At 60.8% G+C, this 55,210-nt stretch carries 61 protein-coding genes (2 of these 61 only partly in view); 34 read left to right on the top strand and 27 right to left on the bottom strand.

The features are described 5' to 3' along the window. On the bottom strand, positions 1–217 hold the start of the coding sequence (locus tag NDI72_RS09490; RefSeq protein ID WP_206544435.1) for a penicillin-binding protein activator. 1,001 nt of this gene lie to the left of the window's left edge; the window shows 217 of its 1,218 coding nt (coding positions 1–217); it begins with the start codon at positions 215–217; its stop codon lies beyond the left edge, outside the window. An 87-nt stretch (positions 218–304) separates the two neighbouring features. Here NDI72_RS09490 and rsmI point away from each other — a divergent pair, with 87 nt between their 5' ends. After that, on the top strand, positions 305–1,213 hold the full coding sequence (gene rsmI, locus NDI72_RS09485) for a 16S rRNA (cytidine(1402)-2'-O)-methyltransferase (protein WP_283800327.1): 909 nt from the start codon (positions 305–307) through the stop codon (positions 1,211–1,213). Then, a complete protein-coding gene (locus NDI72_RS09480; RefSeq protein ID WP_113153913.1) occupies positions 1,203–1,568 on the top strand; it encodes a YraN family protein in 366 nt (121 codons plus the stop codon). Before rsmI ends, NDI72_RS09480 begins: the two co-directional genes overlap by 11 nt. A 35-nt stretch (positions 1,569–1,603) precedes the next feature. On the opposite strand, the gene NDI72_RS09475 is transcribed toward NDI72_RS09480, so the two are convergent. The 3 genes from NDI72_RS09475 to NDI72_RS09465 form a co-directional block, all read right to left on the bottom strand. Continuing rightward, positions 1,604–2,263, bottom strand: coding sequence for an RES family NAD+ phosphorylase (locus NDI72_RS09475; protein ID WP_349632269.1), 660 nt, complete (start codon positions 2,261–2,263; stop codon positions 1,604–1,606). A 61-nt stretch (positions 2,264–2,324) separates the two neighbouring features. Next, a complete protein-coding gene (locus NDI72_RS09470) occupies positions 2,325–2,702 on the bottom strand; it encodes an MbcA/ParS/Xre antitoxin family protein (RefSeq protein ID WP_283800325.1) in 378 nt (125 codons plus the stop codon). A gap of 40 nt (positions 2,703–2,742) precedes the next feature. Then, a complete protein-coding gene (locus NDI72_RS09465; protein WP_283800324.1) occupies positions 2,743–4,128 on the bottom strand; it encodes a cytochrome P450 in 1,386 nt (461 codons plus the stop codon). Between the two features lie 164 nt (positions 4,129–4,292). Here NDI72_RS09465 and NDI72_RS09460 point away from each other — a divergent pair, with 164 nt between their 5' ends. Further along, a complete protein-coding gene (locus tag NDI72_RS09460) occupies positions 4,293–4,490 on the top strand; it encodes a CsbD family protein (protein WP_206544432.1) in 198 nt (65 codons plus the stop codon). A 93-nt stretch (positions 4,491–4,583) separates the two neighbouring features. Here NDI72_RS09460 and aztD read toward each other — a convergent pair whose 3' ends face one another. After that, positions 4,584–5,807, bottom strand: a complete 1,224-nt coding sequence (gene aztD, locus NDI72_RS09455) for a zinc metallochaperone AztD (protein WP_283800323.1) — start codon at positions 5,805–5,807, stop codon at positions 4,584–4,586. A 228-nt stretch (positions 5,808–6,035) separates the two neighbouring features. Then, a complete protein-coding gene (znuA, locus tag NDI72_RS09450) occupies positions 6,036–7,022 on the bottom strand; it encodes a zinc ABC transporter substrate-binding protein ZnuA (protein WP_283800322.1) in 987 nt (328 codons plus the stop codon). A gap of 140 nt (positions 7,023–7,162) precedes the next feature. On the opposite strand from znuA, the gene NDI72_RS09445 reads away from it, so the two are divergent. From NDI72_RS09445 to NDI72_RS09435, 3 genes are read left to right on the top strand one after another with little or no spacing between them, the layout of a single operon-like run. After that, a complete protein-coding gene (locus NDI72_RS09445; RefSeq protein ID WP_283800321.1) occupies positions 7,163–8,038 on the top strand; it encodes an ATP-binding cassette domain-containing protein in 876 nt (291 codons plus the stop codon). After that, positions 8,028–8,849, top strand: a complete 822-nt coding sequence (gene znuB / locus NDI72_RS09440; protein ID WP_206544428.1) for a zinc ABC transporter permease subunit ZnuB — start codon at positions 8,028–8,030, stop codon at positions 8,847–8,849. Before NDI72_RS09445 ends, znuB begins: the two co-directional genes overlap by 11 nt. Further along, positions 8,846–9,241, top strand: coding sequence for a Fur family transcriptional regulator (locus NDI72_RS09435; protein ID WP_283800320.1), 396 nt, complete (start codon positions 8,846–8,848; stop codon positions 9,239–9,241). Before znuB ends, NDI72_RS09435 begins: the two co-directional genes overlap by 4 nt. On the opposite strand, the gene NDI72_RS09430 is transcribed toward NDI72_RS09435, so the two are convergent. Next, positions 9,238–10,134 carry a LysR family transcriptional regulator gene (locus NDI72_RS09430; protein ID WP_206994377.1) on the bottom strand — a complete coding sequence of 299 codons (897 nt, stop codon included), beginning with the start codon at positions 10,132–10,134 and terminating at the stop codon, positions 9,238–9,240. The two genes, NDI72_RS09435 and NDI72_RS09430, sit on opposite strands and share 4 nt — an antisense overlap. A gap of 130 nt (positions 10,135–10,264) precedes the next feature. Between NDI72_RS09430 and NDI72_RS09425 the strand changes: the two genes are divergently transcribed. The 3 genes from NDI72_RS09425 (at position 10,265) to NDI72_RS09415 (ending at position 12,037) form a co-directional block, all read left to right on the top strand. Next, a complete protein-coding gene (locus NDI72_RS09425) occupies positions 10,265–10,756 on the top strand; it encodes a DUF1269 domain-containing protein (RefSeq protein WP_206994378.1) in 492 nt (163 codons plus the stop codon). A 53-nt stretch (positions 10,757–10,809) separates the two neighbouring features. Further along, positions 10,810–11,583 (top strand): meso-2,3-butanediol dehydrogenase, encoded by a 774-nt coding sequence (budC, locus tag NDI72_RS09420; RefSeq protein WP_283800319.1) that lies wholly within the window; start codon positions 10,810–10,812, stop codon positions 11,581–11,583. A gap of 82 nt (positions 11,584–11,665) precedes the next feature. After that, positions 11,666–12,037 carry a hypothetical protein gene (locus tag NDI72_RS09415; RefSeq protein WP_283800318.1) on the top strand — a complete coding sequence of 124 codons (372 nt, stop codon included), beginning with the start codon at positions 11,666–11,668 and terminating at the stop codon, positions 12,035–12,037. Between the two features lie 7 nt (positions 12,038–12,044). On the opposite strand, the gene NDI72_RS09410 is transcribed toward NDI72_RS09415, so the two are convergent. From NDI72_RS09410 to NDI72_RS09375, 8 genes are all read right to left on the bottom strand, one after another. Then, positions 12,045–12,584 (bottom strand): P-loop NTPase family protein, encoded by a 540-nt coding sequence (locus NDI72_RS09410; RefSeq protein WP_283800317.1) that lies wholly within the window; start codon positions 12,582–12,584, stop codon positions 12,045–12,047. Between the two features lie 90 nt (positions 12,585–12,674). Continuing rightward, positions 12,675–14,006: a histidinol dehydrogenase gene (gene hisD / locus NDI72_RS09405; protein ID WP_113156135.1), complete on the bottom strand. Its 1,332-nt coding sequence runs from the start codon at positions 14,004–14,006 to the stop codon at positions 12,675–12,677. A 129-nt stretch (positions 14,007–14,135) separates the two neighbouring features. Continuing rightward, entirely contained in the window at positions 14,136–14,591 is a 456-nt protein-coding gene (locus NDI72_RS09400; protein ID WP_204360862.1) for a GNAT family N-acetyltransferase, read from the bottom strand. Then, a complete protein-coding gene (locus NDI72_RS09395; RefSeq protein WP_113153901.1) occupies positions 14,584–15,513 on the bottom strand; it encodes an ABC transporter ATP-binding protein in 930 nt (309 codons plus the stop codon). The genes NDI72_RS09400 and NDI72_RS09395 overlap by 8 nt, the downstream gene beginning before the upstream one ends. Continuing rightward, entirely contained in the window at positions 15,510–16,319 is an 810-nt protein-coding gene (locus NDI72_RS09390; RefSeq protein ID WP_283800316.1) for an ABC transporter ATP-binding protein, read from the bottom strand. The genes NDI72_RS09395 and NDI72_RS09390 overlap by 4 nt, the downstream gene beginning before the upstream one ends. Further along, positions 16,316–17,224, bottom strand: coding sequence for an ABC transporter permease (locus tag NDI72_RS09385; RefSeq protein WP_283800315.1), 909 nt, complete (start codon positions 17,222–17,224; stop codon positions 16,316–16,318). The genes NDI72_RS09390 and NDI72_RS09385 overlap by 4 nt, the downstream gene beginning before the upstream one ends. Then, positions 17,224–18,201 carry an ABC transporter permease gene (locus NDI72_RS09380; protein WP_113153898.1) on the bottom strand — a complete coding sequence of 326 codons (978 nt, stop codon included), beginning with the start codon at positions 18,199–18,201 and terminating at the stop codon, positions 17,224–17,226. Before NDI72_RS09380 ends, NDI72_RS09385 begins: the two co-directional genes overlap by 1 nt. A 164-nt stretch (positions 18,202–18,365) precedes the next feature. After that, positions 18,366–20,024: an ABC transporter substrate-binding protein gene (locus NDI72_RS09375; protein WP_206553539.1), complete on the bottom strand. Its 1,659-nt coding sequence runs from the start codon at positions 20,022–20,024 to the stop codon at positions 18,366–18,368. Positions 20,025–20,288: 264 nt separating this feature from the next. Here NDI72_RS09375 and NDI72_RS09370 point away from each other — a divergent pair, with 264 nt between their 5' ends. Both NDI72_RS09370 and NDI72_RS09365 read left to right on the top strand, forming a co-directional pair. Continuing rightward, the gene (locus NDI72_RS09370; RefSeq protein WP_283800314.1) at positions 20,289–23,648 is read left to right on the top strand and encodes a hybrid sensor histidine kinase/response regulator; all 3,360 of its coding nucleotides are present in this window, start codon (positions 20,289–20,291) and stop codon (positions 23,646–23,648) included. 40 nt (positions 23,649–23,688) lie between these two features. Continuing rightward, complete coding sequence (locus tag NDI72_RS09365) at positions 23,689–25,620, top strand: beta-N-acetylhexosaminidase (protein WP_283800313.1); 1,932 nt, start codon at positions 23,689–23,691, stop codon at positions 25,618–25,620. Positions 25,621–25,672: 52 nt separating this feature from the next. Here the strand turns inward: NDI72_RS09365 and NDI72_RS09360 are convergent, their stop codons facing one another. From NDI72_RS09360 to NDI72_RS09340, 5 genes are read right to left on the bottom strand one after another with little or no spacing between them, the layout of a single operon-like run. After that, the gene (locus NDI72_RS09360) at positions 25,673–26,173 is read right to left on the bottom strand and encodes a GAF domain-containing protein (RefSeq protein ID WP_113153894.1); all 501 of its coding nucleotides are present in this window, start codon (positions 26,171–26,173) and stop codon (positions 25,673–25,675) included. 12 nt (positions 26,174–26,185) lie between these two features. Beyond that, positions 26,186–26,938, bottom strand: a complete 753-nt coding sequence (locus NDI72_RS09355; protein ID WP_206544414.1) for an ABC transporter ATP-binding protein — start codon at positions 26,936–26,938, stop codon at positions 26,186–26,188. After that, on the bottom strand, positions 26,935–27,780 hold the full coding sequence (locus NDI72_RS09350; protein ID WP_113153892.1) for an ABC transporter ATP-binding protein: 846 nt from the start codon (positions 27,778–27,780) through the stop codon (positions 26,935–26,937). The genes NDI72_RS09355 and NDI72_RS09350 overlap by 4 nt, the downstream gene beginning before the upstream one ends. Next, the gene (locus NDI72_RS09345; RefSeq protein WP_065817307.1) at positions 27,777–28,673 is read right to left on the bottom strand and encodes an ABC transporter permease; all 897 of its coding nucleotides are present in this window, start codon (positions 28,671–28,673) and stop codon (positions 27,777–27,779) included. The genes NDI72_RS09350 and NDI72_RS09345 overlap by 4 nt, the downstream gene beginning before the upstream one ends. After that, positions 28,670–29,701 (bottom strand): ABC transporter permease, encoded by a 1,032-nt coding sequence (locus tag NDI72_RS09340; RefSeq protein WP_224873387.1) that lies wholly within the window; start codon positions 29,699–29,701, stop codon positions 28,670–28,672. The genes NDI72_RS09345 and NDI72_RS09340 overlap by 4 nt, the downstream gene beginning before the upstream one ends. Before the next feature lie 278 nt (positions 29,702–29,979). Here NDI72_RS09340 and NDI72_RS09335 point away from each other — a divergent pair, with 278 nt between their 5' ends. The 8 genes from NDI72_RS09335 to NDI72_RS09300 all read left to right on the top strand — a co-directional run bounded on the left by NDI72_RS09335 (position 29,980) and on the right by NDI72_RS09300 (position 38,233). Next, entirely contained in the window at positions 29,980–30,669 is a 690-nt protein-coding gene (locus NDI72_RS09335; RefSeq protein WP_206544413.1) for a helix-turn-helix domain-containing protein, read from the top strand. A gap of 20 nt (positions 30,670–30,689) precedes the next feature. Then, a complete protein-coding gene (locus NDI72_RS09330; protein ID WP_206544412.1) occupies positions 30,690–32,276 on the top strand; it encodes an ABC transporter substrate-binding protein in 1,587 nt (528 codons plus the stop codon). Positions 32,277–32,360: 84 nt separating this feature from the next. Continuing rightward, the gene (locus NDI72_RS09325; protein ID WP_206544411.1) at positions 32,361–33,458 is read left to right on the top strand and encodes a M24 family metallopeptidase; all 1,098 of its coding nucleotides are present in this window, start codon (positions 32,361–32,363) and stop codon (positions 33,456–33,458) included. A gap of 137 nt (positions 33,459–33,595) precedes the next feature. Continuing rightward, entirely contained in the window at positions 33,596–34,357 is a 762-nt protein-coding gene (gene queC / locus NDI72_RS09320; RefSeq protein ID WP_283800308.1) for a 7-cyano-7-deazaguanine synthase QueC, read from the top strand. Then, the gene (gene queD, locus NDI72_RS09315) at positions 34,350–34,706 is read left to right on the top strand and encodes a 6-carboxytetrahydropterin synthase QueD (protein ID WP_113153887.1); all 357 of its coding nucleotides are present in this window, start codon (positions 34,350–34,352) and stop codon (positions 34,704–34,706) included. The genes queC and queD overlap by 8 nt, the downstream gene beginning before the upstream one ends. Next, on the top strand, positions 34,703–35,434 hold the full coding sequence (gene queE, locus NDI72_RS09310) for a 7-carboxy-7-deazaguanine synthase QueE (RefSeq protein ID WP_283800306.1): 732 nt from the start codon (positions 34,703–34,705) through the stop codon (positions 35,432–35,434). Before queD ends, queE begins: the two co-directional genes overlap by 4 nt. Before the next feature lie 15 nt (positions 35,435–35,449). Continuing rightward, on the top strand, positions 35,450–35,917 hold the full coding sequence (gene queF, locus NDI72_RS09305) for a preQ(1) synthase (RefSeq protein ID WP_206553532.1): 468 nt from the start codon (positions 35,450–35,452) through the stop codon (positions 35,915–35,917). Between the two features lie 216 nt (positions 35,918–36,133). Further along, the gene (locus NDI72_RS09300; protein ID WP_349632268.1) at positions 36,134–38,233 is read left to right on the top strand and encodes a flagellar hook protein FlgE; all 2,100 of its coding nucleotides are present in this window, start codon (positions 36,134–36,136) and stop codon (positions 38,231–38,233) included. 16 nt (positions 38,234–38,249) lie between these two features. Here NDI72_RS09300 and NDI72_RS09295 read toward each other — a convergent pair whose 3' ends face one another. Further along, positions 38,250–39,350 (bottom strand): glycosyltransferase family 8 protein, encoded by a 1,101-nt coding sequence (locus tag NDI72_RS09295; RefSeq protein ID WP_283800305.1) that lies wholly within the window; start codon positions 39,348–39,350, stop codon positions 38,250–38,252. Between the two features lie 34 nt (positions 39,351–39,384). Beyond that, the gene (locus tag NDI72_RS09290; RefSeq protein WP_283800304.1) at positions 39,385–40,203 is read right to left on the bottom strand and encodes an FkbM family methyltransferase; all 819 of its coding nucleotides are present in this window, start codon (positions 40,201–40,203) and stop codon (positions 39,385–39,387) included. A gap of 201 nt (positions 40,204–40,404) precedes the next feature. Here NDI72_RS09290 and NDI72_RS09285 point away from each other — a divergent pair, with 201 nt between their 5' ends. From NDI72_RS09285 to NDI72_RS09245, 10 genes are all read left to right on the top strand, one after another. Beyond that, a complete protein-coding gene (locus NDI72_RS09285; protein WP_283800391.1) occupies positions 40,405–40,935 on the top strand; it encodes a MarR family winged helix-turn-helix transcriptional regulator in 531 nt (176 codons plus the stop codon). Continuing rightward, on the top strand, positions 40,932–41,714 hold the full coding sequence (locus NDI72_RS09280) for a DNA alkylation repair protein (protein ID WP_283800303.1): 783 nt from the start codon (positions 40,932–40,934) through the stop codon (positions 41,712–41,714). Before NDI72_RS09285 ends, NDI72_RS09280 begins: the two co-directional genes overlap by 4 nt. Positions 41,715–41,728: 14 nt before the next feature. Continuing rightward, on the top strand, positions 41,729–42,076 hold the full coding sequence (locus NDI72_RS09275) for a DUF6616 family protein (RefSeq protein WP_206994389.1): 348 nt from the start codon (positions 41,729–41,731) through the stop codon (positions 42,074–42,076). Positions 42,077–42,172: 96 nt separating this feature from the next. Further along, positions 42,173–42,655 (top strand): hypothetical protein, encoded by a 483-nt coding sequence (locus NDI72_RS09270; protein ID WP_283800301.1) that lies wholly within the window; start codon positions 42,173–42,175, stop codon positions 42,653–42,655. A gap of 252 nt (positions 42,656–42,907) precedes the next feature. Further along, positions 42,908–44,095 carry a tyrosine-type recombinase/integrase gene (locus tag NDI72_RS09265; RefSeq protein ID WP_283800300.1) on the top strand — a complete coding sequence of 396 codons (1,188 nt, stop codon included), beginning with the start codon at positions 42,908–42,910 and terminating at the stop codon, positions 44,093–44,095. A 7-nt stretch (positions 44,096–44,102) separates the two neighbouring features. Next, a complete protein-coding gene (locus tag NDI72_RS09260; RefSeq protein ID WP_283800299.1) occupies positions 44,103–44,567 on the top strand; it encodes a hypothetical protein in 465 nt (154 codons plus the stop codon). Between the two features lie 75 nt (positions 44,568–44,642). Next, entirely contained in the window at positions 44,643–44,867 is a 225-nt protein-coding gene (locus NDI72_RS09255; protein ID WP_283800298.1) for a helix-turn-helix domain-containing protein, read from the top strand. Further along, positions 44,864–45,178 (top strand): hypothetical protein, encoded by a 315-nt coding sequence (locus NDI72_RS09250; RefSeq protein WP_283800297.1) that lies wholly within the window; start codon positions 44,864–44,866, stop codon positions 45,176–45,178. The genes NDI72_RS09255 and NDI72_RS09250 overlap by 4 nt, the downstream gene beginning before the upstream one ends. Further along, positions 45,175–45,468: a winged helix domain-containing protein gene (locus NDI72_RS22070; RefSeq protein WP_502888385.1), complete on the top strand. Its 294-nt coding sequence runs from the start codon at positions 45,175–45,177 to the stop codon at positions 45,466–45,468. Before NDI72_RS09250 ends, NDI72_RS22070 begins: the two co-directional genes overlap by 4 nt. A 153-nt stretch (positions 45,469–45,621) precedes the next feature. Further along, entirely contained in the window at positions 45,622–46,140 is a 519-nt protein-coding gene (locus NDI72_RS09245; RefSeq protein ID WP_283800296.1) for a hypothetical protein, read from the top strand. Between the two features lie 199 nt (positions 46,141–46,339). Here NDI72_RS09245 and NDI72_RS09240 read toward each other — a convergent pair whose 3' ends face one another. From NDI72_RS09240 to NDI72_RS09225, 5 genes are all read right to left on the bottom strand, one after another. Then, entirely contained in the window at positions 46,340–46,726 is a 387-nt protein-coding gene (locus NDI72_RS09240) for a hypothetical protein (protein WP_283800295.1), read from the bottom strand. 134 nt (positions 46,727–46,860) lie between these two features. Then, a complete protein-coding gene (locus NDI72_RS22065; RefSeq protein WP_502888384.1) occupies positions 46,861–47,154 on the bottom strand; it encodes an HGGxSTG domain-containing protein in 294 nt (97 codons plus the stop codon). Between the two features lie 45 nt (positions 47,155–47,199). Continuing rightward, positions 47,200–47,871, bottom strand: a complete 672-nt coding sequence (locus NDI72_RS09235; protein ID WP_283800294.1) for an ankyrin repeat domain-containing protein — start codon at positions 47,869–47,871, stop codon at positions 47,200–47,202. A 406-nt stretch (positions 47,872–48,277) separates the two neighbouring features. Next, complete coding sequence (locus NDI72_RS09230) at positions 48,278–48,649, bottom strand: hypothetical protein (RefSeq protein ID WP_283800293.1); 372 nt, start codon at positions 48,647–48,649, stop codon at positions 48,278–48,280. Positions 48,650–48,668: 19 nt separating this feature from the next. Beyond that, positions 48,669–49,238: a hypothetical protein gene (locus tag NDI72_RS09225; protein WP_283800292.1), complete on the bottom strand. Its 570-nt coding sequence runs from the start codon at positions 49,236–49,238 to the stop codon at positions 48,669–48,671. A gap of 431 nt (positions 49,239–49,669) precedes the next feature. On the opposite strand from NDI72_RS09225, the gene NDI72_RS09220 reads away from it, so the two are divergent. The 5 genes from NDI72_RS09220 to NDI72_RS09200 form a co-directional block, all read left to right on the top strand. Further along, on the top strand, positions 49,670–49,897 hold the full coding sequence (locus tag NDI72_RS09220) for a helix-turn-helix domain-containing protein (protein WP_283800291.1): 228 nt from the start codon (positions 49,670–49,672) through the stop codon (positions 49,895–49,897). 256 nt (positions 49,898–50,153) lie between these two features. After that, complete coding sequence (locus NDI72_RS09215) at positions 50,154–50,846, top strand: hypothetical protein (protein WP_283800290.1); 693 nt, start codon at positions 50,154–50,156, stop codon at positions 50,844–50,846. After that, positions 50,839–51,942: a hypothetical protein gene (locus NDI72_RS09210; protein ID WP_283800289.1), complete on the top strand. Its 1,104-nt coding sequence runs from the start codon at positions 50,839–50,841 to the stop codon at positions 51,940–51,942. Before NDI72_RS09215 ends, NDI72_RS09210 begins: the two co-directional genes overlap by 8 nt. Before the next feature lie 235 nt (positions 51,943–52,177). Then, positions 52,178–54,952 carry a class I SAM-dependent DNA methyltransferase gene (locus NDI72_RS09205; RefSeq protein WP_283800288.1) on the top strand — a complete coding sequence of 925 codons (2,775 nt, stop codon included), beginning with the start codon at positions 52,178–52,180 and terminating at the stop codon, positions 54,950–54,952. Next, positions 54,949–55,210: the start of a DEAD/DEAH box helicase gene (locus NDI72_RS09200; protein ID WP_283800287.1), read on the top strand. It continues 1,808 nt past the right edge of the window; the window shows 262 of its 2,070 coding nt (coding positions 1–262); its start codon is at positions 54,949–54,951; its stop codon lies off the right edge, out of view. Before NDI72_RS09205 ends, NDI72_RS09200 begins: the two co-directional genes overlap by 4 nt.

The raw sequence follows: 55,210 nt of genomic DNA, 5'->3' as shown, positions 1-55,210 counted from the left end.
GAAGCGCCACCCGCGTATCGCCCGAGCCGATCACCTCGCCAGTGGCCGGCTGACGCGGGGCATTGTCCGCGAAGGGCTGGTTGAAGCCGCTCTGGCCATTCGTCTGCGGCACGCCGTAAGGCACATCGCTGCCCATGCAGCCGCCAAGCGCCAGAAGCGCTGCAAGCGCGCCCGTGAGAAACCCGGCCCTGCGACCGGGCATTGTCCATAACTTCATTACCGCATCCGTCCCAAATTGAGCGCGCGACTTTGCAACCCTCATGTCGGCATGTCAAAGAGATGAGCGAATAAGGACCAATGAGCTATGGATAACCCGCGCGTGGAGAAAAGTTTCGTCGTCGGCAACGCCCGTATCGGCGCCGACCCGCTGGAGCCCGCGCTCTATCTGGTGGCGACGCCCATCGGCAATCTGGGCGACATCACGCTGCGCGCGCTCCACATTCTGGCGGGCGCGGACATCGTTGCCTGCGAAGACACCCGCGTCTCGCGCGTGCTGATGGCGCGCTATGGCATCAGCCACAGCCTCACCGCCTATCACGAGCACAATGCGCGCGAGGCAGGGCCCCGTCTGCTGGCCGCCATCGGGGATGGCATGAGCGTCGCGCTGATCTCCGACGCCGGCACGCCGCTTGTCTCCGACCCCGGTTACAGGCTTGTCGATCAGGCCGTTGAAAAGGGGTTGCGCGTCGTTCCCATTCCCGGCCCCTCGGCGGTGCTGACGGCGCTTTCGGCCTCCGGCCTGCCAACGGATGCCTTTCTCTTCGGCGGCTTTCTGCCGGTCAAGGAAGGCCAGCGCCGCGCGCGGCTCGAAACCTTCCGCCAGACGCCGGCCACGCTGATTTTCTTCGAATCCCCGCGCCGGCTGGCCGACAGCCTTGCCAGCATGGCGGCAACGCTGGGAGCGGAACGCTCTGCCTGCGTCGCGCGGGAACTCACCAAGACCTTCGAGGAATTCCGCCGCGGCACACTGGCCGAGCTGGCCGAGCATTATGCCGAAACCGGCGCACCCAAGGGCGAGGTCGTTGTCTGCATCGAGCCGCCGCAGGAAGAGGAAAGCGTCAGCGCCGAGGATGTCGACCGGCTGCTTCTGTCGCTCTCCACCGAAATGTCGGCCTCCAAGGCCGCCGGCGAGGCGGCGCGCATGACGGGCGGCCGCAAATCCGAACTTTATCAGAGGCTTCTGGCGCTGAAGGCCGAAAGCGATGCCGGCTGAGGCGCGGCGCAAGGCCTACAGGCTCGGCCATCGCGGCGAATGGTTCGCAGCAATGGCCCTGCGCCTCAAGGGCTACCGCATTCTGGCCCGGCGTTACCGCACGAAACTCGGCGAGATAGACCTGATCGCCCGGCGCGGCGATGTGGTTGCGATTGTCGAGGTCAAGGCGCGGCCGACGCTGGAGCAGGCAATGGACGCGGTCGGCTATCAGGCGCAGATCCGCATCGAACACGCCGCCGATCTGTGGCTTGGCCGCCAGCCCGACCACGCCCGCCTTTCGCTACGCTTCGATCTCGTCGCCATCCTCCCCCGCCGCTGGCCGGTGCATGTGGAGAATGTGTTTCAGGGGGGATAGTTTTCGAGGGCCAGTGTCCGAACGATCCAGCCGTTCTAGGACACCTTGAACCGCGCCATGCGAGGATCGTCTGCGAAGACGGAAAACGGTAGTGACAACCGACTACTGGGCCAGTCGCAGAGAGCATTTATACACTGCTTCGAAAATGCCAGATGCCAGGTTGCCCTTGTAACTGGACGGCTCGCAGTGAAGGCTTGGCAATCCAGTATCGCCAGATTTGCTCCGCCAGATGGATCGCGAATGGACCGGTAGCGAAGCAGCTTGGTCCCGATTGCGCGCGCACCGTCTGCCAGTTCCAGACAAGCTGAATAGTCAGTTGGATGCAGCCAGTGCCGGGAATCCCTGTTCAGATTCGGTGCAGTCAGATCGAGTGCGAGATCGACAGCGAAATTAACTTCAAATGCGGTGAACTCGAGGGCATTCCGAGGGAGAGGAGTCTCTGGGCTCTCAGCGAAGAAGAGAGCCCGATAAAAAGCCGTTTCAGCCACCGCCGTATGGACCGCCTCGCTCGCATAGAACACACCCGGAGTGTAACCTTCGCGACGAAAGCGTGAGTTGCCCGGATAGCGCCCATAACGAAAGGGCGTAGACAGCAGAAAATCGAGGTGACTGCACTGCGGAGGAACCGGCGGTTTGGTTTTCTCCAACTCCGCCTCTAAAAGCTCCTGCTCCTCCAGTGTATCAACCAGTTTCATTGTCGATACGAGGTGTTGCGCCTCAACAAGCCGCCAGCCGCTGCCCGTCAGGGGCCGCGTCTCAGAGCGGAGCGCGTCTTGTGTCCAGATAGGCAAGGACATGCACCAACCCGTCAATCCTCAGAATGCGTTCTGCGGGCACGCCACCCAACAATTCATGATGCGCATGAAGCCATGCGCTGGATGCCTGATCATCTCCGCCTGTAATCGCATCCAATGAACGATAAAGGCGAACAAACAAGAGAGCCAGTTCATAAGGTTTGCCGTGAAGAATACCCGCATCGGGCGCACGACGAATACGAGACATCGTAGCCTCGGAAACCCCGAGAATTCTGGAAAGTTCACGCCCCGAAACCTGCAGCAATTCTGCAGCCTTCACTGCAGCTTTTGCTGCAACAGCAGTCTTCTCCGGCGCCGAAATCTTCTGCAACTGGGGCATGCAATCACCACTCCATGAGAAATAAATAGTAATTTCAATTTCACATGAAATCAAGAGAGCGCCGGCTCACGCGCATGGGCAGGCCGCCCTGTGGCTGGGTGGTCAGTTTCTGAACCGGCCATGGCTTCGTTTCCGGCAGCGTGTCGAAACGGAAGCGGGAAAGCAGGATGGCGAGCGCGATGACGGCCTCCTGCATGGCGAAAGTGGCCCCGATGCACACGCGCGGCCCCGCGCCGAAGGGCAGATACTGATAGCGGTCGAGCGTCTCCCTGTTGCCCGGATGGAAGCGCGACGGGATGAAGGCGTCGGGATTGTCCCACAGCGCCCGGTGACGATGCACCGTCCATGGCATGACAAGCACCTGCGCGCCCTTCACGATGGTCAGGTCCTGGTAGCGATCCTCCGCGATTGCCTCGCGGTTGATCGAAGGTGCAGGCGGATAAAGCCGCAACGCCTCCTCAAACGCGGCGCGCGTCAGGGGCATGGCGTCGAGCCAGTTGACCGGATCGGGCTCGCGGGCGAGCACCGCATCAATCTCGGCTTCCACCTTCTCGCGCTCCCAGGGGGCTTCGGCGAGACAGTAGATGGTCCAGCCCAGCGCCCGCGCCGTGGTTTCGTGACCGGCGCCGATGAAGGTGATGATGTTGTCCTCGATCTCCTCGCGCGTCAGCCCTTCCGGCCCTTCGGCGCGCAGGAGAAGCGTGAGGAAGTCTTCCGGCACATCGCTGCCGCGCGCCATCTTCTCTTTCCGTAGAGCCATGGTCTCGGCCACGATGTTGCGGAAGAAGGTAAGCGAGTTGCGCCCCAGAAGGCGCGTGATGCGGGGCAGCCAGTCCGGCGCGCCCAGAAGATCCAGCGGATCGACGCGCCCCATGGTTTCAAACAGGCGATCCACCTGTTCGGCGAAACTGCCCGGCTCGCCCGCAATTTCGCCGGAGAAAAGCGTCTCGGCCAGAATGTCGAAGGTCAGGAGCGTCATGTCGCGCGACACATCCACCGGCCCTGCCGCATCTTCATAGCGTTCGACGAAGGCGCGGCTGCGCTCCAGCATCGGCTTTGCAAAACCGGCAATGTGGCGCGGCGTGAAGACCGGGGCCATGGCCTTGCGCGAACGCCGCCACACGGCCCCTTCCGCCGTAAGAAGACCATCGCGCAGGATCGGGCGAAGGATTTTTTGGCGCACCCGCGCCATCTTGTAGTTCTTCGCATTGTCGACGAGCACATGCCGGATCAGCCCCGGATCATTGGCGATGACCAGCGGCCCGCCAATCGTGTTCTCGATGTTGATCCACGGCTCGTTGTAGGAAGGTTCGCCCCACAGTTCGAGCGGATTGCGATAGACGATCCGCATCATCTCCAGCGTGGAGGGCGGCTTGGTGCGCGGGCTGGGGGCCGGCGGCACAAAGGGGGCGGGCTGGCTTTCCATGATCGCTTCCTTTCCCGCTTGATTTAGGTCCTGCGACGCTGCGCTTCAATTTGGGCGCGGCTATGAAAAGGCGGGAACTTCATCACCGCTCGCGCATTGTTGAGACACCTAGGCCGATGAAGACAAACCGGAGTGCACTCCGCAGAGATGCGGAAGGATAAGTCATGAATTGGAATCAGATCGAAGGCAATTGGGAACAGTTCAAGGGCAAGGTCCAGCAGAACTGGGGCAAGCTCACCAATGACGATCTCGACGTGGTGCGCGGCAACCGACGGGAACTCGCCGGAAAGCTGCAGGAACGCTACGGCAAAGCCCAGGAAGAAGCCGAGCGCGAGATCGACGACTGGCTTTCGCGCCACTGAGCGCACGCACTGACCGCGCTTTGAGACATCCCTGCCCCAAAGCAAAAAGCCCCGGCAATGCCGGGGCTTTTTTCATTCTAACACAATCCTGGATCAGTGGTTTTCGTGCTGCTCGCCCGAACCGCCGACGGCCACGATGTTGTAGGGCATACCCTCAACGGCAATGTCGCGCGCCTTCTCGAAGGTCTCTGCGTCGACCGCACGGATAACGCTCTTGAGCGGGTCCGTGACCATGATCTCTTCGCCGGTGACGGCGATGCGCGGACGCGGATCGGACCAGTGGCCATCCATCGAATAGGCTGCCGTCAGCTCAACCGACTTGTCGATCTTGCCCGAAAGCACATTGATGCGGTTCAGCTTGCCATCCTCGGTGAAGACATAGGCGAACTTCGGACGCACCGGGTCTACCACGAAGTGCACGGCGCGCACCGGCAGTTCGATCAGGCGGAAGGCATCTTCGTCTTCCGGGTCGATCAGGACGAGGTTCGACTTGCCGAAATTGCCGAGGAAGTACTGCAGCGCCTTGCCGCCGGCGAGCGTCGAGACCTTCAGATCCTCGGGCAGCGACTTCGTGTAGGCGAGATGCTGGATCACGGGCGCGGCACTGCGGCTTCCCGAAACCAGGAGCAGGCCCGTATCGCAGGCAATGGCCGTGATGTTGCCGGAGGTGGCTTCACCATGCAGGCCCGGGCAGGCAGCGGCATCCCCCACGGCTTCTCCCCTGGCGTCCACCACCTGCACACCCTCGGGCAGCTCGCTCGGGTCCTTGCTGTTGGGAACGGTCGCGATGGCGTGCGCGCCATAGGGAATGACGACGCCATGGTGCGGTGCGGAGGTCTTCAGCTCGCGGGATTCGGGCTTGCCGTCCTGCACCTGCTTTTCCGAAACCACGCGGGCCACGCCCTCGCCATCGAAGAAAAGGGCGATCTCGCCATAATGGGAGACGAAATGCACCGGCCGGTCGCCATCGACGGAACCGTCGAGCGCCTTGGGAGCGCTGACTTCCATGTCGGCATGATCGCCGTGATCGTCGAAATGGATACCGCTGGAGAACGCCGTCACCGTGTTGGCGTCACGCTGGACGGCAAAGACGGTCTCATTGCTCTCCGTGGCGTAGACGCGCGCAGGAGACTTGAGCGAGAAGGTTTCAATCGTCTCGCCCTTTTCCGCATCGAGCACACGAAGCTCCGGCGCGGAATGGTCGGCGACGAACAGCCGCCAGGCCTCGTGCTCATCGGCGTGGGCCGGATGCAGCGCGGCGAGTGCTGCACCCGCGCTCAAAAGCCCCGCACGCAGAAGGACTATGGAAGGACGCATCGTTTCTCTCCTATTTGTTATAACGTTACTAGAATTGGACAAGCAAATGCCGGCTTTCACCCGGTAGAGAACCGGGCGCAGGCAAGTCTGGAAACTCGGGCCACCCCAGAGGCGGGCGGCTACTGAAACGGGTTTTGGCGAGGGGCCGTCATCCGGCCGAGCTGGTAATGGGCTCGGAACCCGGCCGGATGAGCGGGCCTGGAAGCAATCGCCTCCATGCCCCTGAACCTATTTCGTGAGACAGGTCTTCAACGAGGCCGCCATGCCGCGCATCAGCTCGAAATAGAGATCCTTGCCATCTTCGATCTCGGCGCCCAGCGGATCGAGCACACCGGATTTCGCGTCAGTGCCTTCGGTGACCACCTCCACGAGACGCGGCTCGAACTGGGGCTCGGCGAAGACGCAGGCCGCATCAAGCTCACGCACCTTGGTGCGGATTTCATCGACACGCTGCGCACCGGGAATGATCTCGGGGCTGACGGTGATGGAACCGGCTGCCGCAAGGCCGAACTGTTTTTCGAAATACTGATAGGCATCGTGGAACACGATGAAGGGACGGTCTTTGACGGGCTCCAGCTCGGCGGAAAGCTCGGTCTGGAGCGCCGCGATGCGCTCGTTGAGTGCGGCGGCGTTGGCCGCATAGGCAGACGCGTTCTCCGCATCGGCCGCACTGAGCGCCTCGGCAATGGCGCTCACCATGATCTTCGCATTGTCCGGATCAAGCCAGAGATGCGCGTCGGGACCATGCTCATGGGCGTGATCATGGCCGCCTTCTTCCGCTTCGTGGCCATGGTCGTCATGGTCATCATGATCGTCGCCATGCGAATGCGCTTCGAACGCGCCGCCCTCGCGCATCTCGAGCAGGGTCAGGCCCTCGCTGTCGGAAAGCGCCACCTGCGTCGCCTCGCCGGCCAGCGTTTCCAGCGGCTTTTCAAGAAAGACTTCAAGGCCCGGCCCGACCCAGAACACCAGATCCGCATTGGCCAGCATGCGCGCCTGCGACGGGCGCATCGAATAGGTATGCGGCGAACCAGCGCCCTGCAGGATGAGCGCCGGCTCGCCTACGCCCTCCATCACCCCGGCCACGAGAGAGTGCACGGGCTTGATGGACGTGACGACCTCCATGTCGGCGGCGAAAGCTCCGGTCAATGCGCCCGGCGTCAACAGCGCAAGGGAGGATGCGGCTGCGGCGAGCGAAAGGCGAAACGACTTCATGGAAGGCTCCTGTAGGCATTGAACGGACGGACATGGCATGCAAGCCCAACCTTCACCGCCTCGGTGAATGTTATGACATTACATATCCTTGCGTTACGCTATAACGTGTGCCATATCCGCTGACAAGTCGGAAAAATCACATGCTGAAAAAACAAAGCCCCTCCCCCGAAACCGCCGGTGAAATGCTGGTGGAGATGCACAATGCCGGCGTGAGCCGCAGCGGGCGCTGGCTGGTGCGCGGCGTCGACCTTTCGGTGCGGCGCGGCGAAATCGTCACGCTGATCGGCCCCAATGGCTCGGGCAAGAGCACCACCGCGAAGACGGCCATCGGCGTCATCCAGCCGAACGAGGGGCATGTGCATCGCGCGCCGGATCTCAGGGTCGGCTATGTACCGCAGAAAGTGGCCATCGACTGGACGCTGCCGCTGACCGTCGAGCGCCTGATGACCCTGACCGCGCCAGCCGGCAGCGCCGAGATCAAGGCAGCGCTCGCGGCAGCGGGCGTGGCGCATCTGGCGGGACGCCAGGTGGCCGCCCTTTCCGGCGGCGAGTTTCAGCGCGCGCTTCTGGCCCGCGCCATGCTGCGCAAGCCGGACCTGCTGGTGCTCGACGAACCCGTTCAGGGCGTCGACTTCACCGGCGAGGCCGCGCTTTACGAACTCATTCGCGAGATCCGCGACCGCACCGGCTGCGGCATCCTGATGATCTCGCACGACCTGCACATCGTCATGGCCGACACGGATACGGTGATCTGCCTGAACGGCCATGTGTGCTGCCGCGGCGCGCCGCAAAGCGTCATGGACAGCCCCGAATACCGCAAACTCTTCGGCACGCGTGCGGCGGAAGCGCTGGCGCTCTACCGCCATCACCACGACCACACGCATCTGGCCGACGGGCGCGTGCGCCATGCCGATGGCACCATCACCGAGCACTGCCATCCCGAGGATGGTCACCACCTTCACGACCATGCCTGCGACAGCGACACGCCGGCGAAGGGAGCAAACAATGCTCGATGATTTCTTCACCCGCGCGCTTGTGGCCGGTGTCGGGCTCGCCCTGGTAACCGGCCCGCTTGGCTGTTTCGTCGTGTGGCGGCGCATGGCCTATTTCGGCGATACCATGGCGCACTCCGCACTTCTGGGCGTCGCGCTGTCGCTGGTCATGGAAATCAACCTGATGGTCGGCGTGTTTCTGGTGGCCGCGCTCGCCTCGGTGGCGCTCATCATCATGGAGCGGCGTCGCGCGCTCTCCACCGATGCCCTGCTCGGCATTCTCTCGCACTCGACACTGGCGCTCGGCCTCGTCATGGTGGCCTTCATGACGTGGGTGCGCGTGGATCTGATGGGCTTTCTGTTCGGCGACATTCTCGCCGTCTCGAAACTCGACATCGCCGTCATCTATGGCGGCGGCGCGGTTGTTCTCGGGCTGCTTATCTGGCTCTGGCGGCCGCTTCTGGCGGCCACCGTCAACACCGACATCGCGCAGGCCGAGGGGCTGAAACCCGAGCGCTCGCGCCTGATCTTCATGCTGCTCATGGCCGCGGTCATCGCCATCGCCATGAAGCTGGTGGGCATTCTGCTCATCACCGCGCTGCTCATCATTCCCGCCGCCACCGCCCGCCGCTTTGCCGGCGGGCCGGAGATGATGGCCGTTCTGGCCGCGATTGCCGGTGCACTTTCGGTCATCGGTGGGCTGACGGCGTCGCTGCAATTCGATACACCGTCCGGACCTTCAATCGTGGTGGCTGCGCTGGCGCTGTTTCTCGTCAGCCTCATGCCGTCGCCAAGGGCAGGAACCGACGATCGCGCAACGGAGACCAAGCCATGAGTGCCGACCTGACACGCAACCAGGCGCTGGTGATGAAAACGCTCTCCAGCGCAGAGGCTCCTCTCAGCGCCTACACGATCCTCGACCGGCTGCGCGGCGATGGCCTGCGCGCGCCACTGCAGGTCTATCGTGCGCTCGACAAGCTGACCGAGATGGGCCTTGTGCACCGGCTGGAAAGCCTGAACGCCTTCGTCGCCTGCGCACACCCCAACTGTCACGAACAGGAACTGATCGCCTTTGCCATCTGCGAGGCCTGCGGCAAGGTGGAAGAGTTTTCCGACGAGATCGTGAAGGACCGGCTCGACGGCTGGGCCAGAAGCCACCGCTTCAAGCCGGCCAAGACCACGATAGAGATCCGCGGCAATTGCGGATCATGCGTGGCGAAGGCCTAGAGAGCCTCACCATCGCCCGGCGGCTGCAAAAGCAGCGCCTTGGCCCTTGCCGTTCTGGGATTGCGCATCGCGCTTTTGAGCCACAGCAGGTAATAGGCGATTTCAGGATTGCCGCGTGGCCCTGCGATCACGTCCAGCGCACCGGAGCGCAGATGCGCGGCCACCAGATAGCGCGGCAGAACACTCCATCCGAACCCTTCAACCACGAAGTTCCTGAGCGCTCTCAGATCGGGCGTCGTGACCGCCTCCTCCGCATTGCCGATGGACATCTGATTGTGCTCGATCCACATGCGGATCATATAGCGTTGCAGATCATAGGAGAGGAACGGAACCTCCTGCAGCGCTTCCGATAGCGCCGTTTCACGCCCTATCCGCTCCACGACCTCAGGCGCAGCCACCAGCAGCAGTTCCTCACGGCCATAGAGCGCAGCCTCGATCCGTGGATCGTCCGGCACCTTGACCGCAAAGGCGAAGTCTGACCGCCCCTCGACCAGCATGCGGGGTGGCTCGTCATCGACGGCGGGGTGAAGCTGCACCGCCAGATTGCTGTGCATCAGGGTCTTGATCCGGTCGGTTATGAGATCGGACAGAATGTCCGACGGGCCGCAGAGATGGATCGTGCCGGAAACGCGCATGGAGCGGGCCCGCACCTCCGCCAGAACATTCTCCGCCACATCGATGGCGCCGGTGACGCGACTGGCCAGTTCGTCGGCAATGACCGTCGGCGTCACGCCACGGGCGTGGCGCGTGAAAAGCTTGCGCTCAAGCTGCGCTTCAAGACTGGCGATATGCCCGGTGACGGCTGGCTGGGTGAGCCCTAGCTCATGCGCGGCGCGACTGACCGAACCCTGACGGTAGACCTCAACGAAGCTTCTCAGATGCGTGATCGACATGTTCGAGACATAACATATTTTATGCCTATTCAAAAATCCGATAATTGGCTTTCTGGCATGACAACACCGATCTTCAGGTCACGGGCAGCGATGAGGCTGCCGAAGAAATTGTCTGACCAAGGAGATCATGATGTCCAAGCTTGTCGCGATCAGTTTCAAGGATGATGCAACGGCCTTCGCCCTGCGTTCGGATCTGGCTGCCATGCAGTCCGATTATCTGCTTGCCCTGGACGACATTGTCGTCGTGACCAAGGACGAGAAGGGCAAGCCCAAACTGCACCAGCCCGTCAGCCTGACCGGGGCCGGCGCACTGAGCGGCGGCTGGTGGGGCACGCTGATCGGCTTCCTTTTCCTCGCCCCTCTGGCCGGCCTCGTAATCGGCGCGGGCACCGGCGCACTGGCCGGCAAGTTCACGGATATCGGCATCGATGACCGCTTCATGCGCGATGTCGCCGCGAGCCTGGAGAAGGACGAGGCCATGGTGTTCGTGCTCGTCCGCGATGTGACAATCGACAAGGTGATGGACGGTCTGAGCGCCTATCGGGGCAAGGGCAGAATCCACACGACCTCGCTCTCCCGCCGCGATGAAGATGAACTCAGGAAGCTTATCGAAGCCGCCTGACCAGACCCTCAAACCCTGTTGCCCCCCCAACCCCCTACTGAAAGGACAGGATCATGTCCGACAACAAAGTCGCCATCGTCACCGGTGGCGGAACCGGCCTTGGCCGCGCCATCGCGATACGTCTTGCCGAAGACGGTTTCTCGGTCGTCGTCAACGGCCGCGAACAGTCCAACCTTGATGAGATGGTCGCAAAGCTCGGCCCGGAACGGGCCATGGCCGTCGCTGCGGATATCTCCGTGAAGGCGGAAGCAGAACGCCTGATCGCCGAAACCCTGACGCGCTTCGGGCGCATCGACGTTCTCGTCAACAATGCCGGCGTGGCCAATCCGGGAACGGTGGACACGCTGAGCGACGACGATTTCGAAGCCATGCTGGCCATCAATGTCAGCGGCCTGCGTCACGTCTCTCTTGCCGCCCTTCCCGCCCTGCGCCGGTCGGGAGGCAACATCGTCAACATGTCGTCCGTTTCGGGCATGCGCGCCGACTGGGGCATGTATGGCTACAACGCCTCGAAGGGTGCCGTGACGCTGATGACGCAGGGCATGGCGATGGAACTCGGGCCGGAAGGCGTGCGCGTCAACGCAGTGGCCCCTGCTACGGCGAACACGCGCCTGGTCAACGGCCTGAAAGGCAAGCGCGGCGCGCTGGAGGCCTTTGCGGATCGCATCCCCATGGGCCGGATCGTCGAGCCCTTCGAGGTCGCAAACGCGGTGGCCTTTCTCGCCAGCGATCAGGCAAGCTTCATCACCGGCGTCATTCTGCCGGTCGATGGCGGCCTGACCGCATCGAACGGCCAGCCCAACTTTCTCACCCTGATGGCCTCCTGATCCTGCCGCCGGTGAAAGACAAGAACCTGCCCCCGCGTCTTTCACCGGCGCTTATCCTTCGCCCCGGAACCGGACCCACGCAATGTCTGAACGCTTTCTGCGCAACACGCTGTTCTTCACGTTTTTCTACAATCTCATGGGCTTCGCCACATTCATGTTCCCCGCACAGTTCGGCGGCATGGCGGCGCTGCCCACGGATGTGCCCTTCCTGTATTCAGGCTTCATCGCGACGAACATTCTGCTATTTGCCCTTGTCGGCCTTTGGCAGGCCCGCGCGACGACGCTTCACACACCCGTGCTTGTGATCTTCGGTGTGAGCAAGATCGTGTTCTTCGGCCTCATGACAGCCGCCTGGTCTCTTGGTGAAGTCGCATTTGCCGGTGTCGCCATGAGCGCGGTGGATCTGGCGATGGGCGTCATCTTCCTGCTGGGCGCAAAACGGTTCGCTGCGTGAAGCATGCCTAGCGCGGTGCCGGCAGATCCCAGTCCTTGTAAAGCGCATTGAGCGCACCCGCCGTGTGGCACTCGACGGCGGGCAGACCGGAGCCGCGCACGACCTCGGCATATTTGGCGTCGCTGTTGCGGGTCTTCACGAGGATCCAGTGGATCATCGCCCACTTCACGCTGTCCTGCGCGCCTTCCAGATGTCCCGCGCGATCAGACCGGTTGGCGAGCGTGCGTCTGAAATAGCGCGCAATGCGCAGCCACGGGCTGGACGTGACCAGAATGACGCCGGTTGCCCGCGCCAGACGCTGCGGCATCAGGCGCGAGTAATTGCCTTCCATCACCCAGCCATCTTCAAGAATGGCCGCATCGTGCAGCGCCGCGAACTCGGCCTCCGGTCGTGGCTGCCAGTCGGTGTTTGGCAGGTGCTGCAACTGATCGAGATGAACCGGCGGCACGCCAAGTTTTTCGGAAAGGGCGACGGCCAGCGTCGACTTGCCCGCATTGGACGGACCGAGGATCGCTATGCGCTCTCCAAGCGAAGACAGGGGCAGCATGTGGGACACCCATTGGCCGCGAGGCAAGGAAGCGCGATGAGCGAAGGACGCACCGGAACCCGGCGCGCCCGTCATTCTTCCCGCACTTGCCTACTCGCCTTTTTCGACGTGGTTGTTGCGCAGCCGCGTAACGGCGTTGCCATGCGCATCGAAGCCCTCATAACGGGCAAAGCGCAGCGTATGAGGCGCAAACTCGGCATAGCCCTGTGCGGTCACGTGACCGATGGACGAGGTCTTCATGAAGTCGTGCACGCCGAGCGGCGAATGCGCCCGCGCCATGCCCGACGTCGGCAGAACGGCGTTCGGCCCCATCGCGTAATTGGCCATGGACCCCGCCGCATATTCGCCCAGCAGGATTTCCGACGCATTGCGCACGTGCGACAGATATTCGAACGGCGTCTTGGACAGGATCTGAAGGTGCTCCGGCGCGTAATCGTTGACGAAGGCGAACGCCTCTTCCGGCGTGTCCGCCAGAACGATGCCACCGCTTGTGCCGCCCAGAACATCGGAGGAATAGCGCACGCGCTCGGCGCTCATCTCCGCCCAGTATTTCGGCAGTGCATCGCGCACCTTTTCTGCAACCTCGCGCGACCAGGTGACGAAGAAGTTGGAGCTGTCGCTGCCGTGTTCGGCCTCGACCAGCAGGTCGAGTGCCGCGATCTCGGGATCGGCGCTCTCATCGGCAAGCACGATGCTCTCGGTCGGGCCGGCGGGAAGCCGCGAGGCGATCTGCCCCTGAAGCAGCCGCTTGGCAGCGGCGATCCACGGGCTGCCGGGGCCTTCGAACTTGGCGCAGCGCGGCACCGTGTCCGTGCCGAAAGCGGCGGCGGCAACGGCCTGACCGCCACCGGCCTTGTAGACGTGTTTCACGCCGGCAATGCGCGCGGCAACCAGCGTCGCCGCATCCACCTTGCCGTCCGGTCCGGGCGGGGTGAGCACGATGGGCATCGGCACGCCGGCCACCACGGCCGGGATCGCCGTCATGAGCGTCATGGAGGGGAAGGTGCCCTTGCCGCGCGGCGAATAGAGCGCAACGCTGTCAATGGGCGTGGCGCGCTCGCCCACCAGAACGCCGGGGCGGATTTCCTTCATCCACATTTCCTGCGGGCGCTGCGCCTCGTGGAAACGGCGAATGTTGTCGGCGCAGAATTCCAGCGTCTCGATCATCTCCGGATCAAGCGTCTTGAAGGCGGCGTCGAAATCCTCTTCCGTCGCAGCGATCGCGTCCGGCTCGACCTGGGCCTTGTCGAACATGCGCGCGAAGCGGGCCAGCGCCACATCGCCTTCCTTGCGCACCGCCTCGATGATGGGCGCGACATTCTCCAGAAAATGGGTGAGATCGTCTTCCGTTCGTGTGAGGAGCGTCTTGCGCTCTTCAGCAGACAGTTTCGACAGTTCGTGCCAGGCAACGCGGTTCGACATTTTCACCCACCAGTTCAAAGGATGCGTTTCGGCGCCACGTATAAATCATTTTCGGGCGAGGCATAGGGTCAGGACCAATCAAATCGGCAAGATTGACCGGCCACGACCTCATGCCGCAGCGCCAACTGCTCAGCGCAGCATGTCGCCATAGATGCCGGGGGTGGAATCGGGAATCTCGATTGCGCCGCACTGGCTCTTGTAGAATTCGATCGGCCCGGCGCTGCCGATCACGCCATAGACATAGCCCGCATCGCGCATCGCCTGGAGCGTGGCCATGAGCAGCGCCGCCCCGACGCCGCGCCCGCGCGCGGCCTCGTCAACGCCGGTCGGACCGAAGAAGCCCTTCGCCGTGGCGTCGTAACAGGCAAAGCCCAGAAGCTTTCCGTCTTCCACCGCGACCAGAACATTGGCCGGCTGCGCCGCCATGGCCACGGCGCACTCGCTGGCCCAGTTGCGGCTGAAATGCTTCTCGGCGAAATCGCACACGACATGCATTTCCGGCCCGATGGCGCGACGAATGACAATGCCCTCGGCCACGGGTTTGGCCGGCGGGAGCTTGTAGAGGGGCACGAGCATATCAGTCATGGTCTGCATCCGAATAGGCAACGAAATGGTCTGGCGCAACTTCACGATAACCGGAGATGGGACGCGCCGCACGTGACCGCACGGCCTCCGCCTGCCGCGTAAAGGCAAGCCCGTCGCCATCGGCGTCGTCGAAACGCTTCGCCGGATCGGGCACGGCGGAAATGAGAAGGCGCGAATAGGGATGGCGCGGATTGCGGATGACCGCATCGGACGGGCCGCGCTCCATCACCTGCCCGGCATACATCACCGCCGTTTCCTCTGCGATGTAGTGAGCGGTCGCGATATCGTGCGTGATGTAGAGGAAGGCGATGTTGCGCTCCTCCTTCAGCCGCCGCATCAGGTCGAGCACCGATTTGCGGATCGACACATCGAGCATGGAGGTGGGTTCGTCGGCAACGATCAGCTCCGCGCCCACCGCAAGCGCACGGGCAAAACTGACACGCTGGCGCTGACCACCGGAAAGCTGGTGCGGGAACTTCTCCAGCGTGGTGTCGGGATCAAGCTCCACATCGGCCAGCGTCTGCCTGAGCCTTGCTTCGAGATCCGCCGTCCCACCATGCAGCCGCAGCGGGCGTTCGAGGTGGTGGCGGATCGTGTGGGTGGGGTTGAGCGAGGAGAACGGGTCCTGAAACACCATCTGCACCGCGCGCAGATAGGCGCGGTCGCCGCTGCGGGTGCGGTTCTCGAAAATGTTCTCGCCGCGAAACCGGACCGTGCCGGCGCTCGGCTCGAAATGGCGGATCACGGCGCGCCCGCAGGTGCTCTTGCCCGATCCGCTTTCGCCCACCAGCGCCAGCGCCTTGCCGGGCTCGATGGAGAAGGTGACATTGCGCAGCGCATCCACGCGGCGCACCGCACCCAGAACCGGGCGCACATGGAAGGTCTTTGAGACGCCTTCAAGCGACAGAAGCGGGGCGTTCATGCGGCTGCTCCCTCAATGCGCGGCATGGCTGCCCAGAGCTTGCGCGTATATTCGTGCTGCGGATCGGCCACCAGGCTGCGCGCCTCGCCCTGCTCCACGATGCGCCCTTCCAGCATGATCGCGATGCGGTCGGCGAACTGCGCCATCAACGCCAGATCATGCGTAATGAAAAGCACCGAGAAGCCGAGCGTTTTGCGCAGCGCCACGATCTCCTGCAGGATCTCGCGCTGCACCACCACATCGAGCGCGGTGGTGGGCTCATCCATGACCACGAGGCGCGGCTTGAGCGTCAGCGCCATGGCGAGCACCACGCGCTGGCGCATGCCGCCGGAAAGCTGGTGCGGGAATGAATCGAGCCGGTCTTCGGGGATGCCCACCATGGCCAGCATCTCGCCGGCCTTCACGCGGGCCGCGTCGCGCCCCATCTTCTCGTGACGGGCGAGCATGTCGCGGAACTGCTCGAACACCGTCAGCACCGGGTTGAGCGAGTTCATCGCGCTCTGGAACACCATGGACGCCCCGCTCCACCGCCACGCCTCGAGCCGGCGGCGTGAAAAGGCGAGAACATCCTCACCCTTGAACAGGATCTTGCCATCGCTGATGAAGGCCGGCGGCCGGTGGAGCCGCATGATCGAGAAGGCGATGGTGCTCTTGCCACACCCGCTTTCGCCGGCAAGCCCGAGAATCTCGTTCTGCCCGATGTCGAGCGAGACATTGCGCACGGCGCGGAACGTGCCATTCGGCGTCAGGTAGTCGACGCACAGATTCTGCACCGAAAGAAGTGGCTTTGCGGTCTCCATGCTCATGCCCCCTTCTCCGCAAGACGCGCGCGGTCGAGCTTCTTCTGCAGCTTCATGGCCTTGCCGATGGCGCCCAGCGTGCGCAGCCGCGGATTGGAAATCTCGTCGACGCCGAAATTGAGCAGCGACAGGCCGACGCCGATGATCACGATGGCGACGCAGGGTGCGGCCATCTCCCACCATGCGCCCACGGTAATCGCCGAGGCGTTCTTGGCGTTGTAGAGCATCGTGCCCCACGAGACGGAGAGCGGATCGCCGAGCCCGAGGAACTCCAGCGTGGCCTGGGTGATGATGGTGAAGATCACGCTGCCGATGAAGTTGAAACCGATGATCGACAGAAGGTTCGGCAGCATTTCCACCAAGATCATGCGCCAGACCGGCTCGCCGATGAGTTGGGAAGCCTGAATGAACTCGCGGTTCTTCAGCGTCATGGCCTGTGCGCGTGTCACGCGCGCGCCCCACGCCCATGATGTCAGGCCGATGATGATGGCGATGGAGAGCGGCCCCACTTGCCCGAGAAACGCCGCCAGCACCAGAAGCAGCGGCAATTGCGGCAGCACCAGCACCACATTGGTTGCGAAATTGAGCGTCTCGTCCGTCGCGCCGCCATAATAGGCGGCGGTCAGGCCCACCACGGTGCCGATCAGCGTGACGATGAGCCCGGCCAGAATGCCGACCATGAGCGAAGTGCGCGTACCCCACACGAGCTGGGTGTAGACATCGCGGCCCATGCGGGTGGTGCCCATCACATATTCCGCGCTCGGCGGCTGATGCGGACGGCTCACGCGCTTGTTGGGATCGTGGTCGGTGATGAGCGGCGCGGCCAGCGCCACCACCACGTAGAACACGACGATGAAGACGCCAAAGGCTGCCTTGCGGTTGCGCACGAAGACCTTCAGGAGATTGAGCATCACGCCCTCCTCAAGCGCGGGTCGAGCGCCACATAGGCGATGTCGACGGCAAAGTTTGCGCTCAGCATGGCGAGCGTCATGATGAGAAGCTGGCCCTGAATGAGCGGGAAATCGCGGGCGATCACCCCCATGTAGAGCAGGTTTCCAAGTCCCGGATAGTTGAACACCACCTCGGTGATGAGCGAGCCGCCAAACACCGAGCCAAGGCTGATCGCAAAGGCGGTGATGGACGGCAGGAAGGCGTTGCGCGCCGCATAATTGTAGCGCACGCGGGCATCCGAAAGCCCCTTCGCCTCCGCCAGATGCACGTAATCCTCGCCGAGTTGCCCGATCATGTTGTTGCGCATGGTGATGAGGTAACCGCCCACCAGAACGATGCTGAGCGACAGGACCGGCATCAGCGCGTGAAAGAACACAGAGGACAGGAACGGCCCGCTGAGCGACGGCTCAAGCGAAGGGTCGAATGCATAGCCGGCCGGCAGCCAGTTGAGCGAGACGGAGAAGAGGAACATCGCCGTGATCGCGATCACCACCGGCGGGATGGACTGCAGCGCCAGCGCCAGCGGGGACATGAAACTGTCGAACCCGCTGCCACGCCGCCACGCGGCGCGAATGCCGAACAGCGTGCCGAGCGCATAGGCCAGAAGCGTCGCCGTTCCGGTGAGGAACAGTGTCCACGGCAGCGCGCGGGCAAGCAGGTCGAACACCGGCGTCGGGTAGTATTTGACGGAAAGGCCGAAATCCCAGGTGAAGATCGAGCCCAGATATTTGAGATATTGCAGATACAGGGGTTCGTTGATGAAGCCGAATGTCTCCATCAGCGCCTCGCGCGCCTCGGGCGGAATGGTGCCCTGGGCCTGGGCCAGCATGACGTCTGCCGGATTGCCCGGCATCAGCCGCGGTATGAGGAAATTGAATGTGGCCGCCACCAGAAAGGCAACGAGATAGAACGCCAGCCGGCGCAGAATGAAGCGCATGGTGTCCCCCTGCTCTGTGCGCCGTCAGACGGCCCGAAGGCCACGGCGTCTTTTCTGAAGGCGGGGCGAAGGCCCCGCGTCAGCTCCCGGTTTTCCCCTCCGTGGAACCCTTCTCCCCGCGAACGGGGAGAAGGGGGGAGGATGCAGTCAGATCGAGGATCGGATCAATCTTCGACCGGACGCAGGGAGAGCAGGTGAAGGAGACGCTCCGGCGTCTCGTCGTGAACGACGGGCTTGGCCTGTGGATTCTCGGCGCTGAAGAAGCCCGTGAAGCGCTTGGTGTTGTACTGGTACCAGAGCGGGTTGTTGAACACGGCGATGAACGGCATGTCACGACCGACTTCCATCTGGATGTCGTTCATGATCGCGCGCTGCTTCTCCGCATCAACGGTCTGGAAGAAGGAGTCCAGCAGGCCGTCGAGTTCTTCGTTGTAGTAACGCGTCGCGCCGAAGCGGGTCTTGCCCTGGTTCTGCGAATGCAGGCCCAGATCATACTGGTAATGCGGCGTGACACCGGTGAAGTAGGCGTTCATGGCCATGTCGTAATTGCCGTTGATCAGGCTTTCCGACCAGACCGCATGCTCGGGCGTGGCCACCTGGGCCTCGATGCCGATCGCCGTCAGACCTTCCACCGCCAGCTGCACCGTGTTGATCCAGTCGGTCCAGCCATTCGGCACGATGATGTTGAACGAGATCTTCTTGCCGCTCGGCGTTTCCAGATTGCCGTCGCCATCGGTGTCCTTGTAGCCCGCCTCGGCCAGAAGTGCCTTGGCGCCCTCGACATCATAGCGGGTGAACTTGCCATACTCGGCATCCACTTCCGGGTTGTTCCAGGAGTGGTAGGCCTGGCCGAGACCGGACGGATACTGGTTGATGGTCGGGTAGCCGTAGCCGGCAATGTCGACCATGGCTTCACGGTCAAGCGACATGGAAACGGCGCGACGGAAATCCACGTCGCTGAACGCTTCGCGGTTGCCTTCGTTCTTGGATTCCATGTTCACGTTGAACATGACGAGCGAGCCGGCCGGGAACCAGTATTTGTGGTTCTCGGGATCCTTGCCGACAAAGGTCTTTTCGATGTCTGGCAGGAACGAGCCCATCCAGTCCAGTTCGCCACGGGCGGCAGCCGCCAGCGCCTGATCGTTTGTGGCGATCTGCGGGAAGCGCATGCAGTCGACCTTGAGGGTCTCCGCATCCCAGTATTTTTCATTGCGGCACTGGATGTATTCCTGCGGCGTGAACCGGCGGATCTCCGTCAGCGGACCGGTGCCGACCGGGTTCGGGTTGGTGAAGGTCACCGGGTCCTCGACGCTTGACCAGACATGCTCGGGCACGACCGCCAGACGGACGATGGAGTAGATCGCGCCGGAATTGGCATCGCTCAACTGGAAGCGGACGGTCTTGTCGTCCACAGCCTCGACCGTATCGACGAGCTTGCCATGACCATAGATGTCGAGCGGCTTGTTCTCCTTCACCAGATTGAGGCTGAACACCACGTCATCAGCCGTGAAGGGCTCGCCATCGGACCAGGTCACGCCGTCCCGCAGGGTGACTGTCAGCGTCTTAAGATCTTCGGAGAATTCATAACCCGTCGCCAGCCGATAATTCGGCTCACCGCCTTTCAGGGTATTGAAGATGATCAGCGGCTCGTAGATGAAGTCGTTGACCGAAGGCAGTCGCGAGGACTGGTTGAAGGGATTGTAGTTTTCAATCCACGCCGTGCGCTGGATCGGCAGGGCCGTGAGAACGGATTCAGCCGCGGCCGCTTGCATCTGCAGAATACCGGCGGCAAGGACCAGCCCGGCCGTCAACGAATGTTTCATGCTTTCCTCCCTCAAGAGTCCGGGCGGACCGTCCGCCCTCTTCTACTGCTCCGCCAAAGGCTCCACCCTGGCGCGACACGCGCCGGCAAGAACAGTCCAGTCATTCTGGTAGATAGGACCAATCTAATGCCACCGTCTATTTCGTAAATTTCGTCAGTTTCGTTGCATTCGCCTTCGGGCGTGGCTCGCGGTCTTGGCGGAGCCTTCGGCTTTCGCTAGCGTATTCATTGAAAGGCGTGCTTTTTGCCGTCTCGGGAGGATTACATGAATTGGCGCAGGATTTTACCGGCCGGTTTCCAGGCGCGGCTCTTATTGGTCTTGCTTGCGGTATCGATCGTGCCGCTGGCGATCAGCGCTGCCGCCTTCTACTCCCTCGTCAACGCAAACATTGCACGCGAAACCTTCGAGAAGATCGCCTTTGCGCGCGATGCCAAGACCAGTGAACTGACACAATATGTGTCTTTCGCCAAGCGGCAGGCCGAAAGCCTCGCCCAGACCAATATAGCGCGCTACTCGATTGGCGATTTTTACGGTTTCAGCTACGCCATGAGCCAGATGGCGCCCGATGAGGAGCAGGCGGCGGAAGAGCTGCGCAGCCTGTTCGAGGTCGGGCCGAACGAGCCGGCGCGGGCCGAAGCGCCCAGCCATGACCGGCTCCTGCGCGAAGCCCTCGCCTACGCCAATGCGCACAGCCAGTTTCACGAAGAATATCTGACCTTTGTTGAAAGCTCCGAGTTCGACAATGTCTATCTCGTCAATGCGCGCGGGCGGGTCGTCTATTCCGTTTTCAAGGACGATTATCTGGGCAGCCTCCTGACCAAAGGCGATTCAACGCTTTCCAGGGCGCTGATGGAGCTGCGCTCCGCGCCCGACGACCGGCACATCGTGTTTTACGATTTTGCGCGCGATCCGCGCACCGGCGAATTCGCCGCCTATTTCGCCGTTCGCGTGAGCCTTTATCAACGCGCCAGCGGCGCGGCCATTCTGCGCCTGCCCGCCAGCAAGCTTGCCGCCCTTCTGGGTGGGCATGAAGGCGTCAACGGCACGCTCAGCCTCATCTCGTCGCGCGGCGCCGTCATCGCCTCTTCGGCCCCTGCCCTCAAGACCGGCGTGAGCGCCAGCGTGCCGGAGGAGATGGAAGCGAAAAGCGGTGTGACGATGCTCGAAACGGGACTGCTCGGCGCACCCGTCCTTTCGGCATGGACGCATCTTCTCCTGCCCGACGCCACCTGGCTTTTCGCCGTCGATGCGGACGCCGCATCGGCCTTCGCGGCGAGCACCAGACTGCGCAACCTCATCCTGGCGCTGGCGGCACTCGCGCTGCCGCTGATCCTGCTTCTGTCCTACTATCTCGCCCGCTCGCAGACCCGCCCCCTGAAATCCGTCACCGATGCGGCAGAGGCCGTGGCCGACGGCGCGCTGGACATGAGCCTGCCGAAATTCGACAAGCCGACGGAATTCGCGAGGCTCTCCCATTCCGTCGCCCGCATGCGCGATGCGCTGCGCGATCAGCTTCAGCTCATCAGCCAGAAGAACCGCGAACTAGAAGTGCATATCCGCGAGATCGGCGAAAAGAATGCGGAGCTGGAACAGGCCGACCGCATGAAGGACCAGTTCCTCGCAAACACCTCGCATGAGCTGAGAACACCGCTCAACGGCATTATCGGCATCTCCGAAACACTGGCTGCGGGTGCGGCCGGCGACATCGCACCGACACAACGCAACCAGCTTCAGCTCATCACCTTCTCGGCCCGCCGCCTGTCGCGCCTCGTGGACGATTTGCTCGACCTCTACCGCATCCGTCAGGGCCGCATGCGGCTCGACATTCAGGGCGTCGATGTGGCCACCAGCGTGCGCCAGGTTCTGCTTCTCTCCGAGCCGCTGCTTTCCGGCGAGCCGGTGAGCCTCAGGGTGGACATTCCCGATGTGACGCCGCCGGTAATCGCCGACCCGGTGCGCTTTGAGCAGATCCTCTACAATCTCATCGGCAACGCCATCAAATATGTCGATGACGGGCACATCCACGTCACCGCATGGCACGAGGGCGAAGGCGACAGCGCGACCGTCTCCGTCGCCGTGGAAGACACCGGACGCGGCATCTCGCCCGAAAATCTGGAGCGCATCTTCCAGCCGCTCGAACAGGCAGAATCCGGCGACGTCACACAGAAGAAGAGCGGGACCGGCCTCGGCCTCGCCATCGCGCGCAATCTTGCAGCCCTGCTCGGCGGCACGCTGACCGCGACCAGCGAACCGGGCAAGGGCTCGCGCTTCGTGTTGCAGCTTCCCGCCGCCAGCGCCGATGCGGCAGAACAGGCGCGCGGGAAATATCCCGGCGGCCTGCACCAGACCATCAATGCGCTCGATGCCTTCGAGACCTCCGTCTCCGAGCGCGGCGACGCCAATGCGCAGACCATCGTGGTGGTGGATGACGAGCCGATCAATTTACAGGTTCTGCGCAACGTGCTCCTGCCGCAGGGCTATCGCGTCATCTGCGCCGACAATGGCCGCGACGGCATCGAGGCCGTTCTGGAACACAAGCCCGACCTTCTCATCCTCGACGTGATGATGGACGATCTCTCGGGCCTCGAAGTGGCGCGCAGGCTGCGCCGCCAGTTCTCGCTGATCGACCTGCCCATCATCATGGTGACGGCGCGCAGCCGCACGCGCGACATGATCGCCGGCTTCGAGGCGGGTGCGAACGACTATGTGGTGAAGCCCTTCGTCAAGGATGAGCTTCTGACGCGCATCTCCACCCTGATCGACGCCTCGCGCGCCCGCAGCCGTGCGGAGGAAAATCAGGAACTGCGCGACGAGGTGGATCGCCGCATCCAGGTCGAAGACGCATTGCGCCTGTCGCAGCGCCGCATGGCGCGCCTGCTCGACGCGCTGGAAGCCGGTCTTGTCTGCGTCAACGACAAGACGATCATCACCTATGCCAACCGGGCTGCGGAGACGATCTTCAGTCGCCCGCTCGACCGCGCCACGCCCCTGTCTCTCCTGCTGCCGTCGGACATGGCCGCGCTGCTCGACAGCCAGTGCCGGGTGGATGGCGAAAGCAGCGCCACGCTGCATCTGGGCGGACGCGAATTCACCATCAACGCGTTCGAGCTGGAGCCCGAGGCGGGCGCGGGCATGGCGCTCGTTCTGAGCGACGCCTCGCTGGAGGCCGAGAACCTGCTCGTTTCGGTGCGCGGCGCCATCGACAGCGCGCTGCCGGTAATGGCCGGCGAAGCGCAGGCCGAGCCCGGCCCTGCATCGGATGAAGCCTATCGCGCCCTCATCGTGCAGGTGATGACGGGCAGCCTCAACCTGTGGCGCGACGTGACCGGCAAGGAGCGGATCGAATTTGCCGAGGAGAGCGGCATCTGGCGCGTCAGCCTCGACAAGACATCGCTGCAGACCCGCACGCTCGACAAATATCTGCTGATCGAAACGCTGCCGCTCAACCCGCGCTGGCGCGATGTGGTGCGCTCGGCCGAGTTCACCCTTGCCCGCGCGGAGGCTGCCGACCGGCAGGCCGAAGCGCAGAAACTCGCCGCCGATCTCGCGCGCCTGCGTGAGCATCTGCGGATCGCCAACTCACCCCGGCAGCGGCAGGACCAGCCCACCGCCGCCGATCTCTGAAATCCATCAATCCACGCATTCTTTTTCGGGAGGAACACCGATGCCGAACAGCCATGCCTGCCGCCTGCTGACCAATTGGGACGCAGAGCGCCGCGTGATCGAGCTGAAGCTCGAAATGACCGAAGGCGCGCCCATCAGCGGCGCGCAGCTCGCCACCACCTCGCTCTTCCGCATTCATCCCGATTGCGAGATCGAGGGGGCGACGCTTGCCGACCAGCTTTCCAACTACCACGTGTTCCTCCAGCCGAGCGGCGCAGTGCTTGCGCCGGGCGAAAGCTGGGTCATTCGGGCAGACCGGCTGAGCCATGTGCTGCGCCACTACACCTATGGCCCCAAGAGCGCGCATCTCATTCTGAAAGACGGAACCACCTGCCCCGTGGACGTCGAACCAATGACGCTGAATGGCGTTCCCGGCGAACCGAACTGGGAGAAACTCGAGCCGACCGCGCTGCCGGAAGGGGCGGCCCCCGTCTCCGTCATTCCCGCACCGCTGGACGTACGGGTGGATGGCCGGCGTGACACGGCTGCACCCTTCGTGCTCGCAGCCGGGGCCACGCCGGATGCGCAGAAAGCGTTCTCGGTGGTCAGCGCGCTCGCAGGCCGCCTCTTCGCCGGTGAGGAGGCGCTGTTCGGCCACGACGGCGGACATGTGGTGACGACGACGGCCGGTCCCGATCTGGGCGATGGCGCTTATGCGATCACTTTCAACGCGGAAGACATCGCGCTCAGCGCCGGTGATGAAAACGGCTTCCGCCACGGCCTCATCACGCTGGGACAGATGCTGCGCGGCGCGCGCCAGCGCCCGGACGAGTTCACCCTGCCGGCCAGCGGCGCGATCAGCGACAGGCCGCGTTTCGGCTGGCGCGGCGCGCATCTCGATGTCGCCCGCCAGTTTTATCCGATGCAGGATCTGAACGACTTCCTCGACTGCCTCGCCTGGAACAAGCTGAACCACTTCCACATCCACCTGAACGATGACGAGGCGTGGCGTCTTGAAATTCCGGGCTGGCCCGCGCTGACAGAGCGCACCGCGTTTCGCGGCGGCAACGAAATCCTGCCGCCGCTTCTGGGCACGCCGGCAGAGCGTTCCGGCGGTTTCTACACCGGCGACGACATGCGCGCGCTGGTCGCCCATGGCGCGGGGCTCGGCATCGAGATCATTCCCGAGATCGACATTCCCGGCCATTGCTACTGCGTGCTGCGCGCGCTGCCCCAGCTCTGCGATCCGGGTGAGAACCGCATCTACTATCGCTCGGTGCAGTATTTCCCGAACAACGCGCTCAACCCCGCGGTCGACGCCACCTGGACCTTCCTCGGCGATGTGTTCGACACGCTGGTGGACATCTTCCCGGCACGCTACATCCACGCCGGCGCAGACGAAGTGGCCGAGGGCGCGTGGCTTGAATCCCCGCTCGCCCGCGCACTGGGCGAAAAACTGTTCGGCAAGGTCGAGACCTTCTCGCTGCAGTCCTATTTCCTGAAACGCGTGCAGGAGATGCTGCGCGAACGCGGTCGCGACATCGCCGTATGGGAAGAGGGTGCGCTTGGCGGCGGTCTCGATGTGGACGGCGCGCTGCTTGTCGCATGGAAGGAATCGAAGAGCGGTCGCGCTCTGGCCGAACAGGGCTATCAGGTCGTGCTGGCCCCTGCCGAGCATTACTATCTCGACATTGCCCGTTCGACGGAATGGTGGGAACCCGGCGCAAGCTGGGCCGGAACCGTGACGCTGCGCGACGCCTATGACTATGAGCCGGGCGGCGACTGGCCGGATGCACTGAAAGATCAGCTCGCCGGTGTGCAGACGTGCCTCTGGTCGGAGAACCTGGCGACGCCCGGCCTCTTCGCACATCTGGTCTATCCGCGCATCTCCGCCATGGCCGAGACGGCGTGGTCGGCAAGTGAGCGCAAGGACTTTGACCGGTTCCGGGCGATCCAGGATCTGATGCCCGTTTCACACCGCACGGTGTCGTAAAGAAATTCCGCCCTCATGGTCCGACAGGCTGACCATGAGGGCGGAAACAGTGTCAGCCCTGCAACTGGCGGCTGGCGAGATACGCAGCCTTTGCCGGCACCGAGAGCCAGGCCTTCGCAAGCGCCACGCGCTCGGGCGTGTAGTGATGCTCGACATCGAGGATGTTGACGGTGCCAACCAGCGTATCGCCCAGCACCACCGGCAGGTTGATGACCGAACCGCAGCCGAGTTCACCGATCAGCGTGGCGTCGGGGAACACGGTGTCGATGTCGGCCAGCGTGTTGGCGACGAAGCATTCGCGCTTCTTGTGCACGGTCTCGAACCACCGGTCATAGTGGATCGGCTTGGTGCCGGACACCGGATATTCTTCCGGATGCGAGGTGTAGGAACGGCTTGCCGTTTCCGTCTTCATGTCTGCCGTCATGAAGGTGAACAGCTTCGTGCCGACCACGGCACGCGTCAGCTCCAGCAGCGCATCGAAGGGTGCATCCGGGGTCGTGGCGAGTGAAAGCGCACGGTCGAATTCGGCCAGCGGGCCGGTGTAGTCGGTCATTTTCAGTCTCTGTTATGCGGGTTGGAGCGTGCCGCCACTGGCGGCGTAGAGTTCGCGCGAATAGGGATCGGAAAGCCGACCCGTCTTCAACGCATCCACCTCTGCGATCTCGACAACACGGCCATGACGCATGACCGCCATCCGGTCGCAGAGGAAGGAGACCACGGGCAGGTTGTGGGTCACCATCAGATAGGTGAGCCCCTGCTCGCGGCGAAGCTTCTTCAGGAGGTTGAGGATTTCCGCCTGCACCGACACGTCGAGCGCCGAGGTGGGCTCGTCGAGCAGCATCACACGCGGCTCCAGCATCAGCGCGCGGGCAATCGCCACGCGCTGCCGCTGGCCGCCCGAAAGCTGGTGCGGGAAGCGGAAGCGGAAACGCTGGTCGAGACCGACCGCGTCGAGCATGTCCTTCACGCGCGTGTCGCGTCCGCCGATGCCGTGCACGGCAAGCGGCTCGGCCAGGCAGTCATCCACCGTCTTGCGCGGATGCAGCGATCCGTACGGATCCTGAAACACCATCTGGCAGACTTTTGCGAACGCGCGGTCCGGCGCATGGCCACGCGGCTTTCCAAGCACGGAGATCTTGCCGGTCCAGTCGGGCGCAAGCCCGCTGATCGCCTTCAGGATGGTCGACTTGCCGGAACCCGACTCGCCCACCAGCGCGAAGCTCTCGCCCTCGGACACCGAGAAATTGACATCGAACACCACCGGCGTCTTGCCGTAGCTGATCGACAGGTTTTCGAGATGAATTGCGGCGTTCTTCATGTGCCCGCTCCCGTGGTCCAGGTGCTGCGGTCGAGAACCGGCAGTTCGTCGCGGTCCTCGTTCATGCGCGGCATGGCCGCAAGAAGCCCCCTCGTATAGGGGTGCGTCGCCTTGTGCAGATCGCTGGCCTTGCACGATTCAACGATCTCGCCGCTGTTCATCACGAGAATGCGGTCGCAATAGCGCGAGACGAGGTTCAGATCGTGGCTGATGAGGATCAGCCCCATGCCCTTGCCGGTCACGAGATCGTCGATGATGTCGAGCACCTGCGCCTGCACCGAAACGTCGAGCGCCGAAGTCGGCTCGTCGGCGATCAGAAGGTCGGGCTCGGGGATGAGCATCATGGCGATCATGACGCGCTGGCCCATGCCGCCCGAAACCTCGTGCGGATAGAGGTTCGCCACCCGCTCCGGCTCGTTGATGCGCACGGCTTCCAGCATGGAAAGCACCCGCGCCTTCAGCTCGCTGCGCGGCAGCTTCTTGTGGGTGAGCAGCGCCTCGCCAATCTGCTCGCCGATGGTCATCACCGGGTTCAGCGAGAACTTCGGGTCCTGCATCACCATGGAGATGCGCGCGCCGCGAAGCTCGCGCATCTGCCGTTCGCTCTGCGACAGAAGGTCGATGCCATCGAAGGTCATCCGGTCCGCCGTCACGCGGCCCGGCTTGCGGATGAGCCGCAGGATCGACCGGCCCGTCATCGACTTGCCGGAACCGGATTCGCCGACGATGCCCAGACGCTCGCGGCCAAGCGAGAAGGAAATGCCCTTCACCACGTCGACCGGTCCCCTGGACGTCGGGAAGGTGACTGTCAGGTTTTCGATTTCAAGCAGCGGTGCGCTCATTGCTTTTCTCCCTGCTTGGGATCGAGCACGTCACGCAGACCGTCACCCAGGAAACAGAAGCCGAGGCTGACGAGAATGATCGCGAAGCCCGGCATGGTGGCGACCCACCACTGATCGAGGATGAAGTTGCGCCCGCGCGAGATCATCGCGCCCCATTCGGGAAGCGGCGGCTGCGCGCCGAGGCCGAGGAAGCCGAGGCCGGCGGCGGTGAGGATGATGCCCGCCATGTCGAGCGTCACGCGCACGATGGTCGAGGACGCGCAGAGCGGCAGCACGTGACGCAGGATGACCCGCGTCGCCGAAGCGCCCTGCAGCCTGACCGCCGAGATGAATTCCGAATCCCGGAAGGTGATCGTCTCTGCGCGTGCGATGCGCGCATAGACCGGCCATGCGGTGATGGCGATGGCGATGATGGCGTTTTCGATGCCCGGTCCAAGCGCCGCCACGAAGGCGAGCGCCAGAATGAGCTTCGGCATCGACAGGAAGATATCGGTCACGCCCATCAGGACGCGGTCGACCCAGCCGCCAAAATAACCGGACACCGCACCGACCACGAGGCCGATGGGAGCGGCGATGACGGCCACCATGGTGACGATCAAAAGCGTGATGCGCGCACCGTAGACGACGCGCGAATAGATATCGCGGCCAAGCTCATCCGTGCCCATCCAGTGTTCGGCGGAGGGCGGCATGAGGCGGTTTGCGAGATCCTGCCCAACGGGGGAGTAGGGCGCAATCAGCGGTGCGAAGATCGCCATGACGACCAGCACCAGCACGATCAGCGCGCCGACAACGGCGAGCGGATTGCGTAACAGTGCGGTCCAGACGCGCCATGCGCGGCCCATATTGGCCTGCAGGCGCGAAGTCGGGGAATCGTCGAGAAGCCAGTCAATCATCGGCGTGCCCTCGGGTCGAGGATGCGGTAAAGCACATCGGAAATCTTGTTGATCATGATGAAGACGGCGCCAATCACCAGCGTCGCGCCGAGAACGGCGTTCATGTCGGCGGTCAGAAGCGCGGTCGTAAGATAGTTGCCGATGCCCGGCCACGAGAACACGGTCTCGATCATCACCGAACCTTCCAGCAGCGCTGCATAGGACAGGCCGATCACGGTGATGAGCTGGATGCGGATCGGATAGAACGCATGCCGCCAGATGACGCGGCGCTCGGACACGCCTTTAACCCGCGCGGTCGTCACATATTCCTGCCCGAGCTGGTCGAGCATGAAGGAGCGCGTCATGCGGGCGATATAGGCCAGCGAGAAGAAGCCGAGGATCGACGCCGGCAGCATCAGATGGTCGAGCGCGTTCCAGAAGATATCCCACTCACCGGCGATCACGCTGTCGACCAGATAGAGCCCGGTCACGGGATCGAGCAGGCCGTCATAGAAGATATCGACGCGGCCCGGACCGGCAACCCAGCCAAGCCCAGCATAGAATATCGCCAGACCGACAAGGCCGAGCCAGAAGGCCGGCACCGAATAGCCGAGCAGGCCGAGCACGCGGATCACCTGGTCGATCCAGCTGCCCTGATGCGTGGCGGCGACAACGCCCATGGGCACGCCCAGCACGACGCCGATGATGATGCCGATGGTGGCCATTTCCAGCGTCGCGGGGAAGACGCGCGCCAGATCGTCGACCACCGGACGCCCGGTGGAGATCGACATGCCGAGATCGCCCGTCAGAACGTCGCCCACATAGGCGAAGAACTGCACAATGAGCGGCCGGTCGAGCCCCATGGCCTGACGCGCCGCCTCATAGACTTCCTGTGTCGCCCGGTCGCCAACGACCGAGAGCACTGGATCGATCGGCACGACACGACCGATGAAGAAGGTGATGGCCAGAAGGCCGAGAAAAGTGCCGGCGACGACGACGGCGAAACGCAGGACGCTCGCAACGCCTTCCCAGGCACGGCCGGCCAGCATGCTCAAACGCGCGCTGGCAGCCCCTGTGGATGGTTCAAATGCCATGGCTTGTTTGCTCTCTGGCCGCTGTTTTTGTTGATGGACGCCCCAAACGCGCCTCCTGTCCCTTGGCTGGCCGGCAGGCCTGCCGTGAGACAAACCAGACGCCAACGTCTTGTTTTCATGCAACTTTGGGGCGCTCAAGCTCGTCCCGCGCCCTGCCAAGTCAGTCAAAAAAGTGCTTGGATCATACAAAAAAATCTGATTACATCAAAAAAATTTTTGTGGGGGAAAAATCTTTGAGCAGCCCGACGGTCCGCGCCACACCCGAAGTCGACACCAGGATTGGTGTGCTTATTCGTGCACGCCGCCGCCAGCTCGGCCTCACGCTTCAGCAGCTTGGCAAGGCGGCCGGTCTTTCCGTTGGGTATCTGAGCCAGGTGGAGCGCGACAACGCCACGCCGACGCTCGGTTCGCTTGCCGGCATTGCCCGCGCGCTTGGCGTCGGCCTCGACTATTTCGTCTCCCAGCCCCGCGCCGAAGACGGCCTGACGCGGGCCGAAAGCCGCCCGCAGTTTTCCATCGCCGGATCGCCCATCGTCTATGAGCGGCTCGGGACCGAGTTTCCCGGCAGCCAGCTTTCTTCCTTCCTGCTCACCGTACCGCCCGGCTACGCCTCGGAGACGGTGAGCCATGAGGGCGAAGAGATGATCTACGTCCTCGAAGGCTCCATCACCCAGTATCTCGATGGCGAAGAGATGGAGATGAAGGCCGGCGACAGCCTGCATTACCGGGGCAACACCCCGCACGCCTGGAAGAACGGCACCGACAGTCCCGCACGCCTGTTGTGGACCGGCACGCTGACCGTGTTCGGCGCCAATGGCCAGGCGACCAACCGCATTGAACTGGTATCTCCGGACAAGGGCAGCCCCAAAGGCTCCCGGTCGGGAACCGGTTCGTCAACCAGCAAGACCAAGAGCAATTCCTGATCCATAAGGAGGAGAAAACAATGAAGCTCTTCAAAACGGCGCTCCTTGCCGCCGCTCTCACCATGCCGCTGTCGCAGCATGTGCTCGCAGCCACGCCGGACAATGTTCTGGTCGTCGCGCAGAACATCGACGACATCGTCGCCATCGATCCGGCGCAGGCCTACGAGTTCTCGTCGGGCGAGCTGGTCACCAACATCTATGACCGTCTCGTGCAGTACGACGCCGAAGACCCGACGGTGCTCGCTCCGGGCCTCGCAGCCGAGTGGGAAGCCGATCCGGAAGCCAAGACGATCACCTTCACCATGCGCGACGGCGCGACCTTCCATTCGGGCAATCCGGTCCGCGCGGAAGACGTGGCGTTCTCGTTCGCCCGCGTCATCAAGCTGAACCTGACCCCGGCCTTCATTCTCACCCAGCTCGGCTGGACGCCGGAGAATGTCGACGCGATGGTCACCGCCGATGGCGACAAGGTCGTCGTGAAATATGAGGGCGACTTCTCCCCCGCCTTCGTGCTCAACGTTCTGGCCGCCCGCCCTGCCTCCGTCGTCGATGAAAAGACGGTCATGGAGCATGAAGAAAACGGCGACATGGGCAACAAGTGGCTCAACGCGAACTCCGCCGGTTCCGGCCCGTTCAAGCTGACCGCCTACCGCCCGGGCGAGCTGGTGCGCATGGGCGCCAACGCCGACTACTTCAAGGGTGCGCCGAAGGTCGAGAACGTCATCATCCGTCACGTGGCGGAAGCAGCGACCCAGCAGCTTCTCCTGCAGTCGGGCGACGTGGACATGGCCCGCAACCTGACGCCGGACCAGATCAACGGCATCAAGGCCGACAACATCAAGGTCGAGACCTACCCGCAGGCCGCCGTGCACTTCGTGTCCTTCAACCAGAAGACCGAAGCGCTGCAGCCGGAAGCCGTCTGGGAGGCCGCGCGCTACCTCGTGAACTATGAGGGCATGGCCGACAGCTTCCTCAAGGGACAGATGGAAATCCACCAGGCCTTCTGGCCGAAGGGCTTCCCCGGCTCCTATGACGAGACGCCCTACACCTACGATCCGGAAAAGGCGAAGCAGATTCTCGCCGACGCCGGCATTGAAACGCCGATCAAGGTCACGCTCGACGTCATCAACTCGACGCCGTTCACCGACATGGCGCAGTCGCTGCAGGCAAGCTTTGCGGAAGCCGGCATCAACTTCGACATCATCCCCGGCACGGGCTCGCAGGTCATCACCAAGTACCGTGAGCGCAGCCACGAGGCGATGCTGCTCTACTGGGGCCCGGACTTCATGGATCCGCACTCCAACGCGAAGGCCTTCGCCTATAACCGCGACAATTCCGACGACAATTACCAGGCCACCACCACATGGCGGAACGCCTGGGCCGTGCCGACGGAGATGAACGACAAGACCGCTGCCGCCCTGGCCGAATCCGACGCTGACAAGCGCAACGAGATGTATGTCGAGCTGCAGAAGGAAGTGCAGGCCAAGTCGCCGATCGTCATCATGTTCCAGGCTGCCTACCAGGTCGCCATGGACGAGAAGGTGAACGGCTACGTCAACGGCGCCACCTCCGACTTCGTCTACTACCGGCTCGTCACGAAAGACTGACGAACGCCGCACCAATCGAGGCCGCCCCGCCAGCCGGGGCGGCCTCTTTCCTTTGCATAGCGCCATTCTTTTCAGGAGTTTCTGATGTCCAACACCTCCGCCCGGCGGCTTGAGGCACTGCGCCAGCGCATGAGCGAAACCGGCACCGACCTGGTGGCCATCGGCCCGTCCAGCCACATGGTCTACCTTGCCGGCCTCGACCCGCACGGCGACGAACGCCCCGTCATGCTTCTGATCTCGAAGGATCATGCCGGCTTCCTGATGCCCGCGCTCAATGTCGACAGCTCGCGCCAGAAGACCGACCTGCCCTTCTTCCCCTGGCGCGACGATGACGGCCCGGACGCCGCTCTTGCCGGGCTTCTCAAGGCATCGAACCTGCCGGAGACCCCGAGCGTGGTGATCGACGAGACGATGCGCGCCGATTTCGCGCTGCTCCTGCTCGACGCGCTGCCGGGCGCGAAGCGCCGCTTCACCGACGACACGGTCGGCCACCTGCGCGCCCGCAAGGACGAAGACGAGTACAAGCGCCTGAAGGCGAGCGCGGTGCTCAACGACAAGGCCGCCATGGCCGGTTTCGATGCGCTGAAGCCCGGCGTCACCGAGCTGGAAATTTCCGCAGCCATCCGCGACGTCTACAAGGCCGCGGGTGCGGTGCCGGTGTTCACCAGCGTCTGCTTTGCCGGCAATGGCGCATTCCCGCATCACCACACCGGCGACACGAAGCTGAAGGAAGGCGACGCGGTTCTCATCGACACCGGCGGCCGGCTGGACGGCTACCCCTCCGACATGACGCGCGTCGGCTACTACGGAAAGCCCGATGCGGAGTTTGAGAAGGTTTACGCCATCGTCGAGCAGGCGGTTGCCGCGGCTCTTGCCGCTGCAAAGCCCGGCGTCACCGCAAAGACCATCGACAAGGCCGCGCGCGACGTGATCACCGAGGCCGGTTATGGCGATTTTTTCCCCCACCGCACCGGCCACGGGCTCGGCATCGACATTCACGAGCCGCCCTACATGACCGCCACCTCAGAGACGGTTCTGGACGAAGGCATGGTGTTCTCCATCGAGCCCGGCATCTATCTGCCCGGCAAGTTCGGCCTGCGGCTGGAGGAGATCGTCATCATGCGCGCCGACGGTGCGGAGATCCTCTCCGACCTGCCGCGCACCGCGCAGCTGCGCGGATAGAGGCTCACAAAACCAGGCGGCGGTCGGGAAACCGATCGCCGCTTTTCTTTGGGCTGAAGGTCTGATACGCCTCCAGCCGCCGGAGAGTTCCGGCACCGGTCGCAGCCTACCCGGTCATTAAAACAAGGAACCCGATCATGAAAACGCTCGTCGTCTGCTCAGGCGGACTCGATTCCGTTTCCCTTGCCCACAAGGTGGCGCGGGAACAACACCTTATTGGCCTGATCTCCTTCGATTACGGCCAGAGACATCGCAAGGAGCTGGATTTCGCGGCAAAGGCAGCCGCCCGGCTCGGCGTCCCCCACGACCTTCTCGACATTTCCGCCATCGGCCGGCATCTGGCGGGCTCCGCCCTCACCGACGCCATCGACGTGCCGGATGGTCACTATGCCGAGGAGACCATGCGCGTGACGGTGGTGCCCAACCGAAACGCCATCATGCTCACCATCGCCTTCGGCATTGCCGCAGCGCGCGGGGCCGATGCCGTGGCCGCAGCCGTTCATGGCGGCGATCACTTCATCTATCCCGATTGCCGGCCGGGCTTCATCGATGCGTTTCAGGCCATGCAGGACGCTGCGCTCGAAGGCATAGGCGCGGTCAGCCTCTACACGCCCTTCGTGAACGGCACCAAGGGCGACATCGTGCGCGAGGGCGCGCGCGTCGAAACGCCGTTTGCCGAAACCTGGTCCTGCTACAAGGGCGGCGAAAACCATTGCGGGCGCTGCGGCACCTGCGTGGAGCGGCGCGAGGCCTTCCACGAGGCCGGCGTTCCAGACCCCACCCTCTATGACGATCCGGACTTCTGGCTTGCCGCCACCGGCCGGCAGACCACCGCACGACAGGCCACCGCACAACAGGCCACCCCACGACAGCCCACCGGGGAGGCAGACCATGTATAGGGTCAGCAAGGAGTTTCATTTCTCCGCCTCGCACCGCCTGACGAACCTGCCCGACGACCACCCCTGCGCGCGGCTGCACGGGCACAATTACATCGTGGTGGTGGAACTGGCCGGCGAGCGGCTCGACAATCACGGCTTCGTCCGCGACTACCGCGAGCTCAAGCCCCTTAAAGACCATATCGACGACACGCTCGACCACCGGCACCTGAACGAGGTGTTCGGCCATGACGGCGTCACCGCCGAGTTTCTGGCCAAGGCGCTTTTCGACTGGTGCCGGACGCGCTGGAGCGAGGTGACGGCGGTGCGCGTGAGCGAGACGCCCAAGACCTGGGCGGAATACCGCCCATGAGCACGCTGCGCATTGCCGAGATTTTCGGCCCCACGATCCAGGGCGAAGGCGCATTGATCGGCATGCCGACCGTGTTCGTCCGCGCCGGCGGCTGCGACTATCGCTGCCGCTGGTGCGACAGCCTCCACGCCGTCGACAACACCTATCGCCACGACTGGCTGCCGATGCAGAGCCAGGATGTAATGGACCGCATAAGGGACCTCTCCGGCGGCACGCCCGTCATGGTTTCACTGTCCGGCGGCAACCCGGCGATCCAGCCCTTCGAACGGCTGATCGATACGGGCCGCGCCGAGGGCTATCGCTTCGCGCTCGAAACACAGGGCTCCATCGCCCGTGACTGGTTCGCAAAGCTCGACATGCTGGTTCTGAGCCCCAAGCCGCCCTCCTCCGGCGAGACGGTGAACTGGGAGCGTTTCGACGCCTGCATCGCCGCCGCCGGCGATGCGCCCATGGCGATGAAGATCGTCATCTTCGACGAGGCCGATTATCGCTGGGCGCGGCATGTGGCGGACCGCTACCCCGCCCTGCCCCTCTACCTCCAGCCCTGCAACCACACCCCGCCGCCGCCAGAAACCAAGACCGAGACCGAGGACGCCTCCATCGACATGGAAGGCGTTCTGGAGCGCATGCGCTGGCTGGTGGACCGCACCGTTGCCGACCGCTGGTTCTCCCCCCACATCCTGCCGCAGCTTCACGTGCTCCTGTGGGGCAACCGGCGCGGCGTCTGAAAGGAAGCGACCGCAATGACCGACAAGACCATTTACGACAATCTGACCCTTCTCGGCGGCAAGACCGAACTGCCCGCATCCCCCGAAGAAGCCGTGCTCGAACGTGTGCCCAACCCGCAGGAGGATGTGCGCTACGCCGTGCGCTTCACCGCGCCGGAATTCACCTCGCTCTGCCCGCTCACGGGCCAGCCCGACTTCGCCCATCTGGTAATCGACTACGTGCCGGCCGGCTGGCTGGTGGAGAGCAAATCGCTAAAGCTTTATCTCGGCGCGTTTCGCAATCACGGCGCGTTTCACGAAGACTGCACCGTCTCCATAGGCCGCCGCCTCTGCGACCTTCTGGAACCCCACTGGCTGCGCATCGGCGGCTACTGGTATCCGCGCGGCGGCATGCCCATCGACGTGTTCTACCAGACCGGAGAACCGCCAAAGGGCGTGTGGATCCCCGATCAGGGCGTCCCGCCCTACAGGGGGCGTGGCTAGGGAGAGGACCCTAGGTCCTGGCACCAGAGAGAGGAGCGTTCTCTGAACACCTTCTCTCCGTCTGGATACTAGTTCACACGCACCAAGCAAAAACAAAAAACCGACTAAATACATTTAATTTAATCAAGAAATTGGATTTGAATACTTTTTACTGAAAAACAAGAGTAAAGCCTCGCGCAAGCTAACGCCCCTACTCCTCATCTTGATTTTATATAAATGAGGGTTGCCATGAGCCTTTATGGAACGATGCGAACAGCAGTCTCCGGTATGAGCGCACAATCAACGCGCCTTGGAACTGTTGCTGACAACATCGCAAACTCTGGAACTAGTGGCTACAAACGCGCCAGCACCGAGTTTTCATCAATGGTGATGCCCAACACTGGAACCGGTTACACTTCAGGCGGCGTTTCCTCATCCGTCAGATATGCGATCTCCTCTGAAGGCGTGCTGAGCTACACCACCTCGGCCACAGATCTCGCGATCAGCGGGAACGGCTTCTTCGTTGTTTCCGACAAGAATGGCGCGCCAAGCCTAACACGCGCGGGCGCTTTCGTTCCCGATAGCAACGGCTACCTCGTGAACGCCGCCGGTTACAGGCTTATGGGCTATGACTACGCTAATGGCGTTCCAACCCCCACCGCCAACGGTTACGCAGGCCTCGTCCCGGTTTCATTACGGCAGGACGAGCTCATGAGCGCACCATCCACCTATGCAAGGTTCGATCTCAATGTTCCGGCTGAAGCCCAGACCAACGGAACAGCGGTTTCCGGAACACCGCCGTCGGAAAACGGACCATACACCGCCTATTCGTACCGGACGAGTTTTGCCCATGGCGGACCGCTGGGAGGTCTGGCCGGCGACGTCTACTATACCAAAGTCGCGGACAACACCTGGGAAGTCACCGTCTTCGCCAGGGACCAGTCATCACCCGCAGGCTTTCCCTATCCGCTTCCAACACCAGGCCTGACTGCAACCACGACATTGACGATGGACCCGACGACCGGCGCAATCACCGGCGGCAATCCGCTGGTCACGCTCTATCCCGGCGGCGAACCACTCGGCATCGACCTGTCCGGCGTCACACAGAACGCAGCACCTGCGGGAGCGCCAGGTTATCGCCCGCACATGAACCTGGCGTCCAATACTCCGGCAGTCGCCCCGGGCGACCAACGACCATCCGACAACGACCCTGCAAGTATCTTCCATATACGCCAGCAAATGTCCGGCTACACAGGACTTGGCGCCCCCGTAAACATCGATGCCTACTACACCAAGGTCGGCCCCGATACATGGGAAGCCAGCTTCTTCGACAGTGCTCTGGCAGGCCCGCTTGGCTTTCCTTACGGCACAGCCGGCGATCCGCCGCTTGCCACGACGACGCTGGAGTTCGACCCCGTCACCGGCGCACTTGTCTCGGGCTCGCCCGCCAGCATTCCGCTCGGTGGCGGTGACACGTTCGTCATTGATTACACGGACATGGTCTCTCTGGACGACAGCCATCCAGACTGGGACGACGAGCTCGGCTCCATAGCGGTAAACCTCAACCTCTCGCCATTCACGCCGGTTCTTGAGCCCTACATTGCCGGCCTGACGCCCGCCAACAACGCCCCCAACAGCGCTTTCACCAACAAGACATCGTTTGTTGCTTACGACAATCTCGGCGGCGAAGTGCTTCTCGACGTTTATCTGACCAAGGGCCCCGATAATCACTGGGAAGTCACCGTCTTCAACCGGGCCGATGCATCTGCGCATGGTAGCTTCCCTTATGGCGCGCCCGGCAGCGCGCCTCTGGCGACCGGCCTGGTCGAGTTCGATGCAAACTCCGGGCAGTTGATTGATGGTGGCCTGTTGACCGTACCGGTTCCGAACGGGGCTGAACTTACACTCGACATGACCAGCATGACGCGGCTGGCCGCCCCATTCACCGTGCATGACATGAGCGCCAATGGAACGAGCCCCGCCACGGCCAGCGATTACACGATCTCGGATGACGGCATTCTCTACGCCGACTATGGCGAGAACGGCCTTGTGCCTCTTTACCGGCTTGCGCTGGCCACCGTTCAGAGCCCTGACCAGATGTCCGTTCATTCAGGCAACATCTTCCGCCCCAGTGCGGATTCCGGCGACGTACGTCTCGGCTTTGCGGGAGCCGGCGGATATGGCGAAGTGGTTTCTGGCGCACTTGAAAACTCGAATGTCGACCTGGCCGAAGAATTGACGTCCATGATTGAGGCGCAGCGCAGCTATACTGCAAACTCTAAGGTCTTCCAGACAGGCTCCGAACTCATGGACATTCTCGCGAACCTGAAACGCTAGATGGTTCGACACTTCCTCAAGAACCGACGCGCACTGCAAGCAGCGCATCCCTGTCGAGGCGCGTCCTGAAGAAGCGGCCGTCGAAATAGGTCTCGTCGCGGATATCGGGCAGCGCCTTGGCCGCCATGTCGGCGAAGCGCCCTTCGGAAAGGCGCGCGGAAACATAGTCGGCGAACACACCGATGCGGCGCTGCCTTTCGCGCCCCACGCGCCGCTCCTTGCGTGAGGGAAAACCGTGCGCCGCCATCTTTCTGCGCAACCAGAATTTGAAGCGCTGCGGCCCCGTCAGTGTGAGCGGGCGCGCCAGCGCTGCGGCGTCGCAGCCGGCATCTTCCAGAAGCGCATCGTACACATCGATGATGGCTTCATCGATATTGGTCGCGGCGTCGCCCCGGCGGTCGAACCAGGGCTTTTCATACTGACAGAAATGCACGAACACCGGATCAATGGCCGCAAACATGCCGAAACCGAGCACCGACGCCTGAAAATTGAAACGCGGGCTCAGCTCCGTCCATGCGCCATCGAAGAGCCAGGCAAGAAAATCCTGATCGAAACGCTCGGCCTGCGGATATTTTTCAAAATATTCGACAAGCCTGCCGGCAAAGTCATGCTCCCGCCAGCGCTGCGGGTCGATAACCAGAACGCCCGAGTTGAAGCCACGACCGGATGAAATGCCCAGCGTCTCCAGCCAACCCTCCCGGCACAGATTTTCGGCCGTTGGCGGCAGCTCGAAAAGCGTTCCGTAATCTTCCACGGCGGCAAGACCGGACGGCAAAGCCACGTCCCAGAGCGCGTGATCGGGCTTCATGCTCAGGACATCGGCATCGAGATAGATCAGCCGGCTATATTGCTGCAGGCGCGCCGGAGCAAACAGCCGGAGATAAACGATATGCGGCCAGCTGCGGCTGCTCGGCAGCCCTTCCGGAAGACAGGGCATCAACGCGTCGAAATGATAGTGAATACGCCCTTCATGCTCGACCTGCCGTACGGCGGCTGCGGGATCACGCCTTTCGACAAAGACATGCACATCGCAGCCCCAGCTGCGCGCAATATGCAGGGCCTGCGCGCTGGCAATGCAGCACATCCCCTCATCGACGACAAAATAGAAAGCGTTCAAAACCTTGCCTCAGAACGGGCAAGGCTTCCGTTTCCTATCTGAAAAGAAAGTCCACTTGCCGATCAAATTTCGAAATATCGAACTCGGGCATTGAGTTCCAAATAACGCCGTCCTTATGAACGACGGCCCACTCCTTCCAGCACGCAAAAACGTCATTTGAAAGGCGGTTGATAGCCGGCGAATATTCTACGCAGAAGGGCAACCCCGCCATGGAGGGCCATCCGGCAATGGCGTCCCCCTCGAAGCCTTCCACATCCATCCAGACCAGTCCGATCTCGTCCGGCGACACGCCCAGATCGGCCATCACGTCCTCGATGCGCACGACAGGCACATCGACGGCAACGCCGCTGCCGCCATCGTGCAGAAGGCTGCTCGCACCGGTGTTGAGCGTGTTGAGAAAAAGCCGGGCCTCACCGGGCTCCCTGCCGGCCGCCGCTTCCATGATCGTCACCCGGTCGGTCAGATCGTTGATGGCCATGTTGGCCTTGAGGATCCACAGATGTTCCGGGTGCGGCTCAAAGCAGATCGCCCGTTCGAAGCCGCCGAACTTGAGCGCATAGATCGTCTGGGTTCCGATATTCGCACCGACATCGACAAAGATCCCGCGCCGCGCCGCCGCCTCGAAAACCGCCATGGTTTCTTCCCGAAACCAGCCCTTCTCCTGCCGAATGGCTTTTCCGATGCACTGATCGCGAATGCTGACCGCACATCGGTGATCATCGAGCTCGACGATCAGCGCGCCCGCTTCTTCATAAAGATGCCGCTGAAAATACCGCGAACGAATGAGCGGCTTGATGATGCGTTCGTCCCGAAAATTCCGGGCGCTCTTTTCAAGCGTCTTGAGAAAACCCATGGCCTGCATCCCGGATAACCGCGCGGAAACACAACCTTAATGACAGAGCCCGGCGATCACGACAAGCCTCTGGTTGCGGGCCGGATGGAGAGAGCAGGAATTGGTGGATGCCCCACCGAAGACCATGAAACCGAAATCCACGCAAACGCCACCGCCCAAAGATTATTGACTATAATTAGGCACCATATTATATGCCACCATATGAATGAGATGCTTGAACAGAAACACCTGGCGCTGCTGAACGAAGCCGAGCGCCGCGCCACCGCCCCCACGCACAACATCCGCGCATGTTTCGAGCTGCTGACACTGGCCGGCGCGATTGATCGCGACTGCGCCGCCCGGCTCGCGCCGCACCGGCTTTCCGAAAGCAAGTTCGTCCTGCTTTTTCTCCTGCACGACAAGCCCGGGGGGCTTTCGCCGCATGAGCTGGCGGAACGTGCGGGCGTGACCCGCGCAACGATCACCGGACTTCTCGATGGCCTCGAACGCGACGGCTTCATCGCCCGCCGCGGCGGCCTTGATGACCGGCGGAAGGTCGCCGTTATCCTGACCGAAGCAGGACAAAAAATGGCGCGTGACCTGTTCAACGAACACACCGAATGGGTCGCCTCCCTGTTTGAAGGCTTCGCCGACGACGAGCGCAAAACGCTGAACATGCTCCTGCAACGCATCTGGCAAAACCTGGAAGCCGGCAGGCCACACGCAGGCCGGCAAAAGGATGCGCGCGCATGAGCGCGGCCAAGCCCGCAGGGCGCGGCGTCAGGGATATAAGCCCGGATCGCCTCGCCCGCCTCAATGCCGGAGAGGTTGAAGCCGCGACGCTCACCGAGTGTCTCGCCGTCGATTTTGCCGTGCTCATGGGCAATGTCCTGCCGGAAATCGGCGCGGACGCCCTGGCCGAACTGAAACAGGGCGCAGCGCAAGGCATATCAAGACGCATGGCGCTTGCCGCGCAATTGATCCGGCAGGAGCTTGGCGACACCGTATTGGACCGGCTTGGGCAGCACCCTTCGGACACCGCGCGCGGCTGGGCCTGCTTCATGGTCGGCGCGGCCCAAATGCCCCTTCACGACAGGCTTGCGGCGATACGGCCCTATGCCGACGACCGGCATTTCGGCGTGCGGGAATGGTCGTGGATGGCCGTCCGCCCGCATCTCGCCGCCGAACTCGAAAGCGCCATCGCGATGCTGGCCGCGTGGAGCGCAGATCCGTCGGAGCGCGTCCGGCGCTTTGCCTCGGAGGCTATCCGCCCGCGCGGCGTGTGGTGCACGCATATCGGCGCGCTGAAGACACAGCCACAGCTTGGGCTTCCGGTCCTCGAACCGCTTCGAGCGGACCCTTCCGGCTATGTGCAGGACTCGGTTGGCAACTGGCTGAACGACGCCGGAAAAGACCGGCCGGACTGGGTTCAGGCTCTGTGCGCCCGGTGGTCCGCCGAAAGCCCGACACCTGCGACAGCCCGCATCTGCAAGCGCGCCCTTCGCTCTATCAAACCCGATCTCCAACGTTGAACCGGAAGTGAACCATGGCGCACTATCTCGCCGAACTCTACACCCCGAAACCCGCCTGGCTCGACCTTTCCGAGAGCGAACGCCAGCAATTCTTCGCCGGCATCGGCTCGGCCGTTCCGGCCCTGTCCGCCCTCGGCGTGGAGGCTCTTGCACTCGGCAAGGTCGATCAGACCAAACGGCACGCCGCACCACAGACATTCTTCGCCATTTGGCGCTGCCCCGACGATGCGGCGCTCGATGCGCTCATATCCGGCATCGCGCAATCGGGCTGGCACGACTATTTCGACACCATCAACGCCGGCGGCGAAGCCACCGATCTCGCCGGACACCTCACGCAGTTGAGTGAAGCCGCGCAACGATAGCCGGGAATGCTGCTTGAATTTCCCGGTCTAGCAAGGCGGACTTTCCCGTCTTGCCCGCGAATGCGACAGTCGGGAAATTTCAGCTGGAGACTATCCATGAGCGACAAGGAAGTCATCGACAAGCTTCTGGCTGCCGAGCGGTGGGAAGTCGAAAATTTCATCCGGCTCTATCAGGTGCCCGAATTCGACACCGACATTATGATCAATCACCGCTGGAACGCTCTCGACATGCTGGCCCATATGGTGGCCTGGCATGAGAGTTTTGCGCTCAATCTGAGCCTTATTGCACAGGGCCAACCCCCGCGACCGCCTCGCGGAACACTGCGTGAGGTCAACCGTCAGGGCGTTCTGGACCGCAAAGGTCAAAGTCTGAAACAACTGATCGGTCGGTTCCGCAAGGCCCAGAGGTTGATCGAAAACAACATCTACAACGAAGACATAACGCTCATTCCGTATCGCAAACCGGGCTCAAGCTATAGCCGCGCGCAGCATCTTGATGTTGTGAGAGGCCATATTCGCGGCCACTTCTGGGAGGTGATTGACATGTATGTAAAGAACAGTGCGGCAACCTGCGACTGAGGGAGATCAACTTGGATCTGTAGCGAATGGCAGCTTCGGGCGACAACAAGGTCGGCGGAAGCAATTACCGACATTCAAGAGTTATCAGCTGAATATGGCGGAGAGAGAGTCCGCAATACCTCTGTGCTCGATTATCCAACATTGTCTTTCGACACCATGAATTTCAAGGGCTCAGTTGCATTGCCCGATCACCATCATTCATAATCGTCCACACGCATCCCCACTATGAAATGGGGAAGAAAGTAGGGATGAATGGCAAGGACACTCCACAAACTTAGCGACGCAAGAGCAAAGTCGAACAACCTCAAGGCCGGACGTCACAGCGACGGCGGCGGTCTCTATCTCTACGTATCACCAGCAGGCACAAAGTCCTGGGTGTACATGTGGACACGCAACAAGAGACGCAGGGAAATGGGTTTGGGTGCCTACCCGGTCGTCTCATTGGCACGGGCCCGACAAATGGCGGAACAATGCCGCACGAACGTGGCCGAAGGACGCGATCCGATAGCCGTCAAAGCCCGACAGACCGAACCCACATTTGAAGAGTGCGCAGATGAGCTAGTGACTTCGCTGGAAAAATCATGGCGCAACGACAAGCACAAAGCACAATGGCGTATGACTCTGAAAAAGTACTGTAAGCCGATAGCCAACATTCGGGTCTCAAACATCGGGACTGATGAGGTTCTCAGAGTCTTGAAGCCGATTTGGGAAACAAAACCAGAAACAGCCTCTCGCCTGCGAGGCCGAATGGAACGAGTTCTTGATTATGCGAAAGCCAAGGGCTGGCGAACCGGTGAGAACCCCGCCCTTTGGCGCGGTCATCTCAAAAACATCCTACCTCCCCGCCAAAAACTCTCACGCGGCCACCACGCCGCGATGCCATATGTGGATGTTCCGCAGTTCATGCAACGGCTTCGTCAATCGGAGGCGATGGCGGCACGGGCTTTGGAGCTTCTAATTCTCACGGCAGCACGCTCAGGTGAAGTCTACGGTGCCCAGTGGTCGGAAATCGACCTCGACGCCGGAATCTGGACGATTCCTGCGAAACGAATGAAAACAGCGAAAGAGCATCGCGTTCCACTTTCGACATCAGCGCTTGCAATCCTCAACGAACTTTACGAAACACGAATCTCAGACTTCGTCTTTCCCGGACACCGGCCAAATCGTCCGCTGTCTTCCTCAGCCATGGAAATGCTGATGCGCAGGATGAAGATGAACGCCTTCACGGTGCATGGCTTCAGGTCATCATTCCGCGACTGGGCAGGGGATGAAACACCGTTTCCCCGCGAAATCGCAGAAACTGCACTCGCTCACCGCGTTGGCGATGCTACCGAACAGGCATATCGACGAGCCACAGCACTGGCGAAACGAAGGGAGCTGATGCAAGCTTGGTCAGATTACCTACACCCAACGACAGCGCACAGGCCACCGCCTTCGTGAGCCGATCATGACCAAGCTAGATAATGACGTAATTGAGCAAACTGCCCAAGAGTTCGCCAAACTCGCTCTAACAGTGAAGGGGGACCCTGATGTCCTAGAAGCCTTCTATACGAAAGACCTCCTTTTAAGCGGCGAAAGAGCACAGATTATTGAACTTGTGATGACACGACTGACTGAAGGAACAGCATCTCCCGGACTGCAACGCATCGGGGCCGCTTTGTATTTCATGGAGACGCAAACCGGCGTCCGGGGTCGGAAGCCCATAGCACGCCCCCGCAGATGGCTACATATCGGAGAAAGTTACGTTGAACTAAAAAAGGCGCAAACGTGGGATGAGGCGATTCTTACACTCATGTCTGAATTCCATATGGGAAAAACAAGCGTCGAGGAATCCGTTCGATTTTATCTCAAGGTGATGCAACGCGTAAAAGCATTAACTGGCATTGACACGCTCGACGGCCTCGGGAAATAGCCGAAATAATCGAGGTGAATCCCGCGAATCCATGTGAATAATGGGTGACCATCCGCAACAACCATGGATGGTCAAATGTCACACTTCAACGACACCCAGCCTGCTTTCAAAATCGCGCTTACTATCCCTGAAGCCGCCTCAGCAGCAGGCATTTCTCGCAGCCACATCTACAAGCTTCTCAGTGCCGGTACGCTTACGCGCCGCAAAATCGGGAAGCGCACCGTCATCCTGAGGGAAGAGCTTGAATCCTTCGTTCGGGCGCTGCCTACCCAGAAATGGCGCAGCGGGAGGGCGAAATGATGCCGCGCCCCAAGAAATATACGCCCCCGGCGCGCCGTTCGAACGCCAACACGCGAAATCGTAGGAATGACGCGCGTTTTGTCCTGCCCATTGGCGACAAGCTGCGGGTCATCGAATGCCCCAAGAAGCTCCAGTGGATTGTGCAAAAGCGCGCCGGACTCAGGCACGGCACAGCGCGGTGGGACAATCTGAAGTACTTCCGCACCCGGACGGGACTCATCGCTTTCGTCCGTACCCTCAAGGTCGAAATTCACATCAGCACGCGTGAGGCGCTCCTGCGCCTGCCAGAACATCTGGGAGGCGGGACATGAGGACGTGCCGTAGAGTCTCTTTTCAGATCGATACCAGTGGTACAATTCACACCGTCACTGGCCGCGTGGCTTGGGCGCTTCAGAAACTTTTGAGCGCAGGCGAATCTGGGATAATCACAGCAGCGTTTCCCGGCACGCGCTTGAGCGAGTACGTGCGCCTCTTGAGGAGCAAGGGCGTACACATAGAAACCTTGCGGGAAAGGCACGGCGGAGAGTTTCCCGGCACTTACGGGAGGTACGTTTTGCGTTCACGTATCACCGTTGTCTCGAGCCGAGCCACCAATCCTTAGTGGGTGATTCACGCTATCCGCAGCGCCGCACCAGAATTCCAACCCAAGGGAAGCCTTGCCCCAAATGCGGCGGGCGCGCACCAATGAACCAAGCGATGGGCCTGCATTTTTGCCTTCGTTGCGGGCCCTTTCCCCTGAGAAAGAAAGCAACCAATGAGCAAGAAACCCGGGCGAATTCAGGCCCCGTTTATCCAGCTCCGGCTGGAACTGATGGTAAGCCCTGCATGGGAAGCGAGAACAATCCCCCTGATGCGGATTCTTGAACGACTTGCAATTGAGCACATGCGTCACGCCGGACAGAGAAACGGCCAGCTCTATGTTTCATATGGTCAGTTCGTGGATGCTGGCGTCTCTCGCCGAGCAATCAACCCGGCCCTAGCCCTAGGCGAAAAACTGGGCCTGCTCAAAGTCATTCGCCCTACCGGACGCATAGGTGGGCAACTGCGAGAACCGAATGCATATCACTTGACCTATTTGCCCTCACCGGATGGACGCGTCACAGACGAGTGGAAGAAGGTCACTCAGCAAAGTGCCAATGCGGCGGTTGCTCGATTACAGCAACCGAATCCTAACCAAAAACAGCCGCCCAGTCATCAAAAGGCCACTGCACCGGTTCCCATTCCTGCAAAAAAGCAACAACAACCAGTGCCCATTCATACAAAAAGCAAGTAGCAAAAGGGGTACTATCTTATATATTATCCCATGGCCGGATTGTTTGTGTGGGCGACCGGCCATGTTCTACCCAACGTACAATTCCCAAAAAATCTTTCTTCTATTACCATTCATGGGATTGATAAAAATTCTCTCAATGTCAGATCGACTGACATTGAACATTGGAATTCGCAAAAACACCCCATCCATAGACTGAGAGTTATTCTTTCACATTTTTTGTGTTGGCAACGAATGTACGTACATCATCGGGTTCTGGAATATCGATTGTCCAACTATCAATGCTCTCATAGTCGGGCACCGCGAGTTCGCGCTGCGATTCTGGCAACTCGTCGCCTTCAATGAGCAAATCCCACCCTTCGTTTTTCAACATATCAGCGGAAGCAGGCACTGGATGAAGCACTCCGGGAATCTTCAGGAATGCATTGACGAGATGACAACCACTGGCTTCGTGCGGATTGGCCCAGAATCCTATTTCATCCCCAAGGTGCTCAATAGAGCTTGAGGCCAGAAAACCTCCGCCTTCATCTGCAATTCTCCAACGGACTTTCTCGGCAATCTCCTCAAAGTCGGCTGAGTATTTTTCCACCAGCGACCTCGTCCATCTTATGGCAACTGTCTCATGATATATTCCGAAGGCACGACCTTGTGTCGTGCTGGGTTTGGGAACATCCCTCATAATCACCCTCCGATGAAGTGGTCACTTCCCGGCCAGCAACCGCGCTACCGAAGCATACCGATACTCTTAGCGAGTCGAGCGAGCGCTTTCAGGCGGGCCATAGCATCTTTGTGCGCTTGAAGGGCTTCCTTCGTATATCGCCCAGATTTGAAGTTGCCGTTTTTCTCGCCGGATGGCGCACCGGCCCGCCCACCGTGAAGCTGACACCGCTTCTTCCCGGACAAAGCCGGTTTCTGACAAGGCGTCCCTTGGCGCGTTCTGGCACCACAACGTTCCCCGGGCCAGTCAGAACCAAATAGCCATTCCTTTTGTCGAGAACTGGCTTCGCAGTCTTCCATCAGAATATCCTCGCAAATATCTGCGATACTATACCCGAGCACATCTCAATACGGCATACGTTGCAGCCCGTTTTCTTCCAGCCAGTTCTGAAACTCCGACCACGAAGGCACTGGAAATGGCGCACTTCCATTCAAACTTACACGGGGCGACTGAGGCGCAACCTTTCTCAGATAGCGCACGGCTTCCGCTTGCGTATTGAATGGATCGATCCGGAAAGGCGGATAACCTCGTACATTCCGGCACGTGATGACCGACCATGTCTCTTGATGTTCCGCTTTAATCGCCGACCCTGACAGCGAGTGCCGTACTTCCAGCACGAACATGCGGTCATCAAGATAATCCTCATCAACCCTATACTGCTTCGAGGTTGGACTGCCACCGCCCGGAATCTGCAGTGTTGCTCTATACCTTTCCTCAGCACCATACTTCCGAAGAAGGACACAGAAATCGTCATAGTTGCGTGAGGCCGCGACATCCATTGCCGTGGTCCCGTCGACATCTTCAGCATTCACATCCGCGCCATTCTCCAACAGCACTTCCACTATGCCAAGATACCCACTTGTGGTGGCAGCCAACAGCGCGCTTTCGCCGAGTTCCGTCTTTACATTGACATCGTCGCCCCTTTCGAGCAGGGAGCGGACTAGGTCATACTCACCATCATATGCAGCGTACACAATGGCATCCGGGTCGTTGATGTAAGCTGGCGGTTTGGTCACTTGCCGCATCTCCTCGGGAACTCTTGTGTCTACGGACGACGACGACACATGAACGTTACGTAATCCGGCGTCTCCAGAGTTTCGTAGCTTGTCCGAAGGTGGCGGGGGCCTGATCGGTACTGCAAGAAGACTGGCCTGTCTCCCAGAAGCCAATTGGCCCAACCATCATGAATTTCGATCCAACAGCGGCCACCGCGATACTCATCAACCTCACCATATGTGTCCGGGAGGTTAAATAGCCCACCGTCTTTGACGGTCGCATCTATGCGCCTGAATTCACATCTCTCAATTCCAAAACCACGACAGAAACTCCCTTCGGTGCCAGACGTGACGACGTAGTCTGCCTTCGCCGAAAGGCTGCCGCTCAACAATGCGCAAGCCGCGAAGATGACGTGATACGACTTCATCATTCCTCGTCCCCCAAGAGCAACTGGTTGAGAAGCTGGTATTCCTCTTGCCAATTTGGGAACGCGTCTGAAAACGCACTCAGGAAGTCTATGACCAGTGCGACATCCCGTTCGCTTTCAGAAAATTCAGCATTTACAGAGAAATAGTCTTCCTGAATTAGCGCGCCATGCAATTGACCGACGGCCTTTTCCAAGCGGCGAAATCGAGAATGGTCTGAAGAGAAAATTCCCCCTGAGCGATTCCGATATTTTTGAGCAGCCAGAAGGACATTCTGCGCATATCGAAATGCTCTAGGTGCTCGGTCAGCAAGATATTCTGCCATTCTAGCATCCGAAGTACGTGTTCCCGGCTCATGAATGCGAATTCTCATCAGGGCTTCCTCCCCCAATTCATTCAACGACGCGCGTAGAATATCGCATTCTCAAACCATCACTTGCAGTAATTTTCTTGGTGAATGCCGGTTGCGAGGAGACGAACATCCAGTCGACCACAATGCTGGAGATGCCCTTCTTCCGTGCAAATTCCGCGAGGTACTTTCGAATTTCGATGTTGGCGACGCTCCGCGACATCATGCCCACCCCATCAAGCATGGCGAAGGGGCTTTTGTCCCGTTCACGGTAAGGTGCATGGACACCCACAATCGCGCCTTTCTGGGCAATGCGCTCTTTGCCGCCCATGAACGCGACCGCACAAGCGCTCTCACAATGCAAACCCGACATGACGATAGTGTTTAGCCCAAGTCGGTCGATCAAGTCTGCCAACACCAGCCCCTCGCGCAGGTCTCCACCTGGGCTTGATAGCATCACAGTTGAAACTGTAGGGAAAACCGAAACCATCTGCGCCAACTTGGCGGCATCCCCTTCCACAATCGCCCCTGCGAAAACCAGCAGACTTGGAGGATTGCGACCCGGCACGCTCCATTCACCCGCCTGAGCCCAAAACGTCTGAAGCGCTAGCATTGCAGCTATCAGGAATACACTCCTCACTTCATCGCTCGCGGAACCCAGCCTTGTGCACGTAGGCACAGATTATAGTGGCGCTGCATTCCTAGCGATGCGCCCAACTGTGCTCCAGCAAGGTAGTTGCCACCCAATGCGAGACTGGCCACAGCCGCATTGCCCACCTGCTTGTTCGCTATCTGGCGCGCGTAAATCTCACATTGAGCCGATGCGACGTCGAATTCAGCCTGCCCTCTGCCAAGACCGGTCGTGTCATCGTACCGCGTCAATGTCTGGCATCCAGCCAAAGGGAAGAGCAGCACTATCCCAGAGATCACTCGCAGCATTCTCCCCTCCCTTGCGGACATCGATGCGCTTCGCCCCACCCGGGAGCAAATTTTGTAGAGAATACTCCGTGGTCGAATACTCATCAAGGCCATCTCCTCCCGCGTATGGATATTCGAGGTGTGTTTGCCGCAAACCTGAAAAGCCTGCGACGGGCGAAGGGCCTATCGCAGGAGGAACTGGCGCATGCGGCAAACCTTGATCGCACCTACATCAGTTCACTGGAGAGATGCGTCTATTCGGCCAGCATTGATGTGGTTGATCGGCTCGCGAATGTGCTCGAAGTAGACGCATCACGATTGCTGCAGAAACCTCCAACTGGCGCGACCCAGTAAGCTTCCAAGCTGCCAGCAATCTCAATTGCGCGACAGGTTTCACCGACCGAGGACTGATATGCGTCTCCATCTGCGGATGAGCCGGCAAAGCACAAGAACGCAAGAAAACCGGGATTTGGCCCCGATCACGACTTCATTTTTGCTTGCAGGTTAAAAACAACGCAAAGTCCAGCGCTCTCACAAAATGACGAATCCTTGCAAATCTTATTGTGTTCTCGAATGATGGTGCCTGAAGGGCTACGGAGGGCGATGGGAGATGAAGAAACCATCAAAACTGAACACGATTGCACTTGGCGTTGGGGCAGGTGCAGTGGCGGGTTTCGGTTGGGGAATGGGGCGCGATGCCTGGAAGAAGACCAAAGAACACCAAAGTCTGATTATCCTGATCTTGGTAGCGTTTTCGGCTATCGCTCTTCCATTCTTTGGTGGACGCAATCTGGTTCGAGGTTACCCACGAGGAGCGATAGCTCAGAGGATATGGGGATATCTCTCCGGCGCATTGCTGCTGGGTGCCGGTACTCTCATAGCAGCTGTGTTCGCGATTATGGGCTCTGCACTTATATCCCAATCAGCCAATCACGCTACGCCCGACTTCCAGACTATAGCCGCCAGTGCAACTCTCTGGGGACCGTTGCCCGCCGCAATATGCGGCGTGATAGCAGGGCTCTGGCAACGCCCCAAACGTTCGAGACGCTTCGCAGTCGCGAAACGCAACGATGCCTTTTTGGACCGCTTTGGCATAGTCGAGACGGGAGAAGAGGAAACCACACACCTCGATGGCGAAGGCAATCCTTTGCGCCTTTTGGAACGCACTGAGGGCGCTCTTGTCTTTTTGGCAGTCGGCAAACGCAGCAAGCGAGCTTATATCCGCCTATCACCGGAGGGAGAAATGACTGGTTACACTGGCGTTATCCCAATCGATGCGCCACGCGAATATTCATATGCGTGATCGACATTTCTCGGCAACCTTACGCCAACCCGGAAAACTGCTTGTTCGCACCCTATTGATTGCGAGCCTCTTTTCTTCTGGCATAGCCATTTTGCCAAAAGCGATGGATGGCATTCGATTGCTGTATCATGGCACCAACCCCGTTACGTGGATGAAACATCAGGTGGGCTTAGTGCAGCCCGGCCAATACGCTGTGGAGATGTCCAATGCGCTTGAAAACGACGACATCGCGCTAGCCACCAGCGTCTACGAATTGTCATTGGAGCATGGAATTTCCATCCCGCAAAAACTGAAAGCCCGCCTTGATGACGCCAACGGCTGGAGCGAAACGGCAAAAAGAAAGGCGCGCTGCATCGGAAGCTCATTCGTTACTGATCAAGTCCAATGCCTGGAGGGATTGCTGGCCAGCTCCATTGCCGATCTCAGCCCAATTGGCGACGCGAAAGAACTGCTAAATCAGCCTTGGCCCGACTACGACATAGTCAGCGTCGGGATTGCAGCCGCAAGCTTAACCGCTTCGGGCGCGAGCTTCGCAGCTGGTAGCGGCCTCCCCGCTAAAATCGGCATCACCACTCTCAAAGTCTTGAAGAAATCTGGAAAGATCAGTGTCGCTTTGCTTGCGGATCTAAGACGAGTGCTATCCCGTACAATAGACAAACACCAAGTGAAAAGGCTTTCAGATCAAGCCCGTCAGCTTGACCCCACGAACCCGTCTGATTGGCGACTGGATGAACTGATCTCGACTGCCCGCCTGATCATTCGGCAGGATGCTGTCAATGAACTGAGCGCAACAGGTCGGAACCTACGTGAAATCAGCAACATGGTTGGCTTCCGTGGCACGATTGAAACCGTAGAACGTTCCAACACACTAAAAGATTTGCAGCGATACCAAGAAGTCGCCGCCGCGTATGAGGGCAGATACAGAGGCGCTCTGGTTCTGACCAAAGGCAGAAGAGTTTTCCGGATCATCGACGAGTTCTGGAATTTGTTAGCCTGGATGGCTGCGGCATTGATATGGCTTGCGACGGCCGGTTGGTTTATCAGCCGAATGGGATGGCGAATTCTGAAACCGATTCGCCGGGAACCCCGGCTCTAGTCCTTAAGGGCCTGCTTCCGATTGTCGAATGCGGATTGCCAACATAACTTGCGCCCCGTAGTCGCTTGATAAGAACCATGGACCATGCACGCTAGCGCTGTCGACTGACACTATTGCCTTGAAGGAACCGGGTGAAGGCTCAGATCGTCTACGGGATGGTCGACTTCATGCGACGAGCCAGCAAAGAGCAGGGTTGAGGTTTTCCGCATATTGCCCAAAGAGAATGAGAGAACACATGAACGCGGTTGAGATTGAAGAGGCCATATCCGCGCTTGCCGAACAGCCATTCGATGCAGCAGAGTTCCCTTTCGCCTTCCTCGAAGCCTTCGGTAACAAGGCGACGACCATCAAGCGGTTGCGAACCGGCGCGTCCAACAAGTCCGACCTGGGCGGCGTTCTCCAGACAAACAACATCCATATCGCTACTGCCGACGCCGCTAGTGTCACGGAAAAACTTGCTGCGCTGCGAACCAGCCCCGCCACGGCGCGGGCCAAGGCCAAGTTCATCCTCGCTACCGATGGGGTCACTCTCGAAGCCGAAGACCTCGAATCCGGCGAAACCGTTGCCTGCGCCTATGCCGATTTCCCAAACCACTTCGGGTTCTTTCTGCCGCTCGCCGGGATCACCACCGTCAAGCAATTACGGGACAGTTCTTTCGATATCCGCGCCACAAGCCGCCTCAATAAGCTCTATGTTGAACTGCTGAAAGAGAACCCGGATTGGGGCACCGTCGACCGCAGGCCTGACATGAACCATTTCATGGCGCGGCTCATCTTCTGTTTCTTCGCGGAGGATACCGACATCTTCAACGGCACAGGCCTGTTCACCGCCACCATCGACCAGATGAGCGCACGGGATTCGTCCAACACCCATGAAGTGGTCGGCGAGATATTCCGTGCGATGAACACGCCCATCAAGGACCGGGCGAGCGCCGCGCTACCCCGTTGGGCCGACATATTCCCCTATGTCAACGGCGGCTTGTTTTCGGGTAGTCTCGACGTTCCGCGGTTCAGCCGGATCGCGCGGACCTACCTGCTTCATATTGGCGGCCTCGATTGGCAGCAGATCAACCCGGACATTTTCGGCTCTATGATCCAGGCAGTCGCCGACGACGACGAACGTGGGGCCTTGGGGATGCATTACACATCAGTCCCCAACATCCTGAAAGTGCTGAATCCGCTCTTTCTCGACGATTTGCGCGAGAAGCTGGGGGAAGCAGGTGGTAATGCCCGCAAGCTCCTCAATCTGCGTAACCGCATGGCGCGCATTCGGGTTTTCGACCCCGCCTGCGGCAGCGGCAATTTCCTCGTCATTGCCTACAAGGAAATGCGGGCCATCGAGGCTATCATCAATGAGCGTCGTGGCGAGGATGGGCGGAAGTCGGATATTCCGCTGACCAACTTCCGGGGGATCGAACTACGCGACTTTCCCGCTGAGATCGCCCGGTTGGCGCTAATTATCGCTGAATATCAGTGTGATGTGCTTTATCGCGGACAGAAGGACGCCCTGCAGGATTTCCTACCTCTCGACGCCCAGAACTGGATCACCTGCGGCAATGCTCTGCGGCTGGACTGGCTCAGCGTCTGCCCGCCAACCGGGACCGGCGTGAAGCTGGTAGGCGACGACCTATTTCGGACGCCACTAAAACAAGCGCAGATCGACTTCGAGAATGAGGGCGGCGAAACCTATATCTGCGGAAACCCACCATATCTCGGTTCAACGTGGCAGAACGACGAGCAGAAGGCTGATCTTCAAGCGATATTTGCACATCGCACTAAGAGCTGGAAGTCACTCGACTATGTCGCCGGATGGTTCATGAAGGCGGCGGACTATGGTGCCTATACACCCACAGTATCCGCGTTTGTTTCGACCAATTCTATCTGCCAGGGACGACAGGTTCCTACGCTTTGGCCTCTAATTTTTGGCTCCGGCAATGAGATTGCTTTTGCTCATACCAACTTCAAGTGGAATAATCTTGCCAGTCATAATGCCGGCGTAACTGTGGTGATTGTTGGCATCAGTAACCACGCCAGAGCCACGCGATGGCTATACATGATAGGTGATGATGGAAAAACCAATGTAAAAAAAACCACAAATATTAACGCATATTTAGTTCCGGCAGCAGATGTAATTGTTAAAGCATTAGCGAAGCCAGTCGACGGTCGCCCTGAATTTATTTCAGGCAATGTGGCTGATGATGATGGTCAGTTGATCGTTAATTCCATTGATGAATTTGGTGAAATCCGAGATGACGTTAGGCACCTTGTTAGACCATTTGCTGGCTCTTTTGAGCTAATAAATGGACGGCAAAGATACTGCTTGTGGGTTGAAGATAGCGATTTAGAACTGGCAAAATCACAAGAAGCATTCGCGGAACGGTTTGAAGCTGTCAGAAAAAAGAGAAGCAGCCCAGCGGCAGGGCCTAGGGCGAGAGACGCTGTTGATGTGCCCCATAAGTTCGCGTTTCGATCAAATCGTGATGAGGTTGCCCTAGTTATCCCGAGGGTATCATCCGAAAATCGTCCATTTCTACCTGTTGGCCTCGTTGATCGTCACATTATTTTGGGTGATCGAAACTTCGCCCTTTATGACGCTCCACTCTGGAACATGGCGTTGATCGCATCCCGCCTGCATTGGGTTTGGATCGGAACCGTTTGTGTTCGGATGCGGACCGACTTCTCCTATTCCAACACGCTTGGTTGGAACACTTTTCCGGTACCGCCCCTGACCGATAAGAACAAGGCGGACCTAACTCGTTGCGCCGAGGAGATTCTGTTGGCACGCGAGGCGCATTTCCCAGCGACTATCGCCGACCTTTACGACCCTGAGAAGATGCCTGCCGATTTGCGCGAAACGCATGAGCGCAATGACGAGGTGCTTGAGCGCATCTATATCGGACGACGATTCCGGAATGATACCGAGCGGCTTGAGAAGCTGTTTGATCTTTATACCAAGATGACCGCATCGGCGGGACCAGCGAAGAAACGGAAGGCGGGGGCAACAGCGTGACCATCGAAAAGAAAACAGTTCCTTCCGTTTCGGTTTCCTATGCCCGCAACGGCAGCACCAACAAGGCCAACGCCCTCGGCATGAGGCCGATGCAGGAGCGCGCCTATGAGAAGCGCGGTGAGCAATATCTTCTCATCAAGTCGCCTCCGGCGTCCGGCAAGAGCCGCGCCCTTATGTTCATCGCGCTCGACAAGCTGGCGAACCAAGGGCTGAAACAGGCGATCATTGTCGTGCCGGAGAAAAGTATTGGCTCCAGCT

The organism is Nitratireductor sp. GZWM139 (assembly GCF_030068685.1).
GTDB lineage: Bacteria > Pseudomonadota > Alphaproteobacteria > Rhizobiales > Rhizobiaceae > Nitratireductor > Nitratireductor aquimarinus.
Note: the sequence above shows the minus strand (reverse complement) of the source record. Positions and strands in the feature narration are given on the sequence as shown.

Coding starts and splice junctions, on each gene's coding strand:
- NDI72_RS09340 (WP_224873387.1), bottom strand. CDS start 29,701: ATGCTGGCCGGCCGTGCCTGGGAAGGCGTTGCGAGCGTCCTGCGTTTC.
- NDI72_RS09330 (WP_206544412.1), top strand. CDS start 30,690: ATGAAGCTCTTCAAAACGGCGCTCCTTGCCGCCGCTCTCACCATGCCG.
- hisD (WP_113156135.1), bottom strand. CDS start 14,006: ATGTCGAACCGCGTTGCCTGGCACGAACTGTCGAAACTGTCTGCTGAA.
- NDI72_RS09375 (WP_206553539.1), bottom strand. CDS start 20,024: ATGAAACATTCGTTGACGGCCGGGCTGGTCCTTGCCGCCGGTATTCTG.
- NDI72_RS09360 (WP_113153894.1), bottom strand. CDS start 26,173: ATGACCGACTACACCGGCCCGCTGGCCGAATTCGACCGTGCGCTTTCA.
- NDI72_RS22065 (WP_502888384.1), bottom strand. CDS start 47,154: ATGGAAGACTGCGAAGCCAGTTCTCGACAAAAGGAATGGCTATTTGGT.
- NDI72_RS09225 (WP_283800292.1), bottom strand. CDS start 49,238: ATGCTAGCGCTTCAGACGTTTTGGGCTCAGGCGGGTGAATGGAGCGTG.
- NDI72_RS09415 (WP_283800318.1), top strand. CDS start 11,666: ATGTCTGAACGCTTTCTGCGCAACACGCTGTTCTTCACGTTTTTCTAC.
- NDI72_RS09260 (WP_283800299.1), top strand. CDS start 44,103: ATGACCAAGCTAGATAATGACGTAATTGAGCAAACTGCCCAAGAGTTC.
- NDI72_RS09345 (WP_065817307.1), bottom strand. CDS start 28,673: ATGATTGACTGGCTTCTCGACGATTCCCCGACTTCGCGCCTGCAGGCC.
- NDI72_RS09285 (WP_283800391.1), top strand. CDS start 40,405: ATGAATGAGATGCTTGAACAGAAACACCTGGCGCTGCTGAACGAAGCC.
- NDI72_RS09465 (WP_283800324.1), bottom strand. CDS start 4,128: ATGGAAAGCCAGCCCGCCCCCTTTGTGCCGCCGGCCCCCAGCCCGCGC.
- queC (WP_283800308.1), top strand. CDS start 33,596: ATGAAAACGCTCGTCGTCTGCTCAGGCGGACTCGATTCCGTTTCCCTT.
- NDI72_RS09350 (WP_113153892.1), bottom strand. CDS start 27,780: ATGAGCGCACCGCTGCTTGAAATCGAAAACCTGACAGTCACCTTCCCG.
- NDI72_RS09355 (WP_206544414.1), bottom strand. CDS start 26,938: ATGAAGAACGCCGCAATTCATCTCGAAAACCTGTCGATCAGCTACGGC.
- NDI72_RS09390 (WP_283800316.1), bottom strand. CDS start 16,319: ATGAGCATGGAGACCGCAAAGCCACTTCTTTCGGTGCAGAATCTGTGC.
- queE (WP_283800306.1), top strand. CDS start 34,703: ATGAGCACGCTGCGCATTGCCGAGATTTTCGGCCCCACGATCCAGGGC.
- NDI72_RS09380 (WP_113153898.1), bottom strand. CDS start 18,201: ATGCGCTTCATTCTGCGCCGGCTGGCGTTCTATCTCGTTGCCTTTCTG.
- NDI72_RS09430 (WP_206994377.1), bottom strand. CDS start 10,134: ATGTCGATCACGCATCTGAGAAGCTTCGTTGAGGTCTACCGTCAGGGT.
- NDI72_RS09445 (WP_283800321.1), top strand. CDS start 7,163: ATGCTGAAAAAACAAAGCCCCTCCCCCGAAACCGCCGGTGAAATGCTG.
- NDI72_RS09245 (WP_283800296.1), top strand. CDS start 45,622: ATGAGCAAGAAACCCGGGCGAATTCAGGCCCCGTTTATCCAGCTCCGG.
- NDI72_RS09290 (WP_283800304.1), bottom strand. CDS start 40,203: ATGGGTTTTCTCAAGACGCTTGAAAAGAGCGCCCGGAATTTTCGGGAC.
- queF (WP_206553532.1), top strand. CDS start 35,450: ATGACCGACAAGACCATTTACGACAATCTGACCCTTCTCGGCGGCAAG.
- NDI72_RS09470 (WP_283800325.1), bottom strand. CDS start 2,702: ATGCCCCAGTTGCAGAAGATTTCGGCGCCGGAGAAGACTGCTGTTGCA.
- NDI72_RS22070 (WP_502888385.1), top strand. CDS start 45,175: ATGAGGACGTGCCGTAGAGTCTCTTTTCAGATCGATACCAGTGGTACA.
- queD (WP_113153887.1), top strand. CDS start 34,350: ATGTATAGGGTCAGCAAGGAGTTTCATTTCTCCGCCTCGCACCGCCTG.
- NDI72_RS09475 (WP_349632269.1), bottom strand. CDS start 2,263: ATGAAACTGGTTGATACACTGGAGGAGCAGGAGCTTTTAGAGGCGGAG.
- NDI72_RS09460 (WP_206544432.1), top strand. CDS start 4,293: ATGAATTGGAATCAGATCGAAGGCAATTGGGAACAGTTCAAGGGCAAG.
- aztD (WP_283800323.1), bottom strand. CDS start 5,807: ATGCGTCCTTCCATAGTCCTTCTGCGTGCGGGGCTTTTGAGCGCGGGT.
- NDI72_RS09220 (WP_283800291.1), top strand. CDS start 49,670: ATGGATATTCGAGGTGTGTTTGCCGCAAACCTGAAAAGCCTGCGACGG.
- NDI72_RS09325 (WP_206544411.1), top strand. CDS start 32,361: ATGTCCAACACCTCCGCCCGGCGGCTTGAGGCACTGCGCCAGCGCATG.
- NDI72_RS09480 (WP_113153913.1), top strand. CDS start 1,203: ATGCCGGCTGAGGCGCGGCGCAAGGCCTACAGGCTCGGCCATCGCGGC.
- NDI72_RS09230 (WP_283800293.1), bottom strand. CDS start 48,649: ATGAGAATTCGCATTCATGAGCCGGGAACACGTACTTCGGATGCTAGA.
- NDI72_RS09205 (WP_283800288.1), top strand. CDS start 52,178: ATGAACGCGGTTGAGATTGAAGAGGCCATATCCGCGCTTGCCGAACAG.
- NDI72_RS09275 (WP_206994389.1), top strand. CDS start 41,729: ATGGCGCACTATCTCGCCGAACTCTACACCCCGAAACCCGCCTGGCTC.
- NDI72_RS09255 (WP_283800298.1), top strand. CDS start 44,643: ATGTCACACTTCAACGACACCCAGCCTGCTTTCAAAATCGCGCTTACT.
- NDI72_RS09300 (WP_349632268.1), top strand. CDS start 36,134: ATGAGGGTTGCCATGAGCCTTTATGGAACGATGCGAACAGCAGTCTCC.
- budC (WP_283800319.1), top strand. CDS start 10,810: ATGTCCGACAACAAAGTCGCCATCGTCACCGGTGGCGGAACCGGCCTT.
- NDI72_RS09400 (WP_204360862.1), bottom strand. CDS start 14,591: ATGACTGATATGCTCGTGCCCCTCTACAAGCTCCCGCCGGCCAAACCC.
- NDI72_RS09210 (WP_283800289.1), top strand. CDS start 50,839: ATGCGTGATCGACATTTCTCGGCAACCTTACGCCAACCCGGAAAACTG.
- NDI72_RS09265 (WP_283800300.1), top strand. CDS start 42,908: ATGGCAAGGACACTCCACAAACTTAGCGACGCAAGAGCAAAGTCGAAC.
- NDI72_RS09280 (WP_283800303.1), top strand. CDS start 40,932: ATGAGCGCGGCCAAGCCCGCAGGGCGCGGCGTCAGGGATATAAGCCCG.
- NDI72_RS09365 (WP_283800313.1), top strand. CDS start 23,689: ATGCCGAACAGCCATGCCTGCCGCCTGCTGACCAATTGGGACGCAGAG.
- NDI72_RS09435 (WP_283800320.1), top strand. CDS start 8,846: ATGAGTGCCGACCTGACACGCAACCAGGCGCTGGTGATGAAAACGCTC.
- NDI72_RS09250 (WP_283800297.1), top strand. CDS start 44,864: ATGATGCCGCGCCCCAAGAAATATACGCCCCCGGCGCGCCGTTCGAAC.
- rsmI (WP_283800327.1), top strand. CDS start 305: ATGGATAACCCGCGCGTGGAGAAAAGTTTCGTCGTCGGCAACGCCCGT.
- znuA (WP_283800322.1), bottom strand. CDS start 7,022: ATGAAGTCGTTTCGCCTTTCGCTCGCCGCAGCCGCATCCTCCCTTGCG.
- NDI72_RS09270 (WP_283800301.1), top strand. CDS start 42,173: ATGAGCGACAAGGAAGTCATCGACAAGCTTCTGGCTGCCGAGCGGTGG.
- NDI72_RS09395 (WP_113153901.1), bottom strand. CDS start 15,513: ATGAACGCCCCGCTTCTGTCGCTTGAAGGCGTCTCAAAGACCTTCCAT.
- znuB (WP_206544428.1), top strand. CDS start 8,028: ATGCTCGATGATTTCTTCACCCGCGCGCTTGTGGCCGGTGTCGGGCTC.
- NDI72_RS09215 (WP_283800290.1), top strand. CDS start 50,154: ATGAAGAAACCATCAAAACTGAACACGATTGCACTTGGCGTTGGGGCA.
- NDI72_RS09385 (WP_283800315.1), bottom strand. CDS start 17,224: ATGCTCAATCTCCTGAAGGTCTTCGTGCGCAACCGCAAGGCAGCCTTT.
- NDI72_RS09425 (WP_206994378.1), top strand. CDS start 10,265: ATGTCCAAGCTTGTCGCGATCAGTTTCAAGGATGATGCAACGGCCTTC.
- NDI72_RS09410 (WP_283800317.1), bottom strand. CDS start 12,584: ATGCTGCCCCTGTCTTCGCTTGGAGAGCGCATAGCGATCCTCGGTCCG.
- NDI72_RS09370 (WP_283800314.1), top strand. CDS start 20,289: ATGAATTGGCGCAGGATTTTACCGGCCGGTTTCCAGGCGCGGCTCTTA.